The organism is Zooshikella ganghwensis, assembly GCF_018263875.1.
Classification (GTDB): Bacteria; Pseudomonadota; Gammaproteobacteria; order Pseudomonadales; family Zooshikellaceae; genus Zooshikella; species Zooshikella ganghwensis.
Genome location: NZ_JAEVHG010000017.1, coordinates 1 through 57,671 on the forward strand (window position 1 = coordinate 1; position 57,671 = coordinate 57,671).

General features: G+C 41.9%; 52 protein-coding genes (1 of these 52 running past the window's edge). 29 read left to right on the forward strand and 23 right to left on the reverse strand.

What is annotated here, in order from left to right; all coding sequences use genetic code 11:
- Positions 1–167: 167 nt before the first annotated feature.
- The 8 genes from KHS79_RS19545 to KHS79_RS19580 all read left to right on the forward strand — a co-directional run bounded on the left by KHS79_RS19545 (position 168) and on the right by KHS79_RS19580 (position 4,899).
- A complete protein-coding gene (locus tag KHS79_RS19545) occupies positions 168–674 on the forward strand; it encodes a P-loop NTPase family protein (protein WP_212721166.1) in 507 nt (168 codons plus the stop codon).
- Between the two features lie 527 nt (positions 675–1,201).
- Positions 1,202–1,543, forward strand: coding sequence for a hypothetical protein (locus KHS79_RS19550; protein ID WP_212721171.1), 342 nt, complete (start codon positions 1,202–1,204; stop codon positions 1,541–1,543).
- A 20-nt stretch (positions 1,544–1,563) separates the two neighbouring features.
- Entirely contained in the window at positions 1,564–1,914 is a 351-nt protein-coding gene (locus KHS79_RS19555) for a hypothetical protein (RefSeq protein ID WP_212721173.1), read from the forward strand.
- A 109-nt stretch (positions 1,915–2,023) separates the two neighbouring features.
- Positions 2,024–2,305 (forward strand): hypothetical protein, encoded by a 282-nt coding sequence (locus tag KHS79_RS19560; protein WP_212721175.1) that lies wholly within the window; start codon positions 2,024–2,026, stop codon positions 2,303–2,305.
- A 106-nt stretch (positions 2,306–2,411) separates the two neighbouring features.
- Complete coding sequence (locus tag KHS79_RS19565; RefSeq protein ID WP_212721177.1) at positions 2,412–2,672, forward strand: cytoplasmic protein; 261 nt, start codon at positions 2,412–2,414, stop codon at positions 2,670–2,672.
- Between the two features lie 99 nt (positions 2,673–2,771).
- A complete protein-coding gene (locus tag KHS79_RS19570; protein WP_212721179.1) occupies positions 2,772–3,098 on the forward strand; it encodes a hypothetical protein in 327 nt (108 codons plus the stop codon).
- Between the two features lie 85 nt (positions 3,099–3,183).
- Complete coding sequence (locus KHS79_RS19575; protein ID WP_212721180.1) at positions 3,184–3,534, forward strand: hypothetical protein; 351 nt, start codon at positions 3,184–3,186, stop codon at positions 3,532–3,534.
- A gap of 912 nt (positions 3,535–4,446) precedes the next feature.
- Positions 4,447–4,899: a hypothetical protein gene (locus KHS79_RS19580; RefSeq protein WP_212721181.1), complete on the forward strand. Its 453-nt coding sequence runs from the start codon at positions 4,447–4,449 to the stop codon at positions 4,897–4,899.
- Between the two features lie 172 nt (positions 4,900–5,071).
- Here KHS79_RS19580 and KHS79_RS19585 read toward each other — a convergent pair whose 3' ends face one another.
- Positions 5,072–6,421: a serine hydrolase domain-containing protein gene (locus KHS79_RS19585; protein ID WP_212721182.1), complete on the reverse strand. Its 1,350-nt coding sequence runs from the start codon at positions 6,419–6,421 to the stop codon at positions 5,072–5,074.
- Between the two features lie 400 nt (positions 6,422–6,821).
- Here KHS79_RS19585 and KHS79_RS19590 point away from each other — a divergent pair, with 400 nt between their 5' ends.
- From KHS79_RS19590 to KHS79_RS19600, 3 genes are all read left to right on the forward strand, one after another.
- Entirely contained in the window at positions 6,822–7,583 is a 762-nt protein-coding gene (locus tag KHS79_RS19590; protein WP_094787607.1) for a glycoside hydrolase family 18 protein, read from the forward strand.
- A gap of 349 nt (positions 7,584–7,932) precedes the next feature.
- Positions 7,933–8,322, forward strand: a complete 390-nt coding sequence (locus KHS79_RS19595; protein WP_094787608.1) for a hypothetical protein — start codon at positions 7,933–7,935, stop codon at positions 8,320–8,322.
- 257 nt (positions 8,323–8,579) lie between these two features.
- The gene (locus tag KHS79_RS19600) at positions 8,580–9,647 is read left to right on the forward strand and encodes a bifunctional transcriptional activator/DNA repair enzyme AdaA (protein ID WP_094787609.1); all 1,068 of its coding nucleotides are present in this window, start codon (positions 8,580–8,582) and stop codon (positions 9,645–9,647) included.
- A 64-nt stretch (positions 9,648–9,711) separates the two neighbouring features.
- Here the strand turns inward: KHS79_RS19600 and KHS79_RS19605 are convergent, their stop codons facing one another.
- Together KHS79_RS19605 and KHS79_RS19610 are read right to left on the reverse strand one after the other, a co-directional pair.
- Complete coding sequence (locus tag KHS79_RS19605) at positions 9,712–12,483, reverse strand: M16 family metallopeptidase (RefSeq protein WP_212721183.1); 2,772 nt, start codon at positions 12,481–12,483, stop codon at positions 9,712–9,714.
- Between the two features lie 288 nt (positions 12,484–12,771).
- The gene (locus KHS79_RS19610; RefSeq protein ID WP_027709280.1) at positions 12,772–13,113 is read right to left on the reverse strand and encodes a tRNA-binding protein; all 342 of its coding nucleotides are present in this window, start codon (positions 13,111–13,113) and stop codon (positions 12,772–12,774) included.
- Between the two features lie 231 nt (positions 13,114–13,344).
- Between KHS79_RS19610 and KHS79_RS19615 the strand changes: the two genes are divergently transcribed.
- The 3 genes from KHS79_RS19615 to KHS79_RS19625 all read left to right on the forward strand — a co-directional run bounded on the left by KHS79_RS19615 (position 13,345) and on the right by KHS79_RS19625 (position 16,142).
- On the forward strand, positions 13,345–13,713 hold the full coding sequence (locus KHS79_RS19615; protein ID WP_027709281.1) for a diacylglycerol kinase: 369 nt from the start codon (positions 13,345–13,347) through the stop codon (positions 13,711–13,713).
- Between the two features lie 345 nt (positions 13,714–14,058).
- Positions 14,059–15,372, forward strand: a complete 1,314-nt coding sequence (locus tag KHS79_RS19620) for a phytase (protein ID WP_212721184.1) — start codon at positions 14,059–14,061, stop codon at positions 15,370–15,372.
- 182 nt (positions 15,373–15,554) lie between these two features.
- Entirely contained in the window at positions 15,555–16,142 is a 588-nt protein-coding gene (locus KHS79_RS19625; RefSeq protein WP_212721186.1) for a class I SAM-dependent DNA methyltransferase, read from the forward strand.
- Positions 16,143–16,353: 211 nt separating this feature from the next.
- Here the strand turns inward: KHS79_RS19625 and KHS79_RS19630 are convergent, their stop codons facing one another.
- The 3 genes from KHS79_RS19630 to KHS79_RS19640 form a co-directional block, all read right to left on the reverse strand.
- Positions 16,354–17,058, reverse strand: coding sequence for a substrate-binding periplasmic protein (locus KHS79_RS19630; RefSeq protein WP_212721188.1), 705 nt, complete (start codon positions 17,056–17,058; stop codon positions 16,354–16,356).
- A 232-nt stretch (positions 17,059–17,290) separates the two neighbouring features.
- Positions 17,291–18,661 (reverse strand): alkaline phosphatase family protein, encoded by a 1,371-nt coding sequence (locus KHS79_RS19635; protein ID WP_212721190.1) that lies wholly within the window; start codon positions 18,659–18,661, stop codon positions 17,291–17,293.
- Between the two features lie 534 nt (positions 18,662–19,195).
- Complete coding sequence (locus tag KHS79_RS19640; RefSeq protein ID WP_212721192.1) at positions 19,196–20,071, reverse strand: LysR family transcriptional regulator; 876 nt, start codon at positions 20,069–20,071, stop codon at positions 19,196–19,198.
- 101 nt (positions 20,072–20,172) lie between these two features.
- Here KHS79_RS19640 and KHS79_RS19645 point away from each other — a divergent pair, with 101 nt between their 5' ends.
- On the forward strand, positions 20,173–20,676 hold the full coding sequence (locus tag KHS79_RS19645) for a lactoylglutathione lyase family protein (protein WP_212721194.1): 504 nt from the start codon (positions 20,173–20,175) through the stop codon (positions 20,674–20,676).
- A gap of 4 nt (positions 20,677–20,680) precedes the next feature.
- Here KHS79_RS19645 and KHS79_RS19650 read toward each other — a convergent pair whose 3' ends face one another.
- The 6 genes from KHS79_RS19650 to KHS79_RS19675 all read right to left on the reverse strand — a co-directional run bounded on the left by KHS79_RS19650 (position 20,681) and on the right by KHS79_RS19675 (position 26,333).
- The gene (locus KHS79_RS19650) at positions 20,681–21,709 is read right to left on the reverse strand and encodes a patatin-like phospholipase family protein (RefSeq protein ID WP_094787617.1); all 1,029 of its coding nucleotides are present in this window, start codon (positions 21,707–21,709) and stop codon (positions 20,681–20,683) included.
- Positions 21,710–21,730: 21 nt separating this feature from the next.
- Positions 21,731–22,630, reverse strand: a complete 900-nt coding sequence (locus tag KHS79_RS19655; protein WP_212721196.1) for a DUF4892 domain-containing protein — start codon at positions 22,628–22,630, stop codon at positions 21,731–21,733.
- 148 nt (positions 22,631–22,778) lie between these two features.
- Entirely contained in the window at positions 22,779–23,669 is an 891-nt protein-coding gene (locus KHS79_RS19660) for an alpha/beta fold hydrolase (RefSeq protein ID WP_212721198.1), read from the reverse strand.
- A complete protein-coding gene (locus KHS79_RS19665) occupies positions 23,653–24,465 on the reverse strand; it encodes an alpha/beta fold hydrolase (RefSeq protein WP_051311206.1) in 813 nt (270 codons plus the stop codon). Before KHS79_RS19665 ends, KHS79_RS19660 begins: the two co-directional genes overlap by 17 nt.
- 334 nt (positions 24,466–24,799) lie before the next feature.
- Entirely contained in the window at positions 24,800–25,261 is a 462-nt protein-coding gene (gene sixA, locus KHS79_RS19670) for a phosphohistidine phosphatase SixA (protein ID WP_212721200.1), read from the reverse strand.
- A 25-nt stretch (positions 25,262–25,286) separates the two neighbouring features.
- On the reverse strand, positions 25,287–26,333 hold the full coding sequence (locus tag KHS79_RS19675) for an NAD(P)H-dependent glycerol-3-phosphate dehydrogenase (RefSeq protein WP_233468515.1): 1,047 nt from the start codon (positions 26,331–26,333) through the stop codon (positions 25,287–25,289).
- 223 nt (positions 26,334–26,556) lie between these two features.
- Here KHS79_RS19675 and KHS79_RS19680 point away from each other — a divergent pair, with 223 nt between their 5' ends.
- From KHS79_RS19680 to KHS79_RS19700, 5 genes are all read left to right on the forward strand, one after another.
- Positions 26,557–28,449 carry an ATP-binding protein gene (locus KHS79_RS19680; RefSeq protein ID WP_212721202.1) on the forward strand — a complete coding sequence of 631 codons (1,893 nt, stop codon included), beginning with the start codon at positions 26,557–26,559 and terminating at the stop codon, positions 28,447–28,449.
- Between the two features lie 211 nt (positions 28,450–28,660).
- The gene (fabA, locus tag KHS79_RS19685) at positions 28,661–29,176 is read left to right on the forward strand and encodes a 3-hydroxyacyl-[acyl-carrier-protein] dehydratase FabA (RefSeq protein ID WP_027707851.1); all 516 of its coding nucleotides are present in this window, start codon (positions 28,661–28,663) and stop codon (positions 29,174–29,176) included.
- Between the two features lie 29 nt (positions 29,177–29,205).
- Positions 29,206–30,417, forward strand: coding sequence for a beta-ketoacyl-ACP synthase I (gene fabB, locus KHS79_RS19690; protein ID WP_212721204.1), 1,212 nt, complete (start codon positions 29,206–29,208; stop codon positions 30,415–30,417).
- 315 nt (positions 30,418–30,732) lie between these two features.
- On the forward strand, positions 30,733–31,500 hold the full coding sequence (locus tag KHS79_RS19695; protein ID WP_212721206.1) for a hypothetical protein: 768 nt from the start codon (positions 30,733–30,735) through the stop codon (positions 31,498–31,500).
- A gap of 302 nt (positions 31,501–31,802) precedes the next feature.
- Complete coding sequence (locus KHS79_RS19700; RefSeq protein ID WP_212721208.1) at positions 31,803–32,381, forward strand: glutathione S-transferase family protein; 579 nt, start codon at positions 31,803–31,805, stop codon at positions 32,379–32,381.
- A 103-nt stretch (positions 32,382–32,484) separates the two neighbouring features.
- On the opposite strand, the gene KHS79_RS19705 is transcribed toward KHS79_RS19700, so the two are convergent.
- From KHS79_RS19705 to sohB, 5 genes are all read right to left on the reverse strand, one after another.
- Positions 32,485–33,015, reverse strand: a complete 531-nt coding sequence (locus KHS79_RS19705) for a ProQ/FINO family protein (protein WP_038290771.1) — start codon at positions 33,013–33,015, stop codon at positions 32,485–32,487.
- A 259-nt stretch (positions 33,016–33,274) separates the two neighbouring features.
- A complete protein-coding gene (locus KHS79_RS19710; protein ID WP_212721210.1) occupies positions 33,275–36,253 on the reverse strand; it encodes a DUF3857 domain-containing transglutaminase family protein in 2,979 nt (992 codons plus the stop codon).
- A 139-nt stretch (positions 36,254–36,392) separates the two neighbouring features.
- Positions 36,393–36,818, reverse strand: a complete 426-nt coding sequence (locus KHS79_RS19715; RefSeq protein ID WP_027707847.1) for a secondary thiamine-phosphate synthase enzyme YjbQ — start codon at positions 36,816–36,818, stop codon at positions 36,393–36,395.
- A gap of 17 nt (positions 36,819–36,835) precedes the next feature.
- Positions 36,836–37,837, reverse strand: coding sequence for a YhdH/YhfP family quinone oxidoreductase (locus tag KHS79_RS19720; protein ID WP_212721212.1), 1,002 nt, complete (start codon positions 37,835–37,837; stop codon positions 36,836–36,838).
- Between the two features lie 40 nt (positions 37,838–37,877).
- On the reverse strand, positions 37,878–38,918 hold the full coding sequence (sohB, locus tag KHS79_RS19725; protein WP_027707845.1) for a protease SohB: 1,041 nt from the start codon (positions 38,916–38,918) through the stop codon (positions 37,878–37,880).
- Between the two features lie 480 nt (positions 38,919–39,398).
- On the opposite strand from sohB, the gene KHS79_RS19730 reads away from it, so the two are divergent.
- Positions 39,399–39,716: an SCP2 sterol-binding domain-containing protein gene (locus KHS79_RS19730; RefSeq protein ID WP_027707844.1), complete on the forward strand. Its 318-nt coding sequence runs from the start codon at positions 39,399–39,401 to the stop codon at positions 39,714–39,716.
- 276 nt (positions 39,717–39,992) lie between these two features.
- Here the strand turns inward: KHS79_RS19730 and KHS79_RS19735 are convergent, their stop codons facing one another.
- From KHS79_RS19735 to KHS79_RS19745, 3 genes are all read right to left on the reverse strand, one after another.
- Positions 39,993–40,733, reverse strand: coding sequence for a hypothetical protein (locus KHS79_RS19735; protein ID WP_027707843.1), 741 nt, complete (start codon positions 40,731–40,733; stop codon positions 39,993–39,995).
- A 179-nt stretch (positions 40,734–40,912) separates the two neighbouring features.
- Positions 40,913–41,746 carry an NAD(+) diphosphatase gene (nudC, locus tag KHS79_RS19740; RefSeq protein ID WP_212721214.1) on the reverse strand — a complete coding sequence of 278 codons (834 nt, stop codon included), beginning with the start codon at positions 41,744–41,746 and terminating at the stop codon, positions 40,913–40,915.
- A gap of 67 nt (positions 41,747–41,813) precedes the next feature.
- Positions 41,814–43,523 (reverse strand): hypothetical protein, encoded by a 1,710-nt coding sequence (locus KHS79_RS19745; protein ID WP_233468516.1) that lies wholly within the window; start codon positions 43,521–43,523, stop codon positions 41,814–41,816.
- Positions 43,524–44,449: 926 nt separating this feature from the next.
- Here KHS79_RS19745 and nhaB point away from each other — a divergent pair.
- Positions 44,450–45,967: a sodium/proton antiporter NhaB gene (gene nhaB / locus KHS79_RS19750; RefSeq protein ID WP_212721219.1), complete on the forward strand. Its 1,518-nt coding sequence runs from the start codon at positions 44,450–44,452 to the stop codon at positions 45,965–45,967.
- Between the two features lie 72 nt (positions 45,968–46,039).
- On the opposite strand, the gene dnaQ is transcribed toward nhaB, so the two are convergent.
- The 3 genes from dnaQ to KHS79_RS19765 are packed head-to-tail and all read right to left on the reverse strand — an operon-like array spanning position 46,040 to position 48,044.
- Positions 46,040–46,774 carry a DNA polymerase III subunit epsilon gene (gene dnaQ / locus KHS79_RS19755; RefSeq protein WP_027707840.1) on the reverse strand — a complete coding sequence of 245 codons (735 nt, stop codon included), beginning with the start codon at positions 46,772–46,774 and terminating at the stop codon, positions 46,040–46,042.
- 40 nt (positions 46,775–46,814) lie between these two features.
- Positions 46,815–47,258 carry a ribonuclease HI gene (gene rnhA / locus KHS79_RS19760; RefSeq protein ID WP_027707839.1) on the reverse strand — a complete coding sequence of 148 codons (444 nt, stop codon included), beginning with the start codon at positions 47,256–47,258 and terminating at the stop codon, positions 46,815–46,817.
- A gap of 21 nt (positions 47,259–47,279) precedes the next feature.
- Entirely contained in the window at positions 47,280–48,044 is a 765-nt protein-coding gene (locus KHS79_RS19765; protein ID WP_212721220.1) for a class I SAM-dependent methyltransferase, read from the reverse strand.
- Between the two features lie 159 nt (positions 48,045–48,203).
- Here KHS79_RS19765 and gloB point away from each other — a divergent pair, with 159 nt between their 5' ends.
- The 7 genes from gloB to KHS79_RS19800 form a co-directional block, all read left to right on the forward strand.
- Positions 48,204–48,983: a hydroxyacylglutathione hydrolase gene (gloB, locus tag KHS79_RS19770; RefSeq protein WP_027707837.1), complete on the forward strand. Its 780-nt coding sequence runs from the start codon at positions 48,204–48,206 to the stop codon at positions 48,981–48,983.
- Positions 48,984–49,240: 257 nt separating this feature from the next.
- The gene (locus KHS79_RS19775) at positions 49,241–50,923 is read left to right on the forward strand and encodes a lytic transglycosylase (protein ID WP_212721221.1); all 1,683 of its coding nucleotides are present in this window, start codon (positions 49,241–49,243) and stop codon (positions 50,921–50,923) included.
- Between the two features lie 255 nt (positions 50,924–51,178).
- The gene (locus KHS79_RS19780; RefSeq protein WP_212721222.1) at positions 51,179–53,104 is read left to right on the forward strand and encodes an extracellular solute-binding protein; all 1,926 of its coding nucleotides are present in this window, start codon (positions 51,179–51,181) and stop codon (positions 53,102–53,104) included.
- A gap of 56 nt (positions 53,105–53,160) precedes the next feature.
- On the forward strand, positions 53,161–55,008 hold the full coding sequence (locus tag KHS79_RS19785; protein WP_212721223.1) for an extracellular solute-binding protein: 1,848 nt from the start codon (positions 53,161–53,163) through the stop codon (positions 55,006–55,008).
- Positions 55,009–55,085: 77 nt separating this feature from the next.
- On the forward strand, positions 55,086–56,162 hold the full coding sequence (locus tag KHS79_RS19790; RefSeq protein ID WP_094787637.1) for a microcin C ABC transporter permease YejB: 1,077 nt from the start codon (positions 55,086–55,088) through the stop codon (positions 56,160–56,162).
- A gap of 2 nt (positions 56,163–56,164) precedes the next feature.
- A complete protein-coding gene (locus KHS79_RS19795; protein ID WP_456156800.1) occupies positions 56,165–57,202 on the forward strand; it encodes an ABC transporter permease in 1,038 nt (345 codons plus the stop codon).
- Positions 57,199–57,671: the 5' portion of an ABC transporter ATP-binding protein gene (locus KHS79_RS19800; protein WP_212721225.1), read on the forward strand. It continues 1,108 nt past the right edge of the window; the window shows 473 of its 1,581 coding nt (coding positions 1–473); its start codon is at positions 57,199–57,201; its stop codon lies beyond the right edge, outside the window. Before KHS79_RS19795 ends, KHS79_RS19800 begins: the two co-directional genes overlap by 4 nt.

The following is a 57,671-nucleotide window of genomic DNA, read 5'->3' on the forward strand; positions in this document are numbered from 1 at the left end:
AGCGGTTTGGCTGTGTTTACTAAATCGTTTTTAGCTAATTAGTAGACAATGATGTCTCCAAATCAATTTTTTAGACATTATAATAGGGTATGTACAACTGCGCCATTTATTGATAAATAAAACTAAGCTTTACGCTGGGGTGATATTCGTTAATAGTTAATGCTCAAATGGAACGAATTGTAGTTATAGGAAATGGCGGCTCTGGTAAGTCCTTCTTATCAGAAGAAATTGCCAAATCAAATGGGAATAAACTAATTTCCCTAGATGATTTATTCTGGGAGCCACAGGGATTCAATACCAAAAGGCCCAAAGAAATAGTTAGAAGAGATATTGAACTCCTTAAAGTAAAGAGCATTTGGGTTGTTGAAGGAGTCTTTGGTGCATTAGCAGAAGCATTTATGCCCTATTCAGATCTTGTAATGTTTTTAGATGTTCCATGGGAAGTTTGTAAAGTAAGCATATTGTCTAGAATTAGGCAAGGCCAAACTGAAGACTCATTAAAGAGGTTGATAGACTGGTGTGCTGAGTACTACACACGAGAAAGCAAGAACTCTCACTCATTCCACTATGCGCTTTACGAATGCTTCAACGGAGATAAATTGAAATTTGAAAGTCGTACTCAAGTGAATGAGTGGCTAGAAAATATTAATAAGGCAAGAAGCCACCTTGCCTGATGCTAAGAAGCATAAGCTCTGCAATGAAGCTGGATTTCGCGCTAGAGTGGAGCTCACTCGTATTTATAAGATAAAAGGGTCATAGGTAGTAAAGTATGGAACTTGTATTTTGGGCTTTCGTAATACATCTGCTTCTGGGATTTTGCTTTTGCTCGTGGATCGCACGCAGACGAAGCACTTCCCCAACAAAGCTAGTAATAGCAAGTGTTACCTTTATTACGACATTGTTTTCTATTCCAACTACACAAGTCATCTTTAATTTCACTCCAGGCCTTAATCGCTTATCTTGGGGTATTATGCAAGGAGGGCCAGTAGCATTTTTCCTGTGGTTAAGCCTATTTACAGTGGTATATTACTTTGTAGCGGTTGTGGTGTTTGCATTGGTGCATGAATGAGCATCTTTCAGAATTACATGTACTCATCACCCTGTAAGACTGCTTCCTAGCTGGATACCACAAGCCACAAGGCCTACAATGAGGTTAGGGCTGCGTCAGGGTGACGCTCATTAATAGTTATACGTTTAAGTCATGAATGACATAGAAGAACTAGTTAAGCTTTTGGATCACCCAGATGATAACTACTGGGGCGATATACTTTGTGATGATGCTAGAGCTGTCATTGACCATAACCCAGAAATGATATTAGGCGAAGTACTTCAGACGTGGGAAGAATGGCCAGAAAATAGGCTTGAGCATTTGGCGTATCTATTGGGTGAAGGCTTGTCCGAAGTAGAAAAGGATCTTATAGAAGCTTTACATAAATCAAAATATCAAAGCGTGACTTTCCGAGCTAAAGAAGCAGTAATCGAACTAGAATCCACGCATAGCCAGTCAATGCATCGGAGCACAAAAGATGCACCAGCTGATTGAAACGTTAGTTGCCTCAAGTTATGGATAAACAAGAGATACTGAAAATTCTTGGAAAACCTGAATCGTTCAAAGAAAATGCTGAAGGCTCTGCGCTTACTATATTAATTCAGTCTGAAGCGTTAAATGTAGTAATTACGGTTCCATATCAGGTAACCGAGTTGATCTTTGAAGTCCAAAGCAAAGAAGGAAAAACGCTATTAAGCGATAAGCATGATTTCTATGGCGCTTCCGAGTATGAAGACTTTAAAGAGTCTTTATTAGAAATCACGGATATAATTAAATCACCAGAACTAAGGCTCACAAACAATGGTAAAACAGTCGAAGCTAAGGGTTATAAGTGGTACTACTGGTTCGGAGAATTTTGCAACTAATCGGCAAAGAGCCGCCCCTACCCACCTCCCTGGATACTAGTAGCCATAGGGCCTACAGTGAGGTTAGATTTGTGTCCAAGTTACGTTAATTAATAGTTAAACATCAGTCATGAAAATCGACACTCAACCAGTTACATATTTTTCTGAACTTGATGAAAAATCCTTCTTTACTTGGGCACAGGATATTGACTGTGTTAGCAGTATTAAAATGGGATGCCTTCAATTAGAGGTAGCCAAGCTCAATGAAGATAGTATCCGTGAATTGCTAGCTCTTTTTGAGCGCTATAAACTAGATCCAAAGAAGCTATCTCTTGCCCTTAATCATGAGAATGAATCCTGGTTTAAAAACCCAGATGCATTTTGGTATCAAGAGATATTTGGTAGTGCTTAATTTAAGACCTGCCATCTTCCTGGATAGTACTAGCCATAGGCTCTACAGCGAGGCTAGGTTTTGCGCTAGGGTGATGTTTATTAATAGATAAATGCAAAAAGTACTTATGGAAAAACCAAAGATAACAGCGCATAAAGTTTCTATTTATCACAGGGAGCAAGTCTTAAACTCCGAAGTTTGTGGCTGCTTTCATTGCACAGCCATTTTTACACCAGATAAAATAGTGGAGTGGACAGATTTTGAGGGTGAGGTTGGGCGAACAGCTCTTTGTCCAGAGTGTACAATCGACTCGGTAATTGGCTCAAAATCAGGCTATCCGATTACAAAAGAGTTTCTCTGCGAAATGAGGAACTATTGGTTCTTCTAATTTACATTTAATAAGTTGCTCTAGGCCCTTTGTGGGACAACCTTTGCGATGCTCCGCCAGTCCCTCAGCAAAACGTTAGCATCCAAGAAAGATATGAGCATGAAGTGGACGTCAATTTCTTTAAAGGAACTCAACGACCTCATCGATACACACTATTGGTGTATGGAGTCAGAAGAGCGAGAGTTTTGGAATTTAGTAAAAATTGCACCAATTAAGTGGCAGCTTGATCCATGGGGGCGTCACGGTGGAGGTTTCTTTGTTGTTGGAGTCCTAGGTTCTAAAGTGATCTGGTACAACGACATAGAAGAAGGTTTTAATGTCAGTAGCTATTCTGATTTTGGCGTTATAAGAGAATATCTTTGTGAGCAGCAGGAGCTCCATTTCGTTATTAGAAGGCTTCGTGATGAAATTAAGCAAAAGTGCTAAAAATCAATCAACTTTGCGCCTACGGCGCTATGCGTGCTAATACCCGCCGGTTATTGAGAGGTTAAACTCATAGAGTATCAAGAGCATGGAATGGTTTGAAAGATTAGCTAACCTATATAATTTAATGCCTTGCGAGCAAGATATGGGTATAGCTAACGCAAATGGTGATAGGTTGGATGAATACATAGATATTTTTTTAAACCACGAAGCAAAGGAAAAATGGGAGTGGGAAGAACTGGCTGATTTGGTGTTTGAATCGGCTAACGAAATAATGCTCGAAGGTGAGTTGACTGAAGAGCAAACTAGTCGCATTAAGTTGATTGTGCTAGAACATAAATATAAATATCCCAATCAATTTAAGTATTGGATAGATTTTAGTAATGAAACTGATTATCCAATTAAGAAGCTGGTAAAGCTTGGCAAGGATACGCAATGAAAGAATTTAATCGGGTAAGAGCAGCTCCCTAGCCAACTATATTCTTATTTTGGAACTCTCCCTCCACCAAAATAGCCGATAACCCTGCGTATCGGCTATTTTTTGTAGTCCCTGGCACTCACAGTACCTTTGCCAGTGCTATATAAAGTATCCAATCGCGGAACATCCAACACCTGACTCACAACCCCATTCAAGCATTGCAAAGCCTCTTTTTACAGCTTTTCAACCACGCTTAAAAAAACAATAATAATATTTCGATGGAGGCTCTGTAAGGCAAAGGCTGCATAACACACTTCAAACTGTTTGTCGCAGGGATGCGGCAACCAAGCCTCCAGGGAAGGATTCACATCGTGTTCGACAGATGTTATGCAGACGTTTGACAAAGGTGCGTTTTATAGTAATAAAAAGATAAGCGATTGGCCTGGGCACTATTCTTACCCTATTACTTTTTTAAAAAAAAGTTTTTTGGAGGGGGTATATTCATTGAGAGGAAAAAACACCAGAAGCAACACTAGAGAGTTAATACAAAGAGTTTGGTTACTCATCTAGCAGTTTTATCTTTTTACTGATAAATATTAAATTATTTTTTCAGACTAAAGAAAGACAAAAAAATACAACCTGAAAAACTCCGTCCGCTCAGCAGCTATACACAGCTAAATTTTTTCTAGTTACGTATACCCACCCGAAAATACGATGCTTCTCGCATTATGATTGAATCTTTGAGCATTAAAGATTAACCGCAGGAATCATGTTAATGATCAACACTCATAATTTATCTGATATAAGCTTTTGATTAGAAAAAACATATTAGTTATATTTACAAACCGAATAAAAACGATAATATTTGATCGAGCCACCAGGCATGAAGTTTAGTGGTTTCACCTAGCACTTTAATATACAGGGAATGTATCAATGAAAAAAATTATGGGTTACCCATTAGGAATAATTCTATTCGCATTATTATCGGGGCAAGTGAGTGCTGAGCCAAACTGGCACAATGTACTGAAGAACAGTCCACATATGGCTAATTATTTATACAGTAATCAAATTCAACAAGAATCAAAGGTTGAAAATGGTGTTATTTATACTAGACAGCATCCCGGTGCGGATGCAGAGAGTGGCTTTGGTGAAGTATTAGCTGCTACTATGCCTATGTTTAACTCAATGTTTAGCTCAGGTGTAAGCCCTTACTGGACCTTTCAAATTCGTTTAGCAAGAATGAACTCTGGCTCTAAGTGGCACAGTTATGCTAAAAGTTTATCAACGGGTATTCAGACCATTAAACGTCGTGCGCCTACTCGCTGGATGAGTGAGCGTGTAACTGCTTGGTCTGACGTGAAAGAGTTCAAAGTATACGTCTACTAATTACCAGTAAATCGTATCTCCTTGGCAAACGTGTAAATTACAAAAATTTATTGCCAAATACACCCTAGCCGAGGGGACACCATTCAACTCTAATATGCCTTATAGCAGGCAAGAGTAGCATAAATGTTTTGCCTGCTAGGGTGTACTAATTAATGCCCTATGGCAAGTTAAGTTACATCCGGGTGAAATCGAATTGCCCATCGCCTTCAAATAAGGTAAATCCCTTCACCTCTCGCTGAGTATCAGATATACGGTTAAAGCGAATAATAATCCCAGCCGAATCAAAACGAAATTCATCTCCAGGGTAGGCTTGTAACGAGAAAGAACTACGTCCAGAGGGCTGGGCGTATAATTTGTCGTTTTGTACAAATATCTGAATATCCCTGGGGATCATCCTTGATTGATATTTACCCGTAAATGCTGTTAATTGATCTGCTTGTAGGTCAATGGGCTTAAGTGTGAAGTCAGGTATATCAAAATTTTTATTAAAATATGCAGATAGTACAGCTGTTAGGATATCATTAAATGGTGTATTAGTAGCGTTGGACAACACAACAAAACTCATTTTATCTTCGTTATAATACCCTGCAATAGCATTAAATCCATCAATAGACCCGTTATGACCCAAGAATGTTTTTTCATGAAACGAAAATGACATCAACCCTTTACCTATATGTGTATTATTGGGTTTCATCATCTTAAGTGATGCCTTTGTGACAATTTTATTTTTAAATAACTGTTGGTAAAAATAGTTAATATCATTAGCTGTTGATACAATCGCCCCAGCTCCCAGAGGTATACTCATATCCATTTCTGGAGATGGCTCCCAGTATTCATTAAATTTGAAAGACAGTGCTTCCCCTTTTTCTGTGTTTATTTTCTTGCCAACATAGGTATGTTCAAGTCCAAATGGCTTTGTGATTTGGCGAGCCAATAGCTCTCCGTACGTTACACCATACGCCTTTTCAAGAATCAGCCCGAGTAATACATAATTCGTATTAGAATAACGGGTTTTCGTACCAGGCTCAAAATCAAGGGGATAACTAGCTATTTTAGCAAGCAGTGCATCCTGGCTTGTTGGCTGGATCATAGAGGAAAGGTATTCAGGAGCATCTGTAAAATTATAAAGACCTGAAGTATGTGCCAGTAATTGTTCAAGAGAAATATCCTTTCCTCTCGGAAACTGAGGGAAAAAATCCGCTAGATGTTGTGTAAGTGATAGCTTCCCTTGCTCAACCGCCTTCATCACTAACACTGCTGTAAAGGACTTGGTTAACGATCCAATACGAAACCGGCTGTCAGCCTGCAGCGGAATATTTTTTTTAACATCTAGCTTGCCGATGGTATGACTGTATGTAAGCCGGTCTTGATGGTAAATAGCTACCGAAAGCATAGCTTTGTTGTATTTATCTAAAATGGTCAGATAAGTATCCAGTTTTTGTTTGTTTTCATCCGTCATATTTGCCATAGAAGGTATACTGACCAGAAACGTCACCAAACCCATAAAAATATGTAATTTCATGTCCTTCACCAGATCCGTGGAGCTTTTTTGAAGTTATTCTTATAACCTGTTTTAAAGTACTCATTCTTTCAAAGAGTCAATTGCCATAGCTGAACGAAATGCTTTTCCATTATTATCATTAATAGTTTTATGCCTTTCTTAAACTAGTATTTTATTAGTATTTTTATACCTCATTATGGGTATAAAACATTTGTTTATTTAATATGTAACCACTTGTATTTCATAGATTAATAAATGGCACTCCAGCAACTCAACGCTACCTACAGCGTTACATATTTCTTTCAATAAAAAATACCCCACTCGATATAATATTCATTATAAATTAACATCATTTCCTCCACCCCCAACTACTTTTCAAGTGATAAAATCCTTTCGTTTATTACCACAAGGATGACGATAAATGAGTGATTACATTATTGGTGGATGGACTCAAGATCTAAAAAACCCACCTAACCCGCTGTTTTCCTACACAATGTATGGGATGATCACTAACCTAGCATGGTTAACCTCTGGTCCTCCCACGTCTGAACCACCACCAAGCTGGTGCTGGAGTCCTAAAGAGCAACATGCTCCAAGTAGTAAAAATAGCAAGGTTTTATGGACCTATGGTGGCGGTGGTGCAGGCCCCAAAAATATGCCTGCTACCAGTAAAGATGTCAGCCAAATCATCAGCGCAGCCAATATGAATGGTTGGCAAGGTGTTGATTTTGATGATGAAAGCCAAATGAATGTCAATAATATCATTAATGCAATGCAAGATTTGGGGCAAGGCAAAAGCACGAGTTATACATTTCTTGCTGGGTGGGACTATAACAATCCAGATCAAAGTTCAGAAGGAAAAACAATCAACGATAACGTAGCGGCCATCGCCAAAGCAAATGTCTGTGATCGTTTCAACCTGATGTGCTATGGTGCCGCTATGTGGGATATGCCTACCATCAAGGCTAATGTACCTGCAGCAGTTGATAGAACCATTAAACTGGTTGGTGACTGTAAAAAAGTAGTTTTAGCGCTAACACCTGCAGGACTCAATAATGAAAATTTGGACTTTTTCTTAGAACAAGTTACCAGTAAACATTTGGGTGGTTTGTTTATTTGGAATTACACAGAACTCAGTAACGCCGATCTGAATAAAATAACCTCTACCTTAGGTATCAAGTAAACACTTTTAATGTTCTATGCCAGAAGACGAAGCAAAGTCTCTGGCATATGCTTTAAAATTCGTGTTATCTATCCATCCCCAATAAGCACTTTTTTTTAGCCCAAAAAAATTACATATATCTTCTCATTTAAAAAGCTATTTTTTCATGGTCTTTTATCCAAAGTCTGCATAATCTCTTTCGAGCACATCGAAAACCCTTACCTGAAGGGGTGATAGCAAAAAGTTTATATTTCAACCAGGTCACGGTAACATAAAGCCCTTGCTAAGCAAGTGCACTCACACACTTAATCGTTTGTACCAGCTAACCTGCAAGATATAAAAAACGCTATTTATAAACTGATGCGATAAAATGAAAAATTCAACCCAAATCAACTTTATTAGTGGACACCTTGATCTCACCAAAACAGAGTTTGATGTCCACTATCGCCCCAGGATAGACCAGGCACTCGCATGCAATGAAGCATTTGTGATAGGTGATGCTCGGGGTGCTGATACACTTGCACAACAGTATTTGCTTGGCAAAACAACTGCCGTCACTATTTACCACATGTTCACTTCGCCAAGAAATAATGTTGGGTTTAAAACAATTGGTGGTTTTCAATCAGATAGTGAGCGGGACAAACACATGACATTAGCCTCTACTCACGATATTGCCTGGGTTCGTCTTGGACGGGAAAACTCAGGGACACAAAAAAATCTTAACCGGCGAAAAAAACGCGTTGCTGACAACAAACCCTAAAAAATGATTCGTGAAGGGTATATGTTGTCATTTTTCAATAATTAATATTTTTTTATATACCCAATACGAATGGTTTTTAGGTGCGGCCATCGAGTGACGAAGCTCCATGAGCCTATATTAATAGGTGATTGGGGTGAGGAGTGAAGATAACAAAACCTAGAAATCATTCGTGAAGGGTATACTTGTCCAGTTTTCGGTTGTCAGCTCAATTGTAATGCCTTTACTATCTTCTTAGCGAACAGCCTAGGAGCCAAGCAATGCAAGTTACTGACCCGGAGACGGTAGCCACATACTACCAAGCCCTCATTGATAGAAATCCTCGTTTTGTTGGGATTTTCTTTGTGGGAGTCAAAACGACTTCAATATGCTGCATTGCAACCTGTAGAGCCAGAAAACCAAAGCGCGAAAACGTTGTGTTTTATACCACCTTTAAAGAGGCGCTTGACGCTGGCTATCGTCCCTGTAAAGTCTGCAAACCAACAGAAAATGCCAATGAAGCACCTAGCCAAGTAAAGCAGGCTATTAGCCTGGTGAGAAACAACCCCAAAAGGAAAGTCACTGACTGGCAACTTAAACAGCATCAAATTAGCCCTGAAGGGGTTCGCCGCTGGTTCAAAAAGCACTATGGAATGACCTTTCACACATTTCAACGCATGTATCGTATTAATAATGCTTTAGAAGAGCTTAAATCAGGAAAAACAGCCACGACAACAGCTTACGAAGCAGGCTACAACTCGTTAAGCGGCTTTGGTTACACTTACAAAAAAATTATTGGACAGTCACCTAAAAACAACAACACTATGCAAAACAATGTCATTGTTATTAACCGTTTTACCACACCACTCGGTCCCATGTTTGTCTGCGCAACAGAGCAAGGAGTATGTTTACTCGAATTTGTTGACCGACGTATGCTGGAAACTGAATTTAAAGACCTGCAACGATTAAAAAAGGCAACTATTATTGCGGGTGAAAATGGCTATACCCAACAAGCCCAACGTGAAATTAATGAGTATTTTTCAGGTAAAAGACAAACATTTGATGTCAAATTAGACACCCCTGGCACAGCATTCCAACAGTCCGTATGGCAATGTCTACAAACCATTCCCTATGGACAAACCGCCAGTTATCAGCAACAAGCTGAAAAACTAAACAAACCTAAAGCCGTTCGTGCTGTTGCTTCAGCCAATGGCCATAACCGAATTGCCATCATCATTCCTTGCCACCGGGTTATTGGAAAAGATGGAAAACTGGTCGGATATGCGGGAGGGTTAGAACGTAAACAGTGGTTATTGGAGCATGAGCAAAAGTTTGCAGCAGCGCAGTGAAGGCGAAGCCTTCACTGCATTTCCTTCTTTTTGTTTTGGGTATATAAAACAGGATGAGTTTAAACTACAAGCTCTTTTTAGGATCTAAGGTTTCAACTTGATCAAACCCAAGTTTCTGCCACTGCCCCTTCATTTTCTTCAAATCACCTACCACTACCCAAATCATTTCTTGTGGGTGTAAAAACTGTTGTGTTACCTGTCGTACAGTTTTTAAAGGCACACGCTGTACTTGCTGATCAAATTGGTGGAGCTCATCCAATGGCTTATCTTTCTGGATTTGCCCAACCATTAAGCTCAATACCGCATCGTTTGTCTGCAACTCACCCGCTCGGCTCCTTAGCCAGTTTTGTTTTATTTTATCTAGCTCCGATTGCGAGGCAGGCTTCTTACCCAGATACCCTTTCACTTCTTTTTGAATTTCCTGCAAAGCAGGTATGGTCTTATCAGTTTGTACTGAGGTAACCATCATTAATGGTGACTGCCCCTCTGCTTCCTGCAAATAACTATAAGCCCCATAAGACCAGTGTTTATCTTCACGCAAATTAGTGTTTAATCGAGCACTGAATTGTCCACCAAAAATATCATTCATGATACGCAGTGGTATTTCACTCTTGTCATGAATAGACAATAACTGTCCTACATAAATAACTGACTGATCCGCATCAGGCTTATCAATTAAATACAACTTACGTTGCTTAGTTGGTTGAACTTGCGGAATTTGTTTTTGGGGCAACACTTGTTCAGGCTTTTGCCATTTTGCAAACTGGCGCTCCAATGTTGCTTTTAGTTGCACCTCCGAAATATCGCCCACTACCACCAACTGGCTGTTATCAGGTCTGATCCAAGCCTGGTGAAACTGTTTTAACTGAGCGGGTGTTACTCTTTTAATGTCATCCTCTCGCCCACTTGCCGTCCAGGGGGTACTATAAGGATGCTGTTTACCATAAAGCAGCTCTGGCAAAATACGCATTGCCATACTATGGGGTTCAGCTTTTTCCTGAGCAATACGATCCAGCCAGTTTGACTGTTTGCGTTTAAAATCTTCCTGATTAAATGCTGGATTTTGCAACACATCCACTGCAATCGCCAAACTGGGTTCAAACTGGTCACGTATTGCCGTTAGTTGAAAAACTGATGTATCAATATCAGTGTATGAATAAAATGATGCACCTAACTCATCCAGCTCATTTTCGAGTTCAATAACTGATCGCTGCTGAGTCCCTTCACGCATCATTGACAAGGTTAAATCAGCAATCCCTGAAGGCAACCCTTGCTCAGCCGCTAACCCTGCATCAAATAGCCACGCCATGCTCAAAGTAGGCGTCCCTGTGCGTTGAGCCAGTGAAACCTGAATGCCATTACTTAATGTAAAGGTTTTAAATTCTGGTAATTGAACTGGCTTTATATCGCCCACTTTAGGCAACTTAGAGCGGTCGGCCCCCACTTTTGCATGAGTATATTCAGGAAAAGGCGTTACCGTGATCACCAACTTACCCTTATCCAACCACTGTTGAGCTGCTTGCTGTAATGCCTCAGGCTCAACTGTAGCTTGATAATGCACACGATCATAATAGGTGGTTGGATTTTGGCTATAAAACTCGTTTTCAGCCAAGATATCTGAAACGCCACCAAAACCACCCACTCGTTCAGCGCTCTCTATAAAGCCTGCAACTTGACTATTAATAACCCGTTGTAAATCCTGTCTAGAAGGCAGTTGTTGCTTAATTTTATCCAATTCTTCTTGAATAACAGCCTCAATCTGCTGGGTATCTACACCTGGTTTAGCATCAGCAATAATGACAAATTGCCCACCCAGCAATCGAGCATAGCTAAATGCTGCGACACTGGACGCCAGCTGATCTTTTTGTACCAAACGCTGATACAAAGGAGATTGTTTACCGCCCCCTAGTAACGCAGCCACAAGATCTAACTCACGTTCTGCAGCCGTTTCTTTGGCTGGGATATTCCACACCATGGCAACTCGTGCTTGTGGTACGCGATCCTGAATCGTATAACGTTTAGTATCCGTTAATTTCGCCACCCACTGTTCAGGTTTTGCCAGTGGCGGTCCCGCAGGAATATCGCCAAAATACTTACTCACTTTGGCCTTAGCTGTCGCCACATCAATATCGCCCGCCAGCACTAAAACGGCATTAGACGGTCCATAATAACGCTTAAACCATTTTTTTACGTCGTCTAATGAGGCTGCATTTAAGTCATCCATTGAACCAATCGTATCCCAAGAGTAAGGATGTCCCTCTGGATAGCTGGCCGTAAATAACAAATCCCACATTTTGCCATAAGGGCTGTTATCACCCTGGCGTTTTTCATTTTTGACAACGCCACGTTGCTCATCAAGTTTCGCCTGGCTAATACTCCCCAGGAAATGCCCCATCCGATCTGATTCCATCCATAAAGCCATATCCAGCGCATTAGTGGGTACTGTTTCAAAATAGTTGGTTCGATCAGCGTTAGTCGTTCCGTTTTGTGCTGTGGCTCCCGCCTTCTCAAAAGGCTCAAAAAATTCACCTTTAAAGTGTTCGGAACCTTGAAACATTAAATGCTCAAATAAATGGGCAAACCCTGTTTTACCTGGTTTTTCATCTTTTGAACCCACCTTGTACCAAAGATTCACCGCTACCACTGGCGCTTTGCGGTCTTCATGAACAATGACTGTCAAGCCATTGGGCAAGGTAAATTTTTCATAGGCAAGCTGGGGTAAACTCGACAGTAAGTCAGGCTGTTGTTGTTTTACCGGTGATATTGACTGGCAGCCTTGCAATAATGCCACAGAAACAGCAATGGAGAGAAATGAGCGACGGAGCCGCAACTTCATAAATTACTCCTTGTTTTTCAACAAACGTACCCATATGGGTTTAAGCGGGTTTTATAACCCCACATAAAAGGCAAAATGAAACGTATGTTCCCCTTGTTTAAGGCTTATATGCCCCAAAGCGAAGGACATCCCCTAAAAAATAAGGGCAATAAAAAAATAAACACACATTATTTTTTTAAACTGCTTAGGTTGGTTTATTAAACACTGAAAAAGTTCACAAGGACAGTCTATTAATTATATTTAATAAATCATCATCGCTACCCAAACAGACACATTAAGCTTATTGCTTTAACACAGTTTAGCGCCATTGGGCACCGCCTGTTCTGGCGAGGTAATAACAACTGAACCATCGTCACGGTGAAAACCTGTCAATAAAAACTCAGAACGCATTGGCCCAATTTGTTTTACTGGAAAGTTAACAACGCCCAGTATTTGACGGCCAATCAATGTTTCAGGCGTATAAAGATCGGTGATTTGGGCACTGGTCTTACGCACACCAAATTCTGGTCCAAAGTCAACATGGATAATATACGCAGGCTTTCGTGCTTCCGGAAATGGCTGCACCTCAACAACGGTTCCAACTCTTAGCTCAACTTTTGCAAAGTCTTCCCAGGATATTGTCTCAGACATAGAATAATTCCTCCCTTAATAGGCGGTAGTGAATGTAACACAGTATACCAATAAGTGATTTCTCGCCAAGGTCATACTCAAACTGACCAAATAGAGTAAAACGAAGAAACACTGTATACTGTAGTACAGTTGAAGCAACGTTTGTAATCAGGGCAACAAAGCCATTAGACCGCATGTTTAATACATTTAAACTACGCCCTGTTTTAGTACATTTTTTAGTTGGAGTCGATTATGAAACCAGGTGCTACTGGTATTCGCCGTCTTATCAATGCAACACGATATTCATACCAGGGTTTAACTTCAGCCTGGCATCATGAAGCAGCGATTCGCCAAGAAATTGTACTTATTACAGTGCTAACACCATTAGCGATTTGGCTTGATGTAACAACCATCGAACGCATTTTACTCATAGGTAGCCTGCTTTTATTATTAATCGTAGAGCTGCTTAACTCAGCCATTGAAACGGTTGTTGACCGGATTGGTTCCGATTTTCATGAACTCAGTGGGCGAGCTAAAGATACTGGGTCTGCAGCCGTGTTAATCACATTACTGCTAGTCACCATGACCTGGGGAATGATTTTATTCAATCACTTTTATTAACAGTAAAAAATACCACTTACTGTTATAAAGTGCACTATTCATACTCCAAGGAAGGGGTTACCGCGTACTCAACGGAGATTATGCAGACTTTGGTTAAAGGCCATTAATAATCAATTATACCCAATACGAATGGTTTTTAGGTGCGGCCATCGAGTGACGAAGCCCCATGAGCCTATATTAATAGGTGATTGGGGTGAGGAGTGAAGATAACAAAATCTAGAAATCATTCGTGAAGGGTATAGCTCTTTTTTAATAACGTTATACCAGCGTCATAATAACCTTTTACAGTGCTCAGATTTATATCACCTTGTATACCCTTCACGAATCATTTTTTAGGGATTGTTTATGAGTCTGATCAACCGTATTGTAAAACGTTATTTTACTTGTCTTTTTTTCTTTTCAGCGTTGTTATCTCTAACCACAGCTTCGCTGTACGCAAAGCATTTATATCCAGAGTGGGTTATTCACGCAAACGTTGAAACAGAGCGTTTTTTTGATGATGCCGCGAATGGTTTTGCTGATGCTGATGACCCCGCACTCTGGTATAACCATAAAAACCCATCTCAGAGTTTAATTATTGGCACCTTAAAAAAAGGTGGTTTAGCAAGCTTTACTCTTAATGGAAAGTTAAGGCAGCAGATATTCCCTGACGCTAATAAAATACCCACTAGTCGTTATAACAACGTTGATGTCATCCATTCAGTTAACATAAACCAACACCCCCTGGATATCATTATTACCACCGATCGAGGACAAGACAGGTTACGTTTTTTTCATCTATCGGCGAAGCAACGATTAATGCGAAATATAACGGCAACTGACGTACCAATGATTTTTTCAACGTTAGAGACACTGCCTTTGCAACGAAGTGCCTATGGACTTGCAAGTTATTACGAGCATCAACAACAACAGTTATGGGCATTTGTCTCACAGCGTAAACAAAATCAACTGGCCATACTACAGATTCAGCCAACCACTTCAGGCTTATTAAGCTATCAGGTCGTAAAACAAATAGCCTTACCCAGTCAATTCACGTTAAGCAATGGGCAACAGTGGGCACCTTGTTTAAGTGACGATAATGAACAGCCTCAAATAGAGGGTATGGTCTTTGATAAACACAGCAAGCAGCTTTATGCTGCCCAGGAACAAGTCGGGATCTGGCGTGTTGACCCTTTTGGTAAGCAGTCCCCCGAGCTAATTGACCGTGTTGCAAGCTTTGGTATCCCCTACTCTCGTATCTGGAATCATGACGAAGAGGAGTACCACTGTAATTTACTTCAGCCCTTACCCAAACACCGTCCTTTAGTGGCTGATGTTGAAGGCTTAGCACTATTTCAGCAGCATCAACAACGCTTATTGCTTGCCTCCAGTCAAGGGAATGATCGTATTGTCGTGTACAGGTTGAGTCATCATGCGCCTTATTCTGTTACACCTATTGCTACACTAAAAATTTTAGGAACAGATCATAAACAGGTAAAACATACAGATGGACTTGCCACTTTCCCCTATTATTTAGGGAAAGATTTTCCTTATGGAGTGCTCATTGTCCATGATGGAGAAGCCGGTGAAAAAAGTTATCTTAATGATAATCAGGTTCGAGACGCAACAAACTTTAAACTTATATCATGGGGTCAAATACAACAAAAGTTAATACAATAGCCTTTAGTAAAAAAAACATTATAAAGGTTCAAACCCTGAGCCCTGGTTTTTGTTTTCATCGTTTTCTGGTAATCTCTCAGCAAATATTTTAATCAATACAGATTAAGGCCTGTTAACACTGTTTGAATATCACTTTTACCGTCATAACAGTGTTAACAGGCCCTAGCAAAGGGTAAAAAGCAATGTCAGAAAGCTGGGATGATTATGCAGAGATATGGGATAGCAATCCTGATGTGACCACTTATGCAAACCACGCATTTGAATCACTTTTAAAGACAGTAAACCCAAAAGGACTTCGTATCCTCGACTTTGGCTGTGGTACAGGCCAGCTCACCGAACGTTTATCACCTTTAGCAACGGAAATTGTCGCACTAGACTCGTCACCTAAAATGATCGAGATTCTTCGACAAAAAAATTTACCCAATGTTGTTACCCTTAGCACATTACTCACTGAGTCCACTCTTGAGGAAGAAAAATCATTACATTCCCCCTTCGATTTAATTGTAGCCTCATCTGTCTTTGGCTTTTTACCTCACTATACTGATACCCTGGCGCTATTAGCCACTCTACTTAAACCCAGTGGTTTTCTTATTCAGTGGGACTGGCTCAAAACAGATGAACAATCAGACTTTGGATTAAGTAAACAGTCTGTTGAACAAGCATTGCAAAACGCAGAACTTTCGGTTGTCTCGCTAAACCAACCTTTTGCACTGGAAGGGCAAGGTCAAACTATGCCTGTACTGATGGGCATTGCCCAAAAGCAAACTTAAGGGCACAACGAATGCCGTGTAGTCATTCTACATAAATGACTTGTAACACCGCTAGGTGGAAAAATAATCACAGCCCGATGGGTGATGACGGTAAAAGCACTACTTGTTGTTGCTCATTGTTCATTTAGAACCACTAAACTTCACGCTTCGCACCTAGATGAGTGCATTTACCGTCATAACAGTGATATTCAAATAGTGTTAACAGGCCAATTTATTTAAAATATGAGGCACTGATTTCTTCAATAGTGCCTTCGTTAATTAACCTGCTCAATGCATCTTGAAAAGCTTGCTTTTTCTTTAAGTAAGGTGATTTTTTTGAAATTGCTATGTGCAGCTTGACATTATTATTTGGCTTATATGTAAGCTTTTCAAAAAGCGTTTGGTAAGATGACTGAGCAATTTCATAATCAGCCTGGCAGTCAGTACCAATAATGAGTTGTATGCGATCAAGTGCTAACATTTCCAAAAGTTGTCTCTCTGTACCCACACCTTTTTTCGTGATCTTTTCATCCTGATCAAAAGGGAAAAAGTATGCTGACCCTATAACAAAGCCTATTTCGTAATAATATAAATCTTCATAGTTTTCAATATGAAAGTCATTTCTCTTATTTTTATAAAATACTGTTGAACACGAATAGTAGGCAGGAAAAATATACTGCATATATTTTGCTCTTTCGTCCCGATAGGCTAGACCGCCCATCATGTCTACAATTCCTTCTTTCATCATCCGTAAACATCGTCCCCAGGGGCAACGAACAAAGGTCACTTTTGCATCCATCTGTTGCCCTATGCGGTCCCAGAGGTCAATATCAATACCCGAATATTGATTTTTATTAAGCATTCTGAAAGGCGGCCAAGCATCAAGCGCAACTTTAATCTCTGACGACCGCACATTTGTTGCTTCCAAACCACCCACATAAGTAGCTATCCAGCTCACTAATAGTGTAATGCTAATATGCAGGCAACGTTTCCTCATTAATGATCACTCATTTATCAGTCGGCAGATAAGAAAAAAATGTACTTCAATTATAGATCAGCTCACTATGTTACAACATATTGTACATTTACTCTGTTTCACTATTTGAAAACCCACATAAACCTGGGCCTATGTGGGTTTAATTAACAACAAAGCGACTACGCAGCAAGTCTTATTCAATAATAACTTGATCAGGGCTCCCCTGGCAGTCAAATTTCGCTACATGCTCATTTCGACCTAAGGTTATTGGTGTGCCCGCATCGGCATCCCATTGAAACCCACACAACTGATCATCAATATATGTCGTTATCTGCTGAGCATTTATTTGGAGTGAGTCGCCATCATCAGTACAATCAAACTTGGCAACATGCTCACTTGCTTCCAGTGTTAATGGTGTTCCTTTATCCACATCCCACTGTAAAGAACAGCCTGAATTAAAAATATTTGCATATATTTTATTCCCTTTAATAAATAAAGGATCCGCATGGCCATCACAGTCAAATTTTGCAACATGCTCATTAGAACCTAATGTTGCGGGTGTGCCCGTATTAACGTCCCACTCCAAACCACACTTTTTACCACCAATATTGGCATAAACTCGATTAACGTTAATGTCACCAACTAATGGCAAGCCGTCTAAACGCCAATGAATATCAGACATTACACCAAAGAAGTTGAGTATAGTTGGAACAATGTAAGTTTGTGCAGGCAATCCATATATTCCATCAAAGTGCTTATTAGGTAATGCAACAATTTTTTTATACTTTTCATTAAGTGATTTATTACTGGCAATAAAAATGGTCTTTTCCTGTTTGGTTTGGCTACCATGACCTTTTCCCATAAAATCACGGCCATGATCGGTCGTCACCAATACTAACCAATTTTCACCAAATGTTTGCTCCCGATGGGCTACAGCATCCAATAACCTACCCAGACGCTTATCTGAACGTATTATAGAGTCATCATATTCTTGCCCAAAACCATGGCTATGCCCTGCTGCATCTGGCTCATCTAAATGTAAAAAGATAAAGTCAGGGGAATCATGGTAAAGTACACTTAATGTACGGTCTACGTTATCATCATCACTCCCACCTTCAGCATGGTTTGATAAAAATGACATATCATTCTTAAAAAACTGAGTATGAATAGGTCCCCATGTTGAAAATCCAAAGAGTTTTAATTGACTATTAGCGTTGTATAAATAACGATAAATACTTGGCCAGTTTGAGTTTGCTAATCCATCAGTGTTATTTGCAATACCATGTTTATTTTTCCATACTCCCGTTAAAATTGTCGTCCAGCCTGGACCACTGACCGTTCTTTGTTCTGATTTATTGCCTGCTACACCACCTGTATAAGCTTTAACAATATTTAGCCGGTCAAACCCAGGTGTATCCAATGCTATAACACGCTCGTATTGAGTACCATCAATACCCACTAAGAGTACTTTTCTTTCACCATTTGCAGCAAAACCAAAAGCAGAAAGCATAACAAGTATGCCAGCAATGAATAATTTACTGGTTATTCCTTTGCACTTACCCATAAAACTCCCTTAAAAAGGCCATCCTTCCATTAGAAAAACAAAAATCAAAATAAACAAAAAAATTAAACTTCTGCTAAAACAAAACCTACTATGACTATCACCAATGACACTTTTAAATCGTTTTATTGACGATTAGATTTCATAAAAGCTGCTTTTTTCGATATCCAGTATGTTTATGTACCACTATACCTAGCGTAAAGGCTATATACCCAAAACAAAGGGTTTTAGTAGATGATATAAATAGTGAAAGGAGCGCTGTATTCGAGCAAGGCATAACACTACTCAACTCGTCGTAAATCCATCTCTGGAGACTCAGCTGACGTATCTTTGCGGCAGATGGTTGAGTAATATTAAGCCTTACTCTTTATGTTTAAACCAACCTGTTTATATATCGTTCTAGAGTCCACTTTTTGCGTGCTATTACCCATATCGCTTACCCCTAAAGGCATCCACAATCAGCACTCTTGATCACCAAGGGTGATGACTAAGCCTGCGCACGATATATTCCTAAAAAAAGCCAACTCGACTTTACTTTTACTTCTTCCATAACTGCTTAATTAAACTTATCACCAATTGATAACGAGCCGCTAGCGGTTTATGTTTTTTACTGACCAAATATACATCTTCTGCCACAGGTTTATCTAAGGTCACTACTCTAACTTTGTTCAAAAAAGGAGAGGCATCTAACGTTGATTGAGGAATCACAGTAAATCCTATACCTTGAGAGATCGGGAGTAAAATCTGTGCAAGCTGGTTAATATAACCACGCTCAGGTAACTGGTTTACATCACTAAACTCATTCGGAAAGTTTTGTTCTAATAATTGATGAGCATAATGATGAGCACTAGGGTGGTTAATTAACCCCAGGTTCGTCAGTGACGACCAATTAGCTTGCTTACCTTTTGGCACAATAAGACAGAGGTCGTCTGTCCCAACCCATTGTTGCGTTAAAGTATGATCACTGACTTGTTGTGTCACAATACCTAAATCAAACTGGTTATTTTTAATTAACTCGATAATGGTGACATTGGGTGCTGCCTCAACAGCAAACGTCAAGGTAGGAATATCAATCTGTAAGCACAACAGCTCAGGATATAACTGCATTGCCATAGGGCCTGAGCAGGCTATTTTGCACTGTCCAACATGAGTATTATCCATTTCAAGCGCCTGCAATAGCTCTGACTCTGCTGTGAGCTGCTTTGTAGCAAAATCAAACAGTAACTCACCTGCACTCGTAAGTTCAAATCGTTTGCCATAACGGTTCAATAACAGCTGCCCCAATTGTGTTTCCAGCTTTTTGATATGTTGACTGACTCCAGATTGTGTCATGTGTAATTGTTCTGCAGTACGCGTAAAGTTTCCCGTCTGCACCAATACCCGAAAGGTACGTAAAAAATTTTGATTAATCATAACAAATTATAATAGTTATCATCATAAATGATAATTTTATATTAACGTGATTCTTTCCTAAACTACAACCACGTATCTCACTTCTTTTAACAGGTAGGTTAATGAAAGCACCTTACCCTCGAACTTTTTCCCATATTGGTATTTCCGTCCCTGACGTCGAACAGGCTGTAAGCTTTTATACTCAGGTACTAGGCTGGTACTTGGTTATGCAACCCACGACAATTGTTGAAGACCAAAGTGCCATAGGCCAAATGTGTACCGATGTTTTTGGGGCTGGCTGGCAATCATTCAAAATTGCTCACTTAGCCACAGGGGATCGAATTGGTATTGAGCTTTTTCAATTTAATAACCAACAAAACCCTGATAATAATTTTGAGTACTGGAAAACAGGCATTTTTCACTTCTGTGTACAAGATCCAGATGTAGAAGGATTAATGGAGAAAATTATCTTGGCAGGAGGAAAAAAACGAATGGCAAAGCCTCGTTATTATTATCCAGGTAAAAAGCCTTACCGCATGGTTTACATGGAAGACCCTTTTGGCAATATTCTAGAAATATACAGTCACAGTTATGAAAGCATCTATGCAGTTGGTACTTACGAATAGCCGATTAAATAGCTAAATCTTCACTGTCATCATTAATCACAACTGGACCCTGGTGTTTGGGAATTGTTTCAATACCCTCAAACCGGTCCAGTGCATTTTTCGCAGCCATACGCCCTAAATCAATAAGCTCTTGACTGCGATAAAATTCATAAAACCGACAAGCATTTCGAGAAATACCCACTAATACATCAGGAGGATAACCAGCAATTTTGTATTGCGCTAACGAGCTTTGCATCGTTTCTAATGACTGGTTGATAATTTCCATCATACCTTTTTTAAGGACATTATCACCTGTTTCATTAATGATACTGGAAAAGTCGTCTTTTTTATTACCATTCTCAAATAAACTTTGTGTACGCTTCCGAAGCTGACCAAACCAACGGTCAAAGGGTCCTCTGCTTTTACCTTTGGACAGTGTTTTTTTGGATTTATTATTTTCCGGCAGTTCATGGTCAGGTTTATTACTACTTAAATCCACAGCAATAATGATATCTGTATGAGCTGATATTGTAGGTGCAATTGGCAGAGGGTTTAACACCCCTCCATCAACAAGAAAACGATTGCCTTTGATAACTGGTGTAAAAATACTTGGAATAGCAATCGAAGCCCGAATAGCATCTTGTAATAAACCTCTCTGAAACCATATTTCCTGCTGTGCAACTAAATCTGTTGCTACCGCTGTATAAGGAATAGGTAAATCCTCTATACGCGTGTCTCCCAACATACCATTAATGACTTCAAAAACTTTATTACCACGAATTCCTCCCAAGTTAAAACTAACATCCAGCAAACGGATCACATCAATATAATCAAGGGAGTTAATCCACTCTCGATACTCTTCTAGTTTCCCTGCCGCATACAGTCCACCCACTAAGGCTCCCATAGAGCAGCCTGATATACAATCAATTTGATAACCCCGGTCAACCAGTTCATCAATAACACCAATATGCGCATAACCTCTTGCACCACCACTGCCTAATACCAGCGATACTGTTATTGGTTTTGATTCATTGCTGATCTCGGAAAAAGCCATATTAAAATTTTTAAAATACCTCTACTGTTGTTTAATAATTCGAATAGCTGGTAACGTCTGATGCTTAATACTCAACGCTGGCCCCGAAGTCATAACTAATGCATCTTCGGCCGCCACGCCATCAAGCACTAATTGTTGTTGTATTTTTTGAGCATATGCTTTTCCCATTTCGAGTGATGAAGCCAGAGATGCTTTTGAATTCACCTGCCAGGTTCCTTGTCCAGCGATGACTAGCCGTAATGAGTGCTCCTTAACAAGCTGCCTCAGTACCTGATAGCTATCATTAGTCGCTATCTGTTTTGCGTAATCAGGAATACCAAAGACATCAGCAAAGCCCTGTTCATTTAATTGCGCTAATAATGCATCCGCATTAATAAGAAGTGGTTTAGCCGCTTTCTGCTTGGGTTTAAAGATTTCAACCATAGCATAGACCCGCCGATTTCCCCGACGAATCGTATAAAGCGCAATGTAATACAGTTGTTGCTGCTCAAAATACTTAGCTACCTGATAATATTGCTCTCTATCAGGACCATAAAGCTTAGCAACCTCAAACACCTGATTTGCCCACAAATTACTGCTGCCACACCGCCTTTCTTCACAGCGAAATAAGACAGTTGAACCACTTTTACTGACTTGCTCAACAAAGTAATCAAATGCCTCTTTATTTGAGTGCCCTGTTGGTATTTGATATAAAACACGGTGTAAAGTGCCATCCAGCCAAAGCTCTTTTTCTGCCCTAAGCAAACCATTGACTTTACGAACAGCACTCAACACGACCTGATGATTAGTCACATCCCTTTGCTGCTTTTCTTCAATCTTTGCGTTTGGATAAGGCGCTATACCAAGCAGATCCGCTTTAGCCGTCAACATATGGAACAGCAAGGCCAACACCATCATGGCCTGATATTTAACACAACACATGTAGTTAACTAACCCTTGTCATGTACACTGTTAGTTTAGTAAACCTCTCAGTCATCAGGTAGTCACTTTATGGTCTTTTTAACAAACGAAGCCAAGACTCTGCACCATATGTTGTCTACCTGATGGTTTCACGAGAACCTTTATAGATTCATTGATCACTAAGTACATCTGGCTCACTGTAGTGATGCCAAAACGCTCGAAGCAAGGGCGCCAAAATTACCGCGCCTTCAACTTCTAAATGAAAGTGGTGGTGTCCAAGTACTTCTGTCACATTAATGCTATTTAATTTTGACATTTTTTCTTGTAAATAAGGGTACTGCTGCCACAAACCATTAGAGGCTAAAAACAAATGGCTTGGCCTATCCAGTTGTTGGATAAACGCCTCAGCCTGGGCATCCGTCAAACGGACTGGGGAAGGCAGTGTTAACCGTAAATCATTCCGCCACTGCCAGCCTTCTGGGAGTTTTTGCAAACCTCGCTCAACGATATGCTCGACTGCTCGTAATGAAAGAGGTGTATTTCGCTGCCTTGCCGTCAACGCTTCGTCAAAACTCATATAGATCGGCATACGTCGCTGATGATGCTGTATTTGACGCATCAACGCTTTACGCAACTGGGAGGGAACGTCCTCTGGTTGACTGGTAAGTGGCCATAACCCATCAATCAACGCAATCGACTTTACACGCTCAGGGAATGTGACAGCCAATAACATCGCCACAATCGCCCCCATAGAGTGGCCGAGCACATGACAGGCGCTGCAGTCGATTTCACTCAATAGCCCTAAAATATCCGTTATATTGTCCCAAATATGATAGGAGACACCAGCAGGACGATGATCAGATAAGCCATGTCCGGCAAAATCAATGGCGAGTATTTGAAAATCTGATAATAAAGGTGCTAACTCATTAAAAGTCGCGGCGTTATCTAACCAACCATGCAGCGCTAATACTAGTGGCTGATGCGACGCCCCCCAACGTAAACCAGCCAGCGTTAAACCTGAAGGCAGCTTAATTGATAGCGACTCAGGCGGAGACTGCATATTCACCTCTCATTAACAAGTGAGAAATGACATGATGAATTTGCTCTGCCGTTTCCTTTGGGTGTTCAAACGGAAACATATGTCCTCCTGAAACTTCCCTGACCAGTGCCCGGTAACGCCCAGTAATCATACGCCGATGTCGATGGGCCACAACACGGCTATGTTGCCCAAAAAGTAAAGCCGTAGGTACAGTTAGTTTTGTCCTGAGCGGCAAGTGAGGAATTGTACGATAAATTTTCAGCTCTGTTGCTACATCATAGCGCAACGACACACCTTGCTTGTTCTCTTGCAAACCATATGTCAAATAATCATGTAAACACGCAGGCTCAAAATATTTAAATAATGATTTACTCGCAAAATATGCCTGAGCCTGATCCCTGTCAGGCCAACTTGAACGACGCCCCTGTGTCCGGCCAGCCGGGGTTATACGGTCAATAAAGCCTAATCTTTTTGCCAACATAACCACTGTTTGATCCATGCGAGTCAGCAATGGAGAGTCAAGCATCACCACAGCACGAAACAACTGTGGCTGCTGACTAGCCGCTGACAATGACAAAAAGCCGCCCAGCGAATGACCTACAGCAATCACGGGTTGTTGGTATCGTTGCCGAACCGTATGAATGAGCTCTGCAACTAAGTGCTCCCAATTATCATTTACTGGAAAACGCGGGTTATGACCATGCTGGTCCAGATAACCTATGTTATAACCATGGTCCCCTAGGTGTTTAAACAGTTGACGATAACTTGGGGCAGGAAAACCATTAGCATGTGAAAAATGAATTTGAGTTGATGACATGTTTAATAAATAACATACGAATAATAAAGTGGTAAAACAATCCTGTTTTATCCAAACAGTCAAGAGCAAACTGTTAACCCTAAAAGGCTCATATCCACATAAACTGTTGCATAAATATGGGTACTTTTTATTTTGAATTTTATGTGTAAATTCTTTTACACGGGAATAATAACACAATCAGCCATAATGAAAGAAGACACGATTATACTTTCATCATCAAGTGCTCACTCACCTACGCAAGACCTTGCATTGGATTTAGCTTCGCGCATCTAGCCACTCAGTTCACCCTAAGCGTTGAGCATACTAAGCAATGATGTGAATCCTTTAATTAGCCTTAACTTGGCGCCAAAAAAACACGCTCCAGTTCAGCAACTCCAGCGGCCAGATGATCCGTATGCAATACTGCAACGGTCGCCGTCGGAAAGGCAATTGGACTCATACGAGAGCCCTCAAGTAACCAACCCGCCAGCTGATCCACTAGAGGCATGTGACTGACTAGCAGTAAAACTTCTGCCTCCTCATTTGCCAATGCTTTGAGCACACTTTCAGGCTTATGCTCTGGTGCTAACTCTGTCAGGGTATCCACCGCTGGCAAGTTTAGTCCGGTCGCCATCAACGAGGCAGTTTGCTGTGCCCGTAATAATGGACTCGCTATTATTTTTGACACAACATACTCTTCCGCAACCAGCTCAGCAACCTGGGTTACTTCATTTATACCCTCTTCTGTCAAAGGTCGCTGTCCATCTGAAAGAGCAGTAGCCTCTGCTTCCCCATGACGCATTATCATTATTTTCATAGACACATCTTAACCCGTTTATTTATTAAGAATGCAGAAGAAACTCAACGTCATCTTTTTGCTCTCCCAGCATGAGCTGACGAATCACTCGTGCAATCGGCTTCTGTTCCACTAAAATCGCATAAAGTCCTTGAACGATAGGCATGTAAACACTCAGCTCATCCGCTTTCACTTTAACTAAACTAAGCGTATTCACCCCCTCTGCAACCTGACCTAGCTCGGCCTCAGCCTCATCCAGTGACTGACCTTTGCCCACGGCATAGCCCACCCGAAAATTGCGGCTAAGTGGTGATGTACAAGTGACAATTAAATCACCGACGCCTGCCAGGCCTAAAAAAGTTAGCGGGTTGGCTCCCAGTGTCACCGCAAAGCGGCTCATTTCTGCTAATGCGCGTGTCATGAGCATACTTTGTGTATTTGCACCCATGCTGAGAGCACTCCCCATACCGCAGACAATGGCATAAATATTTTTTAACGCACCGCCTAACTCAACTCCGTATCGATCTGTATTGGAATAAACGCGAAAATAATCCGTATGCAATAGTTGCTGTAGAGTTTGACATAAAACCTCACTGTCACTTGCAACTACAGTGGCCGTCAGCGCTTTGGCAACAATTTCCTTAGCCAAGTTAGGTCCACTAATCAAACCGACTGTTGCTGCCGGCAGCTCTTCCTCAAGAATTTGACTCATTAATTTAAAAGAGTCCGCTTCAATGCCTTTAGTGGTACTCACAACCATTTGCTGCTGAACAAAAGGCTGCATTTGGCGTACAACCGTTCGGAATGATTTACTGGGAATTGCAACCAGAATAACGTCAGAATCTTTAAGGGCATAGGCTAAGTCAGTGGTCGCTTCAATGGCAGGATGTAATGGATATTCAGGCAAATACTGGTTGTTGGTATGATGTTGGTTTATTTCATCCGCCTGAGACTGACTGCGCATCCATTGCCGAACGCAAAACTTATTTGCTGCCACAATATCAGCCAACGCACTGCCAAAACTACCGCCTCCCACAACAGCGACTTTATATTCAGCAATCAACTGCTTACTGCCCATACCCTTATCACTCATGCCTTATTTTCCAACTGATTGAATTCAAAGCTTATATATTACTATTTATACCATACTATAGAGGGACGACAGATTTCGTCTACTCAGAGATGCACACAATGTATTTATTTGTTTCACTTAGCTCACTTTTGTTCAACATCTCCTAGTATGACTAATAAGCTCCAAAAGATGGGGCTTATCTCTGCAAAAGGTAAATATAATCGCGTAACACAGGTTAAGTGACATGCGACAAGGACGCTGGACAATCAAGCATCAAGCATTGTTACTCGGTATGCTGCCTTGTGTCGTCATGTTTATTTTACTCACCAGCTACACCATCATTTCTAACCAGCAACTGTTAGATATCAGTATATCTCACCGCCTACAGTCGCATGCCTTGCATATCGCTCAAGCACTCGATCATAGTCCATGGCCAGAGGTTCAAGAAAAGCTTAAATCACTGATTGATAACGAAATGCTTTGCTATATCCGCATAGAATACCCCGATGGCTCACCACTCATATCTCTCGTAGAAAGTGACTATGAAGAATATGATGAGCGCACTGAGTACCAGCTTGCTCTAAACTATTCTCCTGCATCTCCACTTTACCAAGGCCAAATCATCGTTGGTCTTTCTAGAGACTATGAGCATACTGGACAACTGCCGTATCTAGTTAGCGTGATTGTGGCCGGTAGCATTACGTTATTGATTGCCTTTCTGATGGCAAATTATCTGGCTAAATCTATTACCCTGCCGATCCAGCACATTACTCAAACCCTCCAACACTTTGAAGCCCATCAGTTCACACCAGTTCAACTTACCTCACAAAAAGCGGGCGTACTCCAGCCCTTGGTGGCGGCAGTGAATCATTTAGGGACAGCACTAACACAGGCAGAGCAGCAGCGTCAGCACTTTACCAATGAGCTGATCGAAACCAGTCACCAAGCAAAAATGGCCAGCCAAGCCAAAAGTGACTTTCTAGCCATGATGAGTCATGAGTTACGCACGCCAATGAATGGGGTTTTAGGTATGCTGCAACTGTTAGATTGTACTGAACTCAACCACGAGCAGCGGGAGTATATCAAGATTGCCAGTAACTCCACTGAGCATTTACTGAAAGTCATTAACGACATTTTAGACTTTTCACGCATTGAACGAGGACAGCTCACACTTGAGCAAGATATATTTAACCTGCATGAAGCATTAAAAAGCTGTGCCCGCATATTTCAGCACCATGCAGCTGCCAAAGGTCTACAACTGATTACTCAGTTTTCAAATATTTCCCCTGGGTTACAGGTCTTTGCTGATGCTACCCGGCTGAAGCAGGTAATCATCAATTTAATCAGCAATGCCATTAAATTTACCCACCAAGGCTCTATTACACTCGAAGCACATCTTAAAGAGCAAACCAAACAGCCGACAGTTTTTACCTGTCGTATTGTGGATACGGGGATAGGCATTGCGAAAGACCGTCTAGAACATATTTTCAATCCATTTCAACAAGCAGACACTTTTAGTGTTCGTAAATACAGTGGCAGTGGACTTGGATTAAGCATTGCAAAAACACTGGTTAATATCATGGGAGGCTCACTCAGTGTCGACAGCATAGAAGAACAAGGATCAACCTTTAGCTTCAGTATTCCTATACAGCTTAACAATACTCAAAATCATTCTTCCCTTCCCCTCATACAGCCCTTACCCTCTTCCCAAGAAACTACTATTTTACTGGTTGAAGATAACCCTATTAATCAGACTGTTATAACAGGTATGCTGGGGGTAATGGGTTTTCAAGTGGAAAGTGCAGAAAGTGGTGTAAAAGCTGTCAATATAGCTACAACACATCACTATGCACTGATCTTAATGGATCTCCATCTTCCCGACATTGATGGCTTCCAATGCTGTCGTCAAATAAAACAACTACTGGCTAGTCGTCAGCAACAAACGCCTATTATTGCACTGATCACAGAATTTTCGCCTGAGATAAAAAAACAATGCATCGCCTGTGGTATGGATGATTTCTTGAGTAAACCATTTACCCGCAATCAATTAAGAGACAAGCTAGCCCAGCACCTGAAAGACTTTTATGGGCACCAACAAAACAAACGTTCACATTACGTCAAGCCGTCTAATGTTTGAATTTTGTTAAAAAATTCAAACAGCCATTAATCGCTTCTTAGTTTAATGATATAGTTGCCGGCTTGGTGCAATGAGTCGGTGTTTTTGTTCTATCCGTTACACAATCACGTCACCCCAAACCTTGCACACTTAATAAAACTTAGCAGCAAGGTCTCATGCGTTGCATTGCAACATGCACTATCTTGTTATGTGATTCGACTAGGAATAACTGATGACCCGTAAACACGCTTTTACTCGTGAAGAACTCCTAGCCTGTGGTCGAGGCGAGATGTTTGGTCCTGGTAACGCGCAGTTACCCATCCCTGATATGCTGATGATTGACCGTATCTCAGATATCAATGAAACCGGTGGTGAATTCAAAAAAGGTGAAATCATCGCAGAATTGGATATTAATCCAGATTTGTGGTTTTTTGCCTGTCACTTCCCAGGAGACCCTGTGATGCCTGGCTGCCTGGGGCTTGATGCCATGTGGCAGTTGGTGGGCTTTTACCTCGGTTGGAAGGGGCTACCAGGCCGTGGACGTGCATTAGGCAGTGGTGAAGTCAAATTTACCGGACAAATTTTACCAACTCACAAAAAGGTCACATATCATATCCATATCAAGCGTGTCATATCACGTAAACTTGTACTGGGTATTGCTAATGGTATAGTCAATGTTGATGGCAAAGATATCTATACGGCAGATAATTTGCGTGTAGGTTTATTTACAACGCCTGACTCATTCTGAATGCACAACGAAAACAAGGTTAATTGTCAATGAAACGTGTAGTTGTTACAGGCATTGGGATCACTTCCTGTCTGGGTAATGACAAAGCCTCTGTACTGGCTTCCCTTCAAGCAGGCCAATCGGGTATTCGCTTTAACCCAAGCTATGCTGACAAAAACTTTCGCAGCCATATCTCTGGTACAGTCAACCTCGAGTTAAGTGAGCATATAGACCGTAAACAATTGCGTTTTATGGGACAGGCAGCCGCTTATGCTTACCTGTCAATGAAGCAAGCCATTGAAGATGCTGGTCTGTCTGAGGCTGAGGTATCTAATCCTCGTACGGGACTTATTGCCGGCTCAGGTGGTGCATCTTCGGAAAATATCGTCGAAGCGGCCGATATTCTTCGTGAAAAAGGTATTAAGCGCGTTGGCCCCTACCGTGTTCCACGGACAATGGGCAGCACGGTTTCAGCTTGTCTTGCAACCCCTTTCAAAATCAAAGGCGTGAATTACTCAATTACCTCTGCCTGTGCGACCAGTGCACATTGTATAGGTAACGCTGTTGAGCAAATTCAGCTAGGCAAACAAGACATTATTTTTGCCGGTGGTGGTGAAGAAGAGCATTGGTCTCAAACAGCATTATTTGATGCCATGGGCGCACTTTCAACCAAGTACAATGACTCCCCTGAAACAGCTTCTCGCCCTTATGATGCAACGCGTGATGGCTTTGTTATCGCTGGTGGAGGTGGAATGCTGGTACTGGAAGAGCTAGAACATGCGAAAGCTCGTGGTGCTAAGATTTATGCTGAAATCGTGGGCTATGGTGCAACATCTGATGGCTATGACATGGTTGCTCCATCAGGTGAAGGTGCGATTCGCTGTATGCAACAAGCATTGAGCACAGTTGATACACCTATAGACTACATCAATGTCCATGGTACCAGCACACCTGTAGGCGATGTGGCAGAGCTAGGTGCAATGAAGCAAGTTTTTGCTGACAACATTCCTGCATTCAGCTCAACCAAGTCTCTCTCAGGCCATTCGCTTGGAGCTGCAGGTGTCCATGAAGCTATCTACTGCTTGCTGATGATGGAGTCCAGCTTCATTTGTGCGTCAGCTAATGTCACAACACCAGATGAAGCCGTAACCGGTATGCCACTGGTTACCACCATGCAGCAGGGTGTTACACTCAACACCGTGATGAGCAATAGCTTTGGCTTTGGTGGCACAAATGCAACATTGGTATTCCGTAAGTTTTAAAATGTTCCTTTAGTTCTAGATAGCACTTTCTGAACAACTTAAAGCGGTTAAAAAAGCGATGTTGGGACAAGCAACATCGCTTTTTTTATGCCTCATTCTGAAATATTTTCCTAAGAAAACAAAAGCAAACCCAGTGTAACACATATCAAACAAACATTTGTTTTATTTTTTTACCATTCAAACCTTTTCATTCTGCCCTCAAAAAAATACACATAATGCAACCTATTTTTCCACATAGGTCACCCTGTAGGAAAAATAACTTGCTAAGCAACCACTTTATACGGCAAGTTTATTTTTTTTAGCAAAAGGCTTCGTATGACAAAATACCCTGTGACCATACCCAAAGGACTCACCCACTTAAGAACATGGCTGACAGGATTGATTACAGGATTATCCCTATCCTTTCATGCTACAGCAGGCAAACCTGAAGCTCTTGTCTTAATGGCTGAGTGTCCTGCCCATCTTTCTGAATGTGTCACCATGTCTCTCAATCTAGGCTCTGTTGACTGGGAAGATTATATTGAACGAGAGGTCATGCTAACGCCCAGTTATACACTGGTTTCATTTCCAGTTCGAGGTACGCTGGCTAACGATAACAAAACCAAACGCTACCACGTAGCTAAAGCTATTTTTACTCAAGGACTTGGCTGCTCGGACCTAGACCATGTTGCTGTAGTTGGCTACTCCACAGAAGGAGATCCAATTCTATTGACAAAAAAGGGTGAGTTTACTGTAAAAGACATTCGCTTAAGCATCGGCTGTGAGCAATGCCTACAACTAATCGATGATAACTTAAACCTTATTGCAGAATATACAACTCCTGCCTGGGATTTATCCTTGGTGGATCTAGAACCTAAAAACCTAACCTGGAACCAAGAAGGTGCCTTGTTTATTCAGCATCATGGTAACTGTTTACGTTGGCACAAAAACAATCATTTTCAACAAGTAGACAACACATACTGCAAACCATCTCCAGATTTAAAGCCCATGCACCCTTCGCAAATGGATGAACCCCCTACGCTTAAGTTAATTGTTCCCCAAAGTCCACTTCAAGGTTTACTGCAGGCTGGTGCTTGTACCTGATGAACAGAAGGTATCAATTGCATATTATTCACTCTCTTAAGTGAATGGTTATTAACAGAGATTAAAGCATTGTAGCAAGGCTAGACAATAACTTATGCTGTATGACGATAATTTCTCATAGAAGAAAAACACTTGTAGTATACTAACACTAAGGTGATCTTCCTAAGCTGTTTATGCAACTTAATACCCACAGCGAAGGGTATAGATTTGTGATGACAGGCGGTTTGATAAAAATATTACGCTTTATCAATAGCACACCACATTAGTTTATCTTGAACAGGTCTCAACGGTCAGAGGCTGATATGATCACTTTTTTTAGCCACGATGATTGTCTCAATGCTTACAGCGTTCGCTTGATGATGTCGATATTAGGCACAAGTTTCAAACAACGCGCATTCAAAGAAGCCCCATTGAATGAACAACATTATGCAACATGGGCTGCCAATGGTTTAGGTGCTATGCCAGTCATGCATGATGGCACTCTAAAGCTGCACCAAACCACTGCCATGCTTACTTACCTCAGCCGAGCCTATGCCAGTGAGCTATGGATGCCATTAACCCCCCCTGCTCTAGCCCGTGTAAATCAGTGGCTGAACATAGCAAGAGGTGATTGGCTACCTTGCACCAATCAACATCTCACAATCCAGCAGCGATGGCAGCGCTTAGATACCGGACTAAGTTTGATAGAGCAGCAACTTAAAAGTGCAAGCTGGCTAATTGGCCACCGCCCAACGATTGCTGACATAGCCTGCTACCCCTTGCTCACTGCTACAGGGATAGAGGATGCTATATTCAAAGACTACCCATACATTTTGAAGTGGGTCAGCCGCGTGCAAACACTACCCAACTTTATTCCAGCCCCCCAAACTACAAACACCTAATGTCCTTGCAATTTGCCGATATCATACATAATTGAGTTTAACCACCCTAGAAGAAGCTATGCTATGAAGTTTTAATCACTACTATAAAACAAAACGGATAGCATCAAACTTTAGCTTCTTCTTTAGAAACTAAGCCTACAGCCATGCCATGCTGGTCAATCCGAACAGCTCCTTGCTTTAAAGTTTTTTCATACACTGATCGATGACAGTACCAGCGAAGCCCCTGTTTAACTTGTCCCTCACTGACATTAGTCGCGGCCAATAAGTCTTCTTTGATACCTACTTTCAGAGGCTTAGGACTCTTAATGTTAAAAGCCTTTGGCCATTGCTCTGCTAATAACAGATAGCTTCGGTACCCTCTTAGGTAACGAGACCTCGCTCGGCCTGTTAACCTTAAAGAAGCTAGCTCTGGGGGGATCGGCATGAAATTCTTTTCTTCGTCGTTTTTGACGATAGACTGACTGGTTGACGGCGAAGCCTCTGCGGCTGAGTCACCAGAGAAACTGGGCGCTATTGTATTTTTCTGTTTATAGCGGGTTACAACTTTAATTTTTCCATTACTTACATGAAAAACTTGCTTTTTTTTCCGAGCGATCTTCCTGACCTGTTGATCAGCTACCTGCATATCAACCATATTGTTTCCTATTCCTTACTGGATATATACCCCTTGCCCAGGATATAACTGTCCTCTTATATACCCTAAACGAAGGGTATACCTATCAAAATATGCGCTACAACTATACTACAACCGTCTTCAATATTGTTAGGAAAACAACCTTAAATTGCAATATAAAGTCAGGAAATAATTAAGAAACTATGAATAGAAATATCTCTATCACAGATAGAGAAGTTATATTTTGGACAGAGAAGTAGCATGCTAAGTCGAAATGTAATTACAGAGAAGTTTGTCTTTCCCCCTCCCACAGGGTTAAGAGCTTTTGAGTAAAAAACTGATCCTTTCTACCCTTTTGAGAAACGAATAAAATAAACTGCGAACCATCGGTTCGTGTCACTGTAATAATAGTGTTATCCTTAAGAAGCTGACGATCAACATCAATATTGATGATGTCATTGAATCCTGCTGTTTCAACATTAAGCTGCTGGGTTAAATCATCGCGCCAATAGGATAATACTCTTTGGTTAGTGACAGCATTACCATCTTCTTGAAAGGAAAATAAACCATCAGAGTAAAAATATAATAACTTCTCATCAGACCGAAGCAGACCATTGCGATGCATAAATTTTAAGTCTTTTTTCCACAGTTGATCACCGGCAATCACTTCACTACTTGGCATAAAACTCAAATAAGTTGCTAACTGATAGATAATTGCAAAACAAGAAACAACGGTTAATAACACATGACGTGCCCGCCACTCATGATCATTTCGAGCATTACTTTCAAAAAAGCGAACATAACTATTAACCTGCTTAACAAGCGGCAGTAGGCATACACCTGCCAATAGAGCAGTCAAATTCCAGGGTGCAGGCAACCACCAAAAAGACGTTAACAGTACAAAAAAACCAGTCCCTAGCATCAAACCATAAAAAGGGTATTTATGATGACGAGCACAAAAGGCAGTATAATAAAGAAAGGGTAACGTAACAGGTAATAAAAGTACCATTAATAAAGCACGTGCATAACCTGTATCCCCCATAAGAATACGACGATTAGCCCAATACCAGTACAAGCAGTATAAATTAAACGTACATACTGCTAATGTCATAAACTTTATAAAACTAACTACGTATAGATGAGAGCGAAGCTTTCGATCATAGCTGTATTCAATACCTGCATAAGTAAATGCAGCAAACACTAAGGTTAATGTCGCAATGATGATAAGGTGCCATTTCCCACTCCAGGATTGTTGATCAACCGTTATTGCAGGCGTAATTCCCTCCTGCTCATACTGATGATAAATATAGTAGTCGAGCCTTTTATCTATTTGCTTAATAAAATCTAAATATTCGCTTAGATTATCAGGCGGAATAAAACTCACCTTGCTTTTATATTGATAATCTAAAAGCAGTGTATTTGAAGCGTTATCATAAGAAACACGATCACTATATACGAAAAAGCGATTATCATTATTATATTCATCTGTTTCTACTTGCCATGCAAAAGGCAGCAGTACTTCAATCGATTGCTTTACATCGACAGGATAGGCTAACCCTAAAGGCGCAGACCTTCGGATGATTTTAGGTTTAATGACATAAGGATACAGGGCATTAGAATAAAAATAAGTTTCTGTTCTATTAGTCTCTTCATCACTACGCCAATAGTCTGGTATTACATAAAACTCTTCAGTAACAATAAAATCAGCATTTTCATTATTTATCGTCAATGGGCTTAGCGGTTGTATAGAAGGGTAGAATTTACTGTAGTAGTTTATATATTCTTGCTGAATTTTTTGCTTGCCACTTAAGGCTAAATAGGCTCTAAAATCTTCAGCTTCTTTACCAAAGTAATGTGTTTCAATACGATAAGTTGCAGGTTCACCAACCCCACCTGATAAATCAATCCTTTCTTTTACTTCCTTTTTAGCATGGGGTTTAGTTTCGAAAGCGGTTAACGTTTGTTCTCCTTCACGCAAAATTAACGCCATACCATAATCAGGCTGATATAACGAATGCAAACTACCTAACTGGTAAAGCAAGGTTGGATCAAGCCAATAACCTTTATTATTGACCTTGGCATAGACAATAACATGATTAAATGCATTAGGCGTTGGCAAGTAATTAGCAATAGTATGACGATAACGTGAGTGAACTAATGCTGGGTAAGCTTCTATGCCCTGCAATTTAAGTAATGCTAACAGCAGCATGGTTTTATCTTTACAGTCACCAAACCGCCTGTTAAATGTAGCTTCAGGTGGACTCGGCACATGCGAACTTACACCTATCTCAATGCCTAAATAACGTACTTCACTCTGCACATAATGTAATGCTTTGACTACGCTGGCTTCAGATGAATCACTGGCCTGCATTATTTGGTTATGTAAATCTTTAATACCCAGCGACAATTCAGCAGGTAGTTGATAATGAGGGCGTGCCCACTCAGCGACTTGTTGCCAACTTTGTAATTCACTGAGATAAATTCGTGGGTAAGGGTTATACCAACCAGGTGTTTCACTTTCTCGTGTGAGTGCAGAAATTTTTTGCTGCGTTAAACGATACTCTATGAAATCACCCAATTCACGCTTTTCCAGCGCTAGTGATGTATTAACTGGCAGCGTATTTAATGGCTTATCTTTTGGCCGAATTAATCGAAAATACTGTTGAAAAACAGGTACTGACCATTGAAGCTCCAACCGGTCAGCAAAGATATTCTGATAGACGGGGTTTTGTCCTATTATTGAGTAACTGTACTCAATAACATCCCCAACCCGTACATCACTCAAAATAATATTCGCTGTTATACGCCCATCATAAATTTGCGCATCAAGCTCAGACTCACGCTGCATCAGTTTTATATCAGCAGAGTGTAATCGATCAAGAAGCTGCCCATTACGATGAACATATATATCATGCAGCTGCAGATGCTCATAAGTAGGATCATAGGTCACACTGATTTGTGCAACACTTTCTACCCCCTGGGTGTTCAGGGCGACTACGGCATAATGGAAAAAATTTTGCAGGGTATCAACAGCACGCGTCTGTTGGTCAACCAACAAATAATACTCTCCCCCGATAGCCTCTTCGACAGGTACAGGCTCAGGCAAAACAGCTGGATAGCGTTCTACCCACTCGGGAGTGTCTGTTAACGCTACACCTTGTAACGCGTGTACATTAGTGTGGATACTTAGCAAGCTACTACAAAAGAAAAGGCTAAACCACAGCCAATACCCTGCTCTACCACGCCCACAATCTCTCATGCGTTAATTCCTGCAATCCATGACAAGTATACTCACAGCATCAGTTTATTTATCTGGTCTTGATGCATGCTGAGTATACTTACTATGGTGCAGACTTTATCGTTTTGCCAGTCGCGCTAACTGAGTCAGCACATCACGACTAATAGTATTCCCCTTGAATCGTCGCAACCAGTTGTCGTGAGCCACCTCTAACACGGTGTTCACCCAAGTAAATGCCTTGCCAAGTTCCAAGCTGTAATCGTCCCTCACTCACAGGCAAAGTTAATGAGGGACCAATAAGAATGGACTTAATATGAGCAGGCATATCATCAGGTCCTTCATAAATATGCTGAAAATAAGGCGCATTTTCGGGTACATGTTCATTCAAAAATGCTTCCAGATCTTCTCGCACTGTCGGATCAGCATTTTCATTTAACGCCAGTGAGGCTGACGTATGTTGAATAAATAAATGCAATAAACCTATTTTTAAATGTGACAACTCAGGGAGCTGCTGGAGTACTTCATCTGTAACTAAATGAAACCCTCGTGGACGAGAACGAAGTGTTAGCGTTTTTTGTGCCCACATGAGATGACCCACTCCTATTAAACTGACTGCATATTAACGACAATTCGGCCGACCACTTTGCCTCGAAAAATCTGCTGAGTATATTCAGGCAATAGTGTTAATGGTATTTCACGCGCAATAAGGGGTAACGCTTTAATTCGCCAATCAGATGCTAGTTTTTGCCACATTAACTGTTTGGTTTTAATTGATCCTTCTACCGAATCAACCCCAAGTAAGCTGACGCCTCGTAAAATAAAAGGGTAGACATTAGCACTAAACTCTGGCGAAGCCACCATCCCACAACAGGCAACGATACCACCATACTGCAGCGACTTAATCACATTAAACAAAATATCACCGCCTACAGTATCTATAGCGGCAGCCCAACGCGGTTTAAGTAAGGGTTTGTCATTCCCCTCAAACAACGTTTCACGATCAAGGATCATGTTAGCACCAAGCCGGCTTAAGTAATCCGCTTGCTCTAACTTTCCCGTACTTGCGGCAACGGAATAACCTAACTGCTTTAAAAGTGCCACACTTAAGCTACCAACCCCTCCGGTTGCTCCAGTGACAAATACGTAACCAGCCTCTGGTTTCAACCCCATGCGTAACAACTTGCTGATACTCAAGGCCACTGTGAGTCCAGCGGTACCGAGAGCCATTGCATCATAAAGTGACAGGCCGACAGGTAAAGGAACCAACCACTGGGCAGGTACACGAATATACTGACCAAAGCCACCCGATGTGTTCATACCCAAATCATAACCCGTAACAATCACTTCCTGCCCTGGCTCCCAATCAGGATGATCGCTAGCCACAATAACACCAGAAGCATCTATGCCAGGCGTATGAGGGTAGTGCTTGGTAACGGCTCGGTTTCCCATGGCCGATAAGGCATCTTTAAAGTTAAGCGAGGAGTAATGAACACGAATCAATACCTCCCCTGCCGGCAGATCAGCCGTATCACGTGTTACAATTCGCTGGACAAAGCTATTCTGTCTGGCGTCCTTTTCAACCCATAATGCCTTAAACTGTGTCATTTAACCTCCGGACTGAGAAACCTAAGAGCAGCCGGTGCCATTAAGAAAAAAAGCGCCCCCATTGCAATGTTTGCAACCAACGCAGTAGCAAACGATCAGCAGCAGTCTGTACAGCTATACCCAGTTTTTCTGGAAGCGATTTTTTATGTTCATAAACCACATGATAAATATCAGCTTCATCAACTTTAACGGTTAAATATTCATCACTGGTTTTTAGCTCATCTACCAAATTTACCGCTTGTGCGCGACGCCCAAACCAAATCTCTCCCGTGGCTATCTTATCCATATCCAGCACAGGACGATGCTCTTGAACAAATGCTTTAAATAGCTCATGAGTATCTTCCAGATCATCAATAAACTTTTTGCGCCCCTGATCGGTATTTTCACCAAAAACCGTCAAAGTACGTTTGTACTCACCTGCAGTGTGAAGTTCAAAGTCAATCTCATGCTTCTTCAAAAGTCGATGAAGGTTAGGCAACTGAGCAACAACACCTATAGAACCAAGAATAGCAAATGGCGCTGCAATAATTTTGTTCGCAACACATGCCATCATATAACCGCCACTGGCAGCCACCTTATCAACCGAGATGGTGAGTGGAATGCCTTTATCGCGTACTCGATTTAACTGCGCAGCAGCTAGTCCATAACCATGAACCACCCCACCCGCACTTTCTAAACGCACAACGACTTCATCTTGTGGCTCAGCAATACTCAGAATCGCAGTGATTTCTTCACGCAATGAATCAACCTGAGAGGCTTTGATATCCCCATGAAAGTCAACTACGTATAAACGAGAACGACGCGGTTCACTCTCCTCACCTGTCTTTTTATGAGCTTGCTTTTCCTGTTTTTTCTCCTCTTTATGTAATGCTTTCAGCGTTTCTTTATCTAATACAGCATTACGTAACGTATCCTTTACTTCAGTATAATGTTTAGACAAGTTTTTAACTTCAATATGCCCAGCAACTGACTTCTTATGTCGACTATTAATTGCCACAATGCCAGCCACTAAGATCAATACAGCAACCACTACTGTAACGACCTTAGCGATGAACAAACCGTATTCAGCCAAAAATTCCAAGGTTATCCTCCCATAAAACACAACGGATAAAGCACATTCACGTCGCCAGACTTTATCAAAATAAGGTGCTATTTTAGCAAAAACAACCCAAAAGACCGAGTATTAACAGCACGTATTTTCATGTTAGCGAGCCTTACATTAAAGACCACTCACCGAAGCACCTACTCCATTAACGTGCCATATTCAAAATTCAAACAATTGTATGATTTTAGGTTGACAGCCTAGCTTAAACTGCATAACCTGCTGGCACCAACTTCTTTTTAAAAACACGTTTTCACCATTTAGCATGTGCTGATACAGTAATAAGACACATACAAGCTATAACACTTATTAGGGATAACCTGTGTTATATATAGGCTTGTTAAAAAAAGAGAAAACGAACATGCTCAACTTGTGTCACAAATTGTGGGGCATGCCTACCAGGAACTGTTTAGCTTTTAAAACTTTGTACCAATAAATTAACCTTGTGAGATTTCGACGATGACAACTGTTGCTAATACACTTCAAGACATGAAGGAAAAATTCAACCCCGATGCTGCCGCAGGTCTTGACGTTATTTTCCAGCTTGATATTGAAGATGGTGACACTTACCACATCATTGTAAAAAACGGCACTTGTGAAATTAACGAAGGTGCTTCTGATGATCCTTCTGTCACCTTAATTATGAATGCCGAAACATTAGATGGCATCATGACTGGGGAAGTTGATGGTATGCAGGCATTTATGGCGGGTAATTTACGCGCAGAAGGCGATGTCATGTTGGCCACTAAACTCAGTGAACTATTTCCTATTGACTAAATATCCTAGCTGAGCCTTTTTGTATTTCCCCTAACCTCCAAAGAGGATGTGGCAAAAGGTCAGGAGCTAAGCAAAAGTCAGCAAGAAAACAGAGTTTATAGCTAATAAATGAGTATTTTGAGCTGACTTTTAACATAGTATTTGCAAGCGCAGTAGTTTTGCAGCATCCTCCAAAAATGAGAGGTATCTAAGTGTAAGCCTTCTACTGTAGGCTTACACTCGCAAGAATAAAGCCTAGGAAGAATCTGCTTTACTGCATTATTTAGTAGATATTGCTTATTCTGGGCCTGTTGCCTGATCAGTATCAGGAGAAACAGTCTCTGCTTCTCCCTCACGCTCTTCTACTTCAGCCGTTTGCTCTTTGGTAGCTGCATTTAATTCTTCTTGAGCATTAGTGGCATTATCCTTCACTCCCCCACTTAACTCCTTAACCTCAACACCTTTCAACGTCATTGATATTCGATATAAGGCATCTGCTTTGGCGGGATGCAGTGATGAGACAAAGGCTTTCGCTGACACCTGAGGAAAAAGCCAGCTAAATCGTTGTAAGACATGCCAAATATCCAGACCATAGCGACTTTCTGTCAACATTTTTTGGCTAGTTGGCTGTTGCCCATCAACACCTTCTATTTTAACAAATTTAAAACCTGCAGGAATTCCAAAGTTTTGTAAGGTTGCGTTAGTCATTAACCCATAAATAGTAACTTGCCACTGACTACCTGCTAAATGTAAATAGTGGCTAACACCTTGAGTTTCACTAAACGTAACTTGAAACTGGTTTGGCTGATTTTCTTTAAAACGCACTGTTGCTAACGCTTCGTTATATCCCAACTCATCATAGTCAGTTACATCTAACGCAGCCCAGGTTAAAAATATACTCACTGACAGTGCTAATAGTCCTATAGTGCCTCGCAACCATCCTAAAATCCAATGTACCGAAAATAATAATCGCAACCCCAGCAATAACATAAGCAGGGCAATAAAGCACATGACTCCAGCAATAGCCAGATACACCATAGCAGCATCCTTTCACTTTTAAGACAAGCTCAATGCAAACCATCAGGCTTGCAAAATAGCCGACAGAAAAAGTCTCACTAAATAAACATAGTCAAAAGACTAGTCAAAAAAATCAGCAACCTGAAATTTCTTAAATATTCCAAAAAGAAAAGAGTGCAGTTAGCTGAAATAAATACCCGTCAGCATGAGGACAAAAAGTCATCAATCAACCAGCGTGCAATGGAAATGGGGGGAGGCAGTTGTGGTAAGTTTTCGGGACCGAACCAGTCCGCTGCAATAATTTCATGATTATCAATTAAAATTTCGCCCGCAGCATGATCAGCATGAAAACCTAACATCAATGAGTTGGGAAATGGCCAGGGCTGGCTCGCTTTATACTGTAAGTTACATACATCAACTCCCACCTCTTCTTTAACTTCCCGCTTGAGGCCCTGCTCAACGCTTTCTCCAGGCTCCAAAAAACCTGCAATTGTGCTATACCGTCCTTCAGGATAGTGAGGAGCTCGCGCCAACAGCATCTGCGTTCCCCTGGTAATCAGCACGATAACGCAAGGACTAATCGTGGGATATCGACTTCTTGCCCCACAACGACAAACTTTGGCACGCTCGGTTGGGTGGTCCGTTAGTGGCTGGCTACAGCGCCCACAATAACGGTGTAAATCATGCCAGTCCGCCAGTTGCATCGCATAATTAAGTAATTCTGCAGTAGCAGATGGCAAAGATAACAGCACCGCTCTAAGCGGCAAAAGGACAAACGCTTTAGGTAGGTCACAGTCGATAGACAGTACATGCCCAGCGACCTGCTGCTGCTGAAATTGCGCCAAACTAAATGATAGCGGTTCAGTGTTTAAGGCTGACTGCAGCATTTGCCATTGAGAAGACGTTAATAATGGTGACTGGCTAGCAGCCCAGCAAACAACCTGTCCATTAATAAAGACAACATGTTTAGTATGTTCTAATAAATTAGAAGACACATAAGGTGTAAAAGGTAAAGGATCGAGCAATACTTTCATGGTACTATCAGTCGAGCGCAATAAACAGTTAAGCGCATTAGTTATCGTTCACAGTAACCTTATGTCGTTATGAAGCAGGCGTTGCTTGATAACTGGTTTTATAACCTAAGTCTGCCAAACTGGTTTCGGCCAACTCAAGTACTTCCTGGGCGGCTTGCTGTGTGCTTTCCATCCCTTCTAAGAAGTACTCTAAACTGGTCAAGGCATCAGCCAGGGTTTCCAGCATTTCTGTAGAAGGTGGCTCTGCACTTTTCATAATGCGCTCTTGAATAAAGCGATTGCAAGCATCAAGAACTGCTGAAGCACGTTCTAACCCTAAAAAGAAAAGTCCACCCCGTACCGCATCTAACGTAGCAGGAAGATTGCCTAAATGCATCTTATCCCAGTTCGACTCCATAAAAGCAGTAATGGCTCGTTTTGCCAAGGCTAACCCTGCTTGTGACTCCTCAACCACAACAATTCTTGCTTCAGTCAGTTGAGTATTAGCCATCGTTGATGACTCGCTGCCTGGAGTGGCATCATGACGAGAAGCTTTGACCATTGAGCTTTCTAAACTAGAAACCAGCGACTCGACATACAGGACAGTATCTGCGAGTTTCAGCAATTGCTCCTGATCTTGAACCTCACCAGCCTGCTGCCAACCTGCTACCACCTGTTGCTGTGACTTAAGGGACTTAGCCGCAGATAACAAGCCGACAACGATTAAGGTATTTGCTAAACGCCCCAGGCTATCATGCATATCAGAAAAGTCGTTTTCAGTATGTCCAGCTCCACGCTCAAGGAGATCAAGCATATCTTTAATTGTGGCCAGCTCTTCTTTGATCGCACTGGATACCGAACGGTAAACTTCGTTACCTGGTCCAGCCAAAATAGAGCGCTCTTCTGCTAGCCGGTGGTCATTAAACGGTAACGGTAGCAATCCAAAGGTTTTTTGCACCGCAGTAGCAAGCGGGCCCTTGCTACTAGCAAGAGCAATGTAATAAAGCAGCTCTTTAAGTATCGCCTTGGGCGGTTCAATATTCGCTAGTTCTTCAGTAGGTGACTGTAAGCGCTTTATCTGACGGTCAACGGAAGCAAGCAGCATTTTCCTGGGCTTAGTCACTTGCATTTCAACATCAGCAAAAGACTCTAATGCAGCACTGCCCACCCAAAGAAGCTTGGCAAAAGACTGTTTTCCATAAAGCCGGTACAGCCGTGTTAACGCACGCGACATTAACCGTGCACTGGAGTAAACATTCTCTTCTCGAATTAACCCTAACAGGCCCACTTGATACATCTGTCGTAATCGACGTGTACTTTGTCCTAACTCTTGGGTAGATAATTCTGCTGACTCATCAGGCTGGGGAATAGTGGAATCTAGACGAACTGTAAAGAAATGGCTTTCAGGAAGCGCAGCCTTTTTACGCGCACTTCGTAATTCATTAATTACTGTAATTAACAGTTCAGGAATTTCATTACGATTAAGTTGTAAATACTCCAGGTAACGATTCAACACAAATAGACCATTACCCAGTGCACTTAATGTATCATCTTTCTCTGCAGAAGCCCCTTCAGGAATATCAGTAGCCAACTCCAGCATTTCTTGCGCGAGTAGCTCCGCACCACTTACTTCGATAAGATTGAGTGTGCCTCGTATTTGCTGCAAATAATCTACACACGACTGGATATGAGAGCCATTTTCACGATCCTCAATAAAACTTTCCAAACTGTGTTCGGCATTCTGGATTGTGGCTTCCAGTTCATCACGAACCAAGCTTAAAGAAGAAGCACCCGCCATCAGATAGTAACTCCAAACATCATGGTATTAACAGCATGAAAAAAGCCAGAATTAACGCCGGCTTTGTCTAAACCCGTTAACGTAGTAAACATACTACAAATTTAGTGCACGAGTAGGAAACACTCGTAGTATGCCTGCATAACCTCAATGAATCTACTCAGGCTATGTGCTGCTACCCTGCGTAAAATTTAGCATCTCCAACATCATGTCTAATAACAGCACATCAATAAAGGTAATGACTTCAAGTATGTCATTATTTTAGTGATAAACACAACGAATAAGATGTACGACTGCAAAACTGCTTTATATTTTATAAGGCACGACGTCATGCAAAAACCGTTACCATACCTCTGTTAAATATAACAACTACCCTCTAAAAAGCGAGTATGTTGTACGTGATCTATCTGTACGACCTGCTGAAATCCTTGTTAGAAACTGCTTTTCTGAGAGAAAGTCGTTATAATTTATTTCACCTTGTCTTAAACTGATTTATATCATCGCCACTAAATTAGTGGTTGACTATATTAAAGTGCGCGTGTCGCCTTTGGTGGTAAGACCTGACCACAGATACCTTAACCTGGATTAAACTCACCTTAAAATGAGAGTGGGTCTTACCACCAAAGGCGAGGCGGTGCCACAAGCAACCATCTTATGTTGCAACAAGCCATGTCCTGAAATGGCTGTCAGTGTACTAATCTTCATTCAGTGCTGCGTTTATTTACGCAATATGCTTTAGTTTGGATTAGCCATTGACACCTGTGTGGTACACCTCTGCTTTTCGCAACAACGCCCTTCATGGCTTGCTAAAGCATTAAGTGTCCCTCGTATTAATGGATATTGGCACCTATAACCACTGGTTGCAGTGTTCAGTTGTTTGCATGTTGGTATATACCAACATGGCCAGTAACTTAAGTTAGGAATAGCGTATGCCTAGTTCTGTTAAAAGTGCATTTATGCACAACTTTCTGGGAAACTCAGCGGATTGGTACAAGTACACCATTCTGGCATTTTTAGTCATTAACCCATTGATTTTATTTATCTTACCTTCAGAGACAGGTCCCACAGTGGCCTCATGGTGTCTTGTATTAGAATTTATTTTTACACTGGCGATGGCATTAAAGTGCTACCCCCTCCAACCCGGGGGACTACTCGTCATCGAAGCCATGCTTTTGCGCCTCACCACACCTGATTCATTAGAGCATGAAGTATTCCAAAACTTCCCTGTCATTTTGCTACTGATGTTTATGGTAGCAGGTATCTATTTCATGAAAGATCTGCTGCTCTTTATATTCACCAAGATATTAATCGGTGTACGTTCAAAGCTGGTGCTATCACTGCTCTTCTCCATTGTTTCTGCAGTGTTATCTGCTTTTTTAGATGCATTGACCGTAACTGCCGTTATTATCAGCGTGGCCGTCGGCTTTTACACGGTTTACCACAAAGTTGCCTCGGGTAAAAAACTGCAACACCTTGACCATAACCATCATCAAGATGATATGGTGGTAGAGCTCCACCGCTCGGACCTTGAACAATTTCGCGCCTTCCTGCGTAACCTTATGATGCATGCTGCCATAGGTACTGCACTTGGTGGAGTCTGCACTGTCGTCGGCGAACCTCAAAACCTACTAATTGCTGAAAAAGTACAGTGGGAGTTTGTCGAGTTCTTTTTGCGCATGGCACCTGTCACCATGCCAGTATTTGTTGCCGGATTATTAACGCTGGTTGTATTAGAGAAAACCGGCTGGTTTGGCTATGGTGCAACACTACCAGTTGCTGTCCGCGAAATTTTAACCGAGCATGCTGAGATTGAGGCAGAAAAGCGTAATAACAAAGATATTGCCGCCCTTATAGTGCAAGCAATAGCGGGTATTATTCTCATGCTGGGCTTAGCCTTTCATGTGGCAGAGGTTGGTTTTATCGGGTTATTAGTAATTGTTTTGATTACTGCATTTACGGGTATTATTGAAGAGCACCAGTTAGGTAAAGCTTTTGAAGAAGCCTTACCCTTCACCTCTTTGCTTGTCGTCTTCTTTGGTATTGTTGCAGTGATACATGACCAGCACCTGTTTACCCCTATCATCAATGCAGTACTTGAAATGGATAAATCTGTTCAGCCAGGCATGTTCTTTTTGGCTAATGGTATTCTGTCCATGATCAGTGATAACGTGTTTGTAGCAACGGTTTACATTAATGAAGTCGTTGAGGCCTACAAAGCTAACCTCATCACTCGTGACCACCTAGATATGTTAGCTATCGCAATCAATACCGGCACTAACTTACCAAGTGTCGCCACACCTAATGGTCAGGCAGCCTTTCTATTCCTATTAACCTCAGCATTAGCTCCACTCATTCGCTTGAGCTATGGTCGAATGGTTATTATGGCCTTGCCCTATACCATTGTATTAACCATCGTAGGTTATCTCTGTGTATCAACATTAATCTAGTTGCTTGTTTAGCCAACCACTCTAAACCTTGGGTGGTTGGCTAAAACATTCTTACCAGTTCAGCACTTGCCATCAAACTTCTTGGTGCTGTTCACCCCCAGCCTCTAACTCATGCCACAAACAGGCACCACTGTCAGCCATCTGCTTGAGTTTTGCTTGATGGGTCTCGATTTCCTCAGCTGATGCCAGAATAACGGGTAGTGGAGAGCGATCGCTGGAAACCCGATGGATACGGCTAGCACCTTCTCCTTCATCATCACTATCTGCAGAACCCAACGATAACATGGTTTGCCCACCCGTCATGGTCAGGTAGACATCCGCCAGAATTTCCGCATCTAATAAGGCGCCATGATAAGTTCGAGCAGAGTTATCAACACCGTATCGCTTACACAACGCATCCAAACTATTCTTCTGCCCAGGATGTTTTTTCCGCGCCATGACTAAACTATCAGTGATCTGACAGATCGTATCGACGGCAGGTACTGGGGGCGAGAGAAGATTAAACTCGTGATTTATAAAGCCTACATCAAAGGGGGCATTATGAATAACAAGCTCTGCCCCTCTTACGAAAGCGACAAATTCTTCAACAATTTCATGGAAGCGCGGTTTATCCTGCAAAAATTCATTGGTAATACCATGAACTTGAACCGCACCCTCATCCACCTCTCGGTCTGGCTGGATATAGCAATGAAAGCTGCGTCCAGTATAACGACGGTTTTCCAGCTCAACACAACCTATTTCAATAATTCGATGCCCTTGAGAGGGTTCAAGACCTGTTGTTTCAGTATCTAAGACAACTATACGCATGGCAGCTCTTCTTAACTAAAATCCACAATCACTGATTAACCTATGATGACAAAACCTTTGTTACGCCTTGGTTTGCTAACTGGTCAGCCCGCTCATTATCAGGATGTCCATTGTGGGCCTTAACCCAACACCACTCCACCTGATGACGCTGAGCCTCAACATCCAATGCTTGCCAGAGATCAGCATTTTTAACGGGAGATTTACTGGCTGTTCGCCAGTTTCGACGCTTCCAGTTAGGCATCCACTCTGAAATACCTTTACGTAAGTATTCTGAATCCGTTGTCAGGCGCACTTTACAAGGACGTGTCAGGGCCTTTAGTCCTTCAATCGCGGCTGTTAACTCCATACGGTTATTGGTGGTTTCCAGCTCACCGCCACATAAGGTTTTTTCTTTGCGCTTGTAGCGCAATAACACCCCCCAGCCTCCTGGACCAGGATTACCTTTACACGCACCATCTGTAAAAATTTCTACTACCTGACTCAAACTATTCTCCACTTAAATCTTTCATCGTGTATTAGGTTCCACCAAGGTGGGAGTTGTCAGTGTTTCTCTTAACTGGCGCCACACAGGGCGAATAGGTGTCATCCCCGTTAACTCTCGAGTAGCCTTTAGTAAATACAGGCTACCAAAGGGTAAGTGCCAGCGTTCACAGCGTTTTTCCCAAGCAGGCTCAGCTATTTTCCCCTGCGCTATAGGCAACGTGAAGCCTGCGTATTGTAAATGATCAACAGAGAAGTTCAGTAATGTTAGCCAGTCCTGTAGCCGGCGCACAGCAATAAAGTTGGCGTATTTGCCACCCCGTTTATAGCGCTCTCTTAAACGCCGCGATGCCCCCCATAAACTCCACGGGTTAAACCCGACAATAATGATCTTGCCACCAGGAATAACAACTTTGCAGGCCTCTCTTAATAGTCGATGAGGACGTTCTACATAATCTAAACCATGGTGTATTAAGACCATATCGACACTTCTAGGCCTAAGCGGCCAGTGGCTTGGGGAAGCAATAATCTGTTGTGTCCCCCAAGCGGGCAATGAAAAAGGCGTTATTAATGTATGATGGGCAACTCGACTGGCTTGTAAAATTGAGGGCGTTTCACAAATACTCACAACAACGCCATGATAACCAAATACGCTTTCAAGTGTGTGATCCAAAAGCTGGTGACCCGAGGCAAGAAAACGCTTACCTACACCGGTTTGTAACCACTGGTGCAAAATGGGCAAGACTGCCGAGTAACTGGGTCGCTGCTTGACGTTACGCCAAAATTTCATAACACACTCATTAGCTAACTATACTCATAGCGAAGGGTTTTTATACCCCCTAGGGCACAAGAATAGTTCCAGTAACAAACCCTAGAAATGACTCGCGCAGGGTATACCGTATAATACCATTAATGATTTACTATAATTAATCTGTCAGGTGCGCGACATATGCTTTCTATATCACCTATTCCTGCATTTAATGATAATTATATCTGGCTCATCAGTGATACCAAAACTCACAAAGCGTGGGTTGTAGATCCTGGCGATGCGAAAGTTGTGATTGATACCCTACAGGAAAAGCAGTTACAGCTGGAAGGTATTCTCATCACTCATCACCACTTTGACCATATTGGTGGACTTAAAGCCCTCAAAAAACTCTTCAAGCCAACTACTTATGGCCCTGAAAGCGATGCTATTCATGACATCGACGTCCCACTAAAAGCAAATGATACGCTTACCTTGCTGAATCATAGTGTTAACGTAGTTGCAGTGCCGGGACATACGCTTGATCATATTGCCTATTTTTCTGAAACACTGCTTAGTCAGCCAGTATTATTTTGTGGTGACACCCTATTTGCGGGTGGATGTGGCCGCTTGTTTGAAGGATCGCCACAACAGCTTTACCAGTCCTTACAGCAGCTGGCTCACTTACCTGCAAACACATTAGTCTATTGTGCTCATGAATATACACAAAACAACCTTGCCTTTGCGCATACTGTTGAACCAGACAATGCTGAACTGGCAGCACGACGCCAACATGTAACACAGTTACGCAATAATCACCAACCGACCCTCCCCTCTACCATTGCCGAAGAGTTAAGTACTAACCCTTTTTTACGTTGCACAGAACTCACCGTAAAACAACGCTGTGAGTCGCATGTACAGCAAAGCCTGGCTAGTCCTGTTGATGTCTTTGCCACGTTACGGCGTTGGAAAGATCATTTCTGACAGCTTAACCCCCCTCGATTAAAACTACGCGATCCAACAAAAAAACACGCTCTTTATTATCATCAAGCCGCTTTTTGCGGCTTTTTTATTCTTTACATTTCACAGCATTTTGATGATATGCTACACACTTTTTTATAGATATATTTCAACAAATTTAAGCGCAATGACCTAAAGTTACCATAAACACTGCGACCTCCTTGTTCAGAAGTGCTCAGAAGGCTCGCCTCATAAAAAGTGTGTTACACAATCCTGGCCATATGATGTTGTATTATCAAAATGACTCTTTTGGGGGCAAAAAAGCCTACCGCCGAATACTTTGTTGTCTCGGACTCACGGGCACAGTCCTGCTTACAGGCTGTCAAACCAGTAAACCACTGACTGCTTCAAGTCAAGCTCCAGAGCCAGACCCTCCTCAATCTGTTTTCTCCTGGTTTCACCAAGAACCTGCAACCCAATCTCTCTCTGCAGAAGCTGCAGCCCGTGCGGATCAGGAAACATTGCAGCAAACTGACACAACATCATCAAACACAGTTCAGTTTAATAATGTTTGGCAGCGGATAAGCCAACAGTTTTCCCTACCCTACTCTGTTGACAATCCACGTATGCAGCGTGAGATCGCCTGGTTTAAAAGAAACCCCCGATATATCCAGCGAGTGAGTGAGCGAGCTGAACCCTACCTGTTTTACATTGCAGAACTGATTGAGCAACGTGGATTACCCACTGAATTGGCCTTGCTCCCTGTGATTGAAAGTGCCTATGATCCTTTTGCCTACTCACCAGGAAGGGCTTCAGGCCTCTGGCAGTTTATTCCCAGTACAGGAAAATATTTTGGACTTAAGCAAAATTGGTGGTATGACGGTCGCCGTGATGTGGTTGCTTCCACCAATGCAGCACTGGACTACTTAAGCAAACTTTACACACACCTCGGCGACTGGGAGCTAGCACTAGCCTCATACAATGCAGGAGAGGGAACCATTCTGAAGGCAATACGCCGTAATAAAGCCTCAGGAAAAGCTCAGGATTACTGGTCTCTCGACCTCCCCAGGGAAACCGAGCAGTATGTTCCACGCTTGCTGGCTTTAGCACATGTCATCGCTAACACTGAGCGTTACGGCATCCAAATGCCCACAGTTGCCAATAAGCCTTATTTTCAAAAGATCAAAACTCAAGGCCAAATCGACTTAGCCTTGGCCGCGGATATGGCTACCTTACCACTGGATAGGCTCTACCAGCTAAACCCAGGATTTAACCAGTGGGCTACTGATCCTAATGGTCCTCACTACTTACTGGTACCTATCTCTCAAGCCAAGCAGTTTCAAAATGCATTGCAAACACTTCCACCCAATAAACGTATGAAGTGGCAACGCTACCAGGTCAAACGAGGAGACTCGCTGATTGCTATCGCTCACCGTTTTCAAACACGGACCAAAGTCATCCAGCAAGCCAATAAACTCGCTAGTCACCGAATTCGTACAGGACAAACTCTGCTGATTCCCCAAGCCAGCCAGCTTTTAAGCCAATACACTAAAACCCGTACCCAACGCCGCCTTGGCAAACAAGCTCGGGTTGCAGCCCAAGGTAAATCCGTTTATTACAAAGTGAAGCGTGGAGACTCTTTTTGGCACATTGCCCGTCAATATGATGTCAGCGTCAAATCGCTCAGCAAATGGAATAATTTATCACCTCGAGACACCCTAAAGCCTGGTCAACGCCTGGTGATAAAATTGGCCAGTGCCAAATCAAGCACTCATGCCTCAAGAGATAAGCGCAAAGTAAGGCGCAAAGTGAACTATAAAGTACGTCAAGGAGACTCACTTTACAGAATTGCTACCCGCTTTAATGTGCGTGTAGATGATATTCAAGACTGGAATCAGCTACCACATACAAACCTAAAGCCAGGCCAGGCGCTTACTTTGTTTGTTAATGTGACTGGCACTTAATAGCCAGTCAACATTTCAATCCCTTATAACCTATTACTTGCTTAATAGGTTATACCCCTCCTCTTTTGAGTTTCTCGCCCTGTATTTGCAGCAGCCTTATTTGTAGTTAGAAAGAAACATCAATCTACCCAACATAATCCCTCTCGCCAGATATACTGTTAAGAGTAATCATTTCTAATCAAGTTACTGACTTATTAAAAAAAACATCACATGTAGTGCTTTCAACTCACGGTTAAACGACTCATGAGGGGTAAAATGCACCAGCAGGTTTTGCCAAAAGGCAATATCTCACGAAGATATTGGACTACTTTGACTTGGTTTCAGTGGCTGACTTTAGTTATGGGACTCTATAGTTTTCAGCATGTCTATACCAGTGAAGTACCAGTAACGACAAGCGAAAAAAAAATTACGTCAACTGTCGCTGACACTACTATTAAAGTCTCTGCCATAGCACTTCATGGTGAGCCAAAGTACCCAGACAACTTTAAGCATTTTAGCTATGTAAACCCCAGTGCCCCTAAAGGAGGCAAGATCACCCTATCAGCGCTAGGCACATTTGATACATTAAATCCTTACACTCTAAAAGGCACCAGCCCTGTAAACACCCCCGGGTTTTATGTATATGGCATTAATGAAAACAATGAAACCTTACTCATGGGCACCACAGGTGATAACCGAGTAGGCGATGAGTATCAAACAGCGTATGGTTTGATTGCGGAATACATTGAGTTTCCCAGCAATTATGAGTGGGTGATCTTCCACATTCGACCTGAAGCTCGTTTTCACAATGACACGCCGATTACGGCGCAAGATGTCGTTTTTTCATTCAATACATTAATCAAGAAAGGACATCCACGTTATAAGCTTGTTTATACTGATGTTAAAGATGCCTCCGCTGTAACAAAACAACAGGTAAAATTTTTACTCTCAGGCGACAGTCGTCGTAGTTTGATTCTCCGGCTTGGAGAGCTTCCAGTTTTATCTGCCACCTATTGGGCAGACCGCGATTTTGCCGCTACCACCCTTGAGCCACCCCTTAATAGTGGGCCTTATCGAATGACCAAGGTCGAGCCAGGGCGAAGTATTACCTTTGAGCGGGACGAGCAATACTGGGGAAAATCATTAGCCATTAATCAAGGGCGTTATAATTTTGATAGGGTAGAGTATATTTTTTTCCAAGAGAGTACGGTGGCATTTGAAGCATTTAAAGCCAGCCAATATGACTTTCGCATTGAACATATATCTAAGCAATGGGAAACCTCTTACTCTTTTCCTGCCGTTCACTCAGGTAAAGTTCTTAAAGTAGTTATTCCTCATCGTGAGCCTGCATCACTGCAAGGTTTTTTTTTAAACAGCCGACACTTTCCGTTTAATGATATTACAGCTCGAGAAGCGATTGCCTGGACATTCGATTTTGAATGGACCAACAAAGTCCTATTTTATGATGCTTACCAACGTTCGCACAGCTTGTTTGCCAACTCAGACTTAGGCAGCTTTGGCTCTCCAACACCGGAAGAGCGAAAACTACTCTCACAATTTAAACTACCCTCCCATATTAAAGAAAAAGCCTTCAAGCTACCTAATATTCATGATGGTACCATTCGTGACCGACAACGCATTGCCTTAAAAAAACTTCGTTCTGCAGGCTGGCGCATGCAACAAGGTAAGCTAGTCAATGCTCAGGGTAAGCCGTTTACTTTTGAGGCGCTTGAATATCAGCAAAGCAGCTCCCGCATACTGCTGCCTTTGCAAAAAAATCTGAAGCGAATAGGCATTGATATGCGTATTCGCATTGTTGATAGCGCTTCTTATCAAGAACGCCTTAAGCAATTTGATTTTGATATGACAACACTGGCACTGTCACAATCACTTGCACCTGGTCAAAACTTAAAATCGCTGTATCACTCATCACAAGCCACTACCCCAGGCTCACTCAACTTATCGGGTATTCAATTACCCGCTGTGGACCAACTCCTCACGATGATAACTAAGGCACACACCCGTGAGGAGCTTCAGCTATATACTCGTAGTTTGGATAGAATATTGCTCTGGCACTATTTTATTATTCCACACTGGCATTTAAATTATCATCGTGTAGCGTACTGGAAACATTTGCAAAGGCCTGCTATGTCACCACCCTATTCATTCTGTTTTGAGTGTTGGTGGGTAAATGATCAATAAGGACAGGAAAAATACAACTTATGTTAACTTGCCAAATAAAAAGAAAGCCTCACCCCATGAACATACTTTTTTTACTGGCAACCTTGCTAGGGTCTAGCTTTGGGCTTCATGCTGAAGAAAAAATTTATAAAAGTCATGCCATTACTATTCATGGTGAACCCAAATACCCAGCAGACTTTACCCATTTTGACTTTGTCAATCCAGCGGCCCCCAAAGGGGGAACACTTCATTTAGCAACGATCTCTTCAAGTGGTTTTGATAGTTTAAACCCCTTTATTGTTAAGGGCATTCCTGCCAGTGGCTTGACCTACTTGTACAACAATTATTTTTACGACACGCTGCTTTATCACAGCGAAGATGAGCCTTTTACGATGTATGGTTTACTGGCCGAGCAGATGGAATGGCCTGAAAATCGCGCCTGGATTATTTTTCATCTACGCAAAAATATCCACTTTCATGATGGTCACCCGCTAACTGCAGAAGATGTCGTATTTAGCTTTAATTTATTACAAAAAGAAGGACACCCTCTTTATAAAACCTACTATGCCAATGTCAAACAGGTTGAGGCATTGGATAAATGGCGGGTGAAATTTACCTTCACACCTGGTGATAATCGTGAACTGGCAATGATTATCGGCCAATTTGCGGTTCTACCCAAACACTACTGGAGCCAGCATACGTTTAATAAAACCTCGCTGACCCCTCCCATTGGCAGTGGTCCTTATACCATCAGCCAGGTTGATGCAGGCCGCTCCATTACCTATCAACGAGATCCGAATTATTGGGGTAAAGACCTCCCTGTTAATCGCGGAAAATATAACTTTAATACTATTCGCTATGATTACTATCGTGATCCTACTGTCGCTATTGAAGCACTAAAAGCAGGTGAATATGACTTCCGCTCCGAAAATAGTGCCAAAAACTGGGCTACTCAATATCAAGGTAAGCTGTTTAACAACCAGGCAATGATAAAAAAAACACAGCCTAACTTATCTCATGCTGGCTTACAGGGCTTTATATACAACATCCGCCGGCCACTTTTTAGCGATAGCAAAGTGCGTCAGGCATTAAGCTATGCCTTCGATTTTGAGTGGGCCAATAAAAATTTGTTTTACAATAGCTATCAACGTACTGATAGTTTTTTTGAAAACTCTGAAATGGCCGCATCAGGCCTACCATCGCCCGCAGAATTAAAAATCCTTGAGCCATTTAAAAAAGAGCTTCCTGAAGCTCTGTTCACGCAAGCCTTTGAATTACCCAAAACCGATGGTTCAGGCAACAACCGTCAACAACTCCGGCAAGCGCTTCACTTATTGAAAGAAGCAGGTTACGTATTAAAAGAAGGCAAGTTAATCAACCAGCAAACCAATCAACCGTTCTCCTTTGAAATATTGCTTGCCCAACCGGAAATGGAGCGCATTGTCCTGCCATTTCAAGAAAACTTGAAAAAACTTGGCATTAATATGACGATCAGGCAAGTCGACACTCAGCAGTATATTAAACGTGTACAAAGTTTTGACTTTGATATGATTATTAGCTCATTTGGACAAAGCCAGTCACCAGGTAATGAACAACGTGATTTCTGGCATTCCTCACAGGCTGATATTACAGGTAGTCGTAACTATATCGGTATTAAAAATCCCGTTGTCGATCAGCTCGTCGAAAAAATCATCTCTGCCCCTAGCCGCGAAGCACTCATTAACTACTGTCGTGCTTTGGACCGCGTTTTATTATGGAATCACTATGTGATCCCTCAGTTTCATATCAATCAATATCGCCTGGTTTACTGGAACAAATTTGGTCAACCTGAGGTTACACCTAAATACAGCTTTACTTTAGATACCTGGTGGGAAGATCCTAAAAAAGCAGAAAAAATAAAGTCGTTCCGTAAAAAAGCCAACTAATACCCTGTGCTTACCTGTGGCCTAGCTTTACCCTCAGCGAAGGGTATCACTATGCGCATGCTTTAAGAGGCTTGTTGATGCTGGTATATATTATCCGACGCTTATTACTGATCATTCCCACCCTGTTTGGCATCATGCTTATTAACTTTATTATTATTCAGGCTGCCCCTGGCGGCCCTGTTGAGCAGATGCTAGCCCAACTACAGGGGCTGCAAACTGGATCAGGCAGTCGTCTTGGCGGCACCGGAGCCGACATTGCCCCAACAGATGGACAGTACCGAGGTGCTCAAGGTTTACGCCCAGAACTAATAGCAGAAATCAAGAAACTGTATGGGTTTGATAAACCACCTTCTGAACGCTTCTGGATGATGCTGAAAAACTATGCCACCTTTGAGTTTGGCCAAAGCTTCTTTCGGGATCGGGATGTCACTGATTTAATCATTGATAAATTACCCGTATCGATATCACTGGGGCTTTGGACGACATTATTAGTCTATTTAATATCGATCCCCTTAGGCATCAAAAAAGCAGTTAAACACGGTAGTCGTTTTGATGTTTGGACATCAACCACCATTATTGTGGGCTATGCCATTCCTAACTTTCTGTTTGCAATTTTACTTATCGTACTCTTTGCCGGTGGCAGCTACTTTAACTGGTTTCCACTCAGGGGACTGACTTCTAATCATTTTGACCAGCTGCCCTTTTGGCAACAAGTGCTGGATTATTTTTGGCACTTGGTACTGCCTATCACTGCCATGGTCGTGAGTGGCTTTGCCACCCTGACCATGCTGACGAAAAATTCTTTCTTAGATGAAATACATAAGCAGTATGTGCTAACTGCAAAAGCCAAGGGACTCACTGAAAAGCGAGTGTTATATGGGCACGTTTTTCGTAACGCCATGTTAATTGTCATCGCCCAGATCCCAGCGGCATTAGTCGGTATCTTTTTAACCAGCTCATTACTGATTGAAGTGGTATTTTCCCTTGATGGCTTAGGGTTACTTGGTTTTGAAGCGGCACTAAGCCGTGACTATCCCGTAGTTTTTGCCACCGTGTATATTTACACCTTAATTGGCTTACTCTTGAAGCTAGTTGGCGATATCACCTACATGATTATTGACCCTAGAATTGACTTTGAAAGCCGGGAAGGTTGAGTATGTGGATTATGCAAAGGTTGAGTCCCATCAATCAGCGACGCTGGCAAATATTTAAAAACAATCGGCGAGGCTATTACTCATTGTGGCTTTTTATTTTCCTATTTGGTTTTTCATTAGTGGCTGAATGGATTGCCAACGATAAGCCGGTGCTGATTAAGTTTCAGGATAGTTATTACTTTCCTGTTATCAAAACCTATTTCGAAACCGATTTTGGTGGAGAGTTTGCCTCAGAAGCAGACTATACAGACCCTTATGTACAGGAGTTAATAGAAGCAGAAGGCTGGTTAATTTGGCCTCCCATCCCCTTCAGCTATGACACAATTATTAAGGACCTTCCGGTGCCTGCACCCGCTCCTCCGTCGTCGGATAACTGGCTAGGCAGCGATGACAAAGCCCGTGATGTGGTGGCTAGAATTATATACGGCTTTCGTATTTCAGTTTTGTTTGCCCTGACACTCACTATCTTTAGTTCCATTATTGGCATCATTGTCGGGGCTGCTCAAGGTTATTATGGTGGTAAAGTTGACTTAATAGGACAACGCCTGATCGAAATATTTTCCGGGTTGCCCACCTTATATTTACTGATAATTTTATCCAGTTTTGTGAACCCAAATTTTTGGTGGCTGCTGGGTATTATGTTGTTATTCAGCTGGATGCAGCTCGTGGATTTAGTACGAGCAGAGTTTCTTAGGGCCAGGAATCTTGAGTATGTGCGTGCCGCTAGAGCACTAGGCATTAGCAACTCCATCATAATGTTTCGGCATATGCTACCCAATGCCATGGTGGCAACCCTAACCTATTTACCCTTTATTCTAACAGCCGCCATTTCGACATTAACCTCATTAGACTTTTTAGGCTTCGGACTCCCGGTAGGCTCCCCCTCACTAGGTGAGCTGGTCGCCCAAGGAAAAAATAACCTGCAAGCCCCTTGGCTGGGGTTATCAGCATTTATTACGCTCAGCCTAATTTTGACCTTATTGGTCTTTGTGGGGGAAGCCGCAAGAGATGCTTTTGACCCCAGGAAGCTCCCTCTATGAACCAACCGCCATTACTTGAAGTTGAAAACCTGATGATTCAATTTCGCCAGCAAACCGCCGTCCAAGAAATCAGCTTTAAGCTGAATACTGGGAAAACCTTAGCATTGGTTGGGGAAAGTGGCTCTGGAAAATCTGTCACCGCGCTAGCCACTTTGGGACTTCTCCCAGAACAAGCACACTTTCCCAAAGGCAGTGTCCGCTGGCAAGGACAGGAATTATTGGGCGCAACCAATGAAGCCTTAAGACGTATTCGCGGTAATCGTGTCGGCATGATTTTTCAAGAACCTATGACATCGCTCAACCCATTACACACCGTTGAAAAACAAATCGGTGAAGCCATTGTGTTACACCAAGGCACCACTCAGCATGAAGCCCGTCAACAGACTCTCACCTTACTTGAGCAAGTGGGTATCCGTGATGCTAGCCGTCGATTGCAGGCTTTTCCCCATGAATTATCTGGAGGACAGCG

Bases quoted from the DNA above. Each gene is read 5' to 3' on its own strand.
- KHS79_RS19610 (WP_027709280.1), bottom strand. From the start codon at position 13,113: ATGTCTGAGACAATATCCTGGGAAGACTTTGCAAAAGTTGAGCTAAGA.
- KHS79_RS19650 (WP_094787617.1), bottom strand. From the start codon at position 21,709: ATGGCTTTTTCCGAGATCAGCAATGAATCAAAACCAATAACAGTATCG.
- KHS79_RS19550 (WP_212721171.1), top strand. From the start codon at position 1,202: ATGAATGACATAGAAGAACTAGTTAAGCTTTTGGATCACCCAGATGAT.
- fabB (WP_212721204.1), top strand. From the start codon at position 29,206: ATGAAACGTGTAGTTGTTACAGGCATTGGGATCACTTCCTGTCTGGGT.
- KHS79_RS19570 (WP_212721179.1), top strand. From the start codon at position 2,772: ATGAAGTGGACGTCAATTTCTTTAAAGGAACTCAACGACCTCATCGAT.
- KHS79_RS19575 (WP_212721180.1), top strand. From the start codon at position 3,184: ATGGAATGGTTTGAAAGATTAGCTAACCTATATAATTTAATGCCTTGC.
- KHS79_RS19745 (WP_233468516.1), bottom strand. From the start codon at position 43,523: ATGGCGGGTGCTTCTTCTTTAAGCTTGGTTCGTGATGAACTGGAAGCC.
- KHS79_RS19715 (WP_027707847.1), bottom strand. From the start codon at position 36,818: ATGTGGGCACAAAAAACGCTAACACTTCGTTCTCGTCCACGAGGGTTT.
- nudC (WP_212721214.1), bottom strand. From the start codon at position 41,746: ATGAAAGTATTGCTCGATCCTTTACCTTTTACACCTTATGTGTCTTCT.
- gloB (WP_027707837.1), top strand. From the start codon at position 48,204: ATGCTTTCTATATCACCTATTCCTGCATTTAATGATAATTATATCTGG.
- KHS79_RS19625 (WP_212721186.1), top strand. From the start codon at position 15,555: ATGTCAGAAAGCTGGGATGATTATGCAGAGATATGGGATAGCAATCCT.
- KHS79_RS19635 (WP_212721190.1), bottom strand. From the start codon at position 18,661: ATGGGTAAGTGCAAAGGAATAACCAGTAAATTATTCATTGCTGGCATA.
- KHS79_RS19695 (WP_212721206.1), top strand. From the start codon at position 30,733: ATGACAAAATACCCTGTGACCATACCCAAAGGACTCACCCACTTAAGA.
- KHS79_RS19765 (WP_212721220.1), bottom strand. From the start codon at position 48,044: ATGAAATTTTGGCGTAACGTCAAGCAGCGACCCAGTTACTCGGCAGTC.
- KHS79_RS19720 (WP_212721212.1), bottom strand. From the start codon at position 37,837: ATGACACAGTTTAAGGCATTATGGGTTGAAAAGGACGCCAGACAGAAT.
- KHS79_RS19775 (WP_212721221.1), top strand. From the start codon at position 49,241: ATGATGTTGTATTATCAAAATGACTCTTTTGGGGGCAAAAAAGCCTAC.
- KHS79_RS19660 (WP_212721198.1), bottom strand. From the start codon at position 23,669: ATGCAGTCTCCGCCTGAGTCGCTATCAATTAAGCTGCCTTCAGGTTTA.
- KHS79_RS19700 (WP_212721208.1), top strand. From the start codon at position 31,803: ATGATCACTTTTTTTAGCCACGATGATTGTCTCAATGCTTACAGCGTT.
- KHS79_RS19620 (WP_212721184.1), top strand. From the start codon at position 14,059: ATGAGTCTGATCAACCGTATTGTAAAACGTTATTTTACTTGTCTTTTT.
- KHS79_RS19735 (WP_027707843.1), bottom strand. From the start codon at position 40,733: ATGGTGTATCTGGCTATTGCTGGAGTCATGTGCTTTATTGCCCTGCTT.
- KHS79_RS19780 (WP_212721222.1), top strand. From the start codon at position 51,179: ATGCACCAGCAGGTTTTGCCAAAAGGCAATATCTCACGAAGATATTGG.
- KHS79_RS19590 (WP_094787607.1), top strand. From the start codon at position 6,822: ATGAGTGATTACATTATTGGTGGATGGACTCAAGATCTAAAAAACCCA.
- KHS79_RS19795 (WP_456156800.1), top strand. From the start codon at position 56,165: ATGTGGATTATGCAAAGGTTGAGTCCCATCAATCAGCGACGCTGGCAA.
- KHS79_RS19560 (WP_212721175.1), top strand. From the start codon at position 2,024: ATGAAAATCGACACTCAACCAGTTACATATTTTTCTGAACTTGATGAA.
- KHS79_RS19595 (WP_094787608.1), top strand. From the start codon at position 7,933: ATGAAAAATTCAACCCAAATCAACTTTATTAGTGGACACCTTGATCTC.
- KHS79_RS19615 (WP_027709281.1), top strand. From the start codon at position 13,345: ATGAAACCAGGTGCTACTGGTATTCGCCGTCTTATCAATGCAACACGA.
- KHS79_RS19645 (WP_212721194.1), top strand. From the start codon at position 20,173: ATGAAAGCACCTTACCCTCGAACTTTTTCCCATATTGGTATTTCCGTC.
- KHS79_RS19605 (WP_212721183.1), bottom strand. From the start codon at position 12,483: ATGAAGTTGCGGCTCCGTCGCTCATTTCTCTCCATTGCTGTTTCTGTG.
- KHS79_RS19730 (WP_027707844.1), top strand. From the start codon at position 39,399: ATGACAACTGTTGCTAATACACTTCAAGACATGAAGGAAAAATTCAAC.
- KHS79_RS19640 (WP_212721192.1), bottom strand. From the start codon at position 20,071: ATGATTAATCAAAATTTTTTACGTACCTTTCGGGTATTGGTGCAGACG.
- KHS79_RS19545 (WP_212721166.1), top strand. From the start codon at position 168: ATGGAACGAATTGTAGTTATAGGAAATGGCGGCTCTGGTAAGTCCTTC.
- KHS79_RS19705 (WP_038290771.1), bottom strand. From the start codon at position 33,015: ATGGTTGATATGCAGGTAGCTGATCAACAGGTCAGGAAGATCGCTCGG.
- KHS79_RS19665 (WP_051311206.1), bottom strand. From the start codon at position 24,465: ATGTCATCAACTCAAATTCATTTTTCACATGCTAATGGTTTTCCTGCC.
- fabA (WP_027707851.1), top strand. From the start codon at position 28,661: ATGACCCGTAAACACGCTTTTACTCGTGAAGAACTCCTAGCCTGTGGT.
- KHS79_RS19565 (WP_212721177.1), top strand. From the start codon at position 2,412: ATGGAAAAACCAAAGATAACAGCGCATAAAGTTTCTATTTATCACAGG.
- KHS79_RS19680 (WP_212721202.1), top strand. From the start codon at position 26,557: ATGCGACAAGGACGCTGGACAATCAAGCATCAAGCATTGTTACTCGGT.
- KHS79_RS19555 (WP_212721173.1), top strand. From the start codon at position 1,564: ATGGATAAACAAGAGATACTGAAAATTCTTGGAAAACCTGAATCGTTC.
- KHS79_RS19655 (WP_212721196.1), bottom strand. From the start codon at position 22,630: ATGTGTTGTGTTAAATATCAGGCCATGATGGTGTTGGCCTTGCTGTTC.
- KHS79_RS19675 (WP_233468515.1), bottom strand. From the start codon at position 26,333: ATGAGTGATAAGGGTATGGGCAGTAAGCAGTTGATTGCTGAATATAAA.
- dnaQ (WP_027707840.1), bottom strand. From the start codon at position 46,774: ATGCGTATAGTTGTCTTAGATACTGAAACAACAGGTCTTGAACCCTCT.
- KHS79_RS19585 (WP_212721182.1), bottom strand. From the start codon at position 6,421: ATGAAATTACATATTTTTATGGGTTTGGTGACGTTTCTGGTCAGTATA.
- KHS79_RS19785 (WP_212721223.1), top strand. From the start codon at position 53,161: ATGAACATACTTTTTTTACTGGCAACCTTGCTAGGGTCTAGCTTTGGG.
- KHS79_RS19600 (WP_094787609.1), top strand. From the start codon at position 8,580: ATGCAAGTTACTGACCCGGAGACGGTAGCCACATACTACCAAGCCCTC.
- nhaB (WP_212721219.1), top strand. From the start codon at position 44,450: ATGCCTAGTTCTGTTAAAAGTGCATTTATGCACAACTTTCTGGGAAAC.
- sixA (WP_212721200.1), bottom strand. From the start codon at position 25,261: ATGAAAATAATGATAATGCGTCATGGGGAAGCAGAGGCTACTGCTCTT.
- KHS79_RS19580 (WP_212721181.1), top strand. From the start codon at position 4,447: ATGAAAAAAATTATGGGTTACCCATTAGGAATAATTCTATTCGCATTA.
- KHS79_RS19790 (WP_094787637.1), top strand. From the start codon at position 55,086: ATGCTGGTATATATTATCCGACGCTTATTACTGATCATTCCCACCCTG.
- KHS79_RS19710 (WP_212721210.1), bottom strand. From the start codon at position 36,253: ATGAGAGATTGTGGGCGTGGTAGAGCAGGGTATTGGCTGTGGTTTAGC.